This window comes from Pseudomonas sp. SWRI68, assembly GCF_014269165.1.
Taxonomy (GTDB): Bacteria; Pseudomonadota; Gammaproteobacteria; order Pseudomonadales; family Pseudomonadaceae; genus Aquipseudomonas; species Aquipseudomonas capeferrum.
The window spans coordinates 341,641-399,311 of sequence record NZ_JABWRU010000001.1 but is presented as its reverse complement, the minus strand read 5'-3'; the positions used below and the strand labels follow the sequence as shown (position 1 = coordinate 399,311).

General features: G+C 63.1%; 49 protein-coding genes (2 of these 49 only partly in view). 23 read left to right on the top strand and 26 right to left on the bottom strand.

The window, feature by feature from the left end; all coding sequences use genetic code 11:
* A protein-coding gene (purL, locus tag HU770_RS01755) for a phosphoribosylformylglycinamidine synthase (protein WP_033700999.1) crosses the window boundary here: on the bottom strand, positions 1–2,931 show its 5' portion. 969 nt of this gene lie to the left of the window's left edge; only the first 2,931 of its 3,900 coding nucleotides appear in the window; its start codon is at positions 2,929–2,931; its stop codon lies beyond the left edge, outside the window.
* A 255-nt stretch (positions 2,932–3,186) separates the two neighbouring features.
* On the opposite strand from purL, the gene mltF reads away from it, so the two are divergent.
* Positions 3,187–4,644: a membrane-bound lytic murein transglycosylase MltF gene (gene mltF, locus HU770_RS01750; RefSeq protein ID WP_186662944.1), complete on the top strand. Its 1,458-nt coding sequence runs from the start codon at positions 3,187–3,189 to the stop codon at positions 4,642–4,644.
* A 55-nt stretch (positions 4,645–4,699) separates the two neighbouring features.
* Here mltF and tadA read toward each other — a convergent pair whose 3' ends face one another.
* The 8 genes from tadA to HU770_RS01710 all read right to left on the bottom strand — a co-directional run bounded on the left by tadA (position 4,700) and on the right by HU770_RS01710 (position 13,164).
* A complete protein-coding gene (tadA, locus tag HU770_RS01745) occupies positions 4,700–5,179 on the bottom strand; it encodes a tRNA adenosine(34) deaminase TadA (protein WP_033701001.1) in 480 nt (159 codons plus the stop codon).
* Positions 5,179–6,561 carry a multicopper oxidase family protein gene (locus HU770_RS01740; protein WP_033701003.1) on the bottom strand — a complete coding sequence of 461 codons (1,383 nt, stop codon included), beginning with the start codon at positions 6,559–6,561 and terminating at the stop codon, positions 5,179–5,181. Before HU770_RS01740 ends, tadA begins: the two co-directional genes overlap by 1 nt.
* 117 nt (positions 6,562–6,678) lie before the next feature.
* On the bottom strand, positions 6,679–7,740 hold the full coding sequence (locus tag HU770_RS01735; protein ID WP_186662943.1) for an FAD-binding oxidoreductase: 1,062 nt from the start codon (positions 7,738–7,740) through the stop codon (positions 6,679–6,681).
* Between the two features lie 85 nt (positions 7,741–7,825).
* Positions 7,826–8,413 carry a TetR/AcrR family transcriptional regulator gene (locus HU770_RS01730; RefSeq protein ID WP_156310618.1) on the bottom strand — a complete coding sequence of 196 codons (588 nt, stop codon included), beginning with the start codon at positions 8,411–8,413 and terminating at the stop codon, positions 7,826–7,828.
* Positions 8,414–8,551: 138 nt separating this feature from the next.
* On the bottom strand, positions 8,552–10,129 hold the full coding sequence (guaA, locus tag HU770_RS01725; RefSeq protein WP_027595681.1) for a glutamine-hydrolyzing GMP synthase: 1,578 nt from the start codon (positions 10,127–10,129) through the stop codon (positions 8,552–8,554).
* 119 nt (positions 10,130–10,248) lie between these two features.
* Positions 10,249–11,718 (bottom strand): IMP dehydrogenase, encoded by a 1,470-nt coding sequence (guaB, locus tag HU770_RS01720; protein WP_027595680.1) that lies wholly within the window; start codon positions 11,716–11,718, stop codon positions 10,249–10,251.
* Positions 11,719–11,804: 86 nt separating this feature from the next.
* A complete protein-coding gene (locus HU770_RS01715; protein ID WP_033701006.1) occupies positions 11,805–12,362 on the bottom strand; it encodes a hypothetical protein in 558 nt (185 codons plus the stop codon).
* A gap of 46 nt (positions 12,363–12,408) precedes the next feature.
* Complete coding sequence (locus HU770_RS01710) at positions 12,409–13,164, bottom strand: sulfite exporter TauE/SafE family protein (RefSeq protein ID WP_186662942.1); 756 nt, start codon at positions 13,162–13,164, stop codon at positions 12,409–12,411.
* Positions 13,165–13,261: 97 nt separating this feature from the next.
* On the opposite strand from HU770_RS01710, the gene HU770_RS01705 reads away from it, so the two are divergent.
* From HU770_RS01705 to leuA, 4 genes are all read left to right on the top strand, one after another.
* A complete protein-coding gene (locus HU770_RS01705) occupies positions 13,262–14,143 on the top strand; it encodes a LysR substrate-binding domain-containing protein (protein WP_186654245.1) in 882 nt (293 codons plus the stop codon).
* 125 nt (positions 14,144–14,268) lie between these two features.
* Positions 14,269–15,648 (top strand): exodeoxyribonuclease VII large subunit, encoded by a 1,380-nt coding sequence (xseA, locus tag HU770_RS01700; protein ID WP_033701011.1) that lies wholly within the window; start codon positions 14,269–14,271, stop codon positions 15,646–15,648.
* A 3-nt stretch (positions 15,649–15,651) separates the two neighbouring features.
* On the top strand, positions 15,652–16,479 hold the full coding sequence (locus tag HU770_RS01695) for a M23 family metallopeptidase (protein ID WP_186662941.1): 828 nt from the start codon (positions 15,652–15,654) through the stop codon (positions 16,477–16,479).
* A 366-nt stretch (positions 16,480–16,845) separates the two neighbouring features.
* Positions 16,846–18,519 (top strand): 2-isopropylmalate synthase, encoded by a 1,674-nt coding sequence (gene leuA, locus HU770_RS01690; RefSeq protein WP_033701014.1) that lies wholly within the window; start codon positions 16,846–16,848, stop codon positions 18,517–18,519.
* A gap of 252 nt (positions 18,520–18,771) precedes the next feature.
* Here the strand turns inward: leuA and HU770_RS01685 are convergent, their stop codons facing one another.
* The 3 genes from HU770_RS01685 to zwf are packed head-to-tail and all read right to left on the bottom strand — an operon-like array spanning position 18,772 to position 21,633.
* Positions 18,772–19,446 carry a bifunctional 4-hydroxy-2-oxoglutarate aldolase/2-dehydro-3-deoxy-phosphogluconate aldolase gene (locus HU770_RS01685; RefSeq protein ID WP_033701015.1) on the bottom strand — a complete coding sequence of 225 codons (675 nt, stop codon included), beginning with the start codon at positions 19,444–19,446 and terminating at the stop codon, positions 18,772–18,774.
* Between the two features lie 17 nt (positions 19,447–19,463).
* On the bottom strand, positions 19,464–20,177 hold the full coding sequence (pgl, locus tag HU770_RS01680) for a 6-phosphogluconolactonase (RefSeq protein WP_186657169.1): 714 nt from the start codon (positions 20,175–20,177) through the stop codon (positions 19,464–19,466).
* Entirely contained in the window at positions 20,164–21,633 is a 1,470-nt protein-coding gene (zwf, locus tag HU770_RS01675; RefSeq protein ID WP_033701019.1) for a glucose-6-phosphate dehydrogenase, read from the bottom strand. The genes pgl and zwf overlap by 14 nt, the downstream gene beginning before the upstream one ends.
* A 211-nt stretch (positions 21,634–21,844) precedes the next feature.
* Here zwf and hexR point away from each other — a divergent pair, with 211 nt between their 5' ends.
* On the top strand, positions 21,845–22,708 hold the full coding sequence (gene hexR, locus HU770_RS01670) for a DNA-binding transcriptional regulator HexR (protein ID WP_172960401.1): 864 nt from the start codon (positions 21,845–21,847) through the stop codon (positions 22,706–22,708).
* On the opposite strand, the gene HU770_RS01665 is transcribed toward hexR, so the two are convergent.
* The 11 genes from HU770_RS01665 to edd form a co-directional block, all read right to left on the bottom strand.
* Complete coding sequence (locus HU770_RS01665) at positions 22,701–23,555, bottom strand: D-hexose-6-phosphate mutarotase (RefSeq protein WP_186662940.1); 855 nt, start codon at positions 23,553–23,555, stop codon at positions 22,701–22,703. The genes hexR and HU770_RS01665 overlap by 8 nt on opposite strands.
* A 117-nt stretch (positions 23,556–23,672) precedes the next feature.
* The gene (locus tag HU770_RS01660; RefSeq protein ID WP_238338609.1) at positions 23,673–24,965 is read right to left on the bottom strand and encodes a carbohydrate porin; all 1,293 of its coding nucleotides are present in this window, start codon (positions 24,963–24,965) and stop codon (positions 23,673–23,675) included.
* A gap of 92 nt (positions 24,966–25,057) precedes the next feature.
* Entirely contained in the window at positions 25,058–26,212 is a 1,155-nt protein-coding gene (gene ugpC / locus HU770_RS01655) for a sn-glycerol-3-phosphate ABC transporter ATP-binding protein UgpC (protein WP_033701023.1), read from the bottom strand.
* Between the two features lie 3 nt (positions 26,213–26,215).
* On the bottom strand, positions 26,216–27,061 hold the full coding sequence (locus HU770_RS01650; RefSeq protein WP_033701025.1) for a carbohydrate ABC transporter permease: 846 nt from the start codon (positions 27,059–27,061) through the stop codon (positions 26,216–26,218).
* The gene (locus HU770_RS01645) at positions 27,054–27,962 is read right to left on the bottom strand and encodes a sugar ABC transporter permease (RefSeq protein WP_186662939.1); all 909 of its coding nucleotides are present in this window, start codon (positions 27,960–27,962) and stop codon (positions 27,054–27,056) included. Before HU770_RS01645 ends, HU770_RS01650 begins: the two co-directional genes overlap by 8 nt.
* A 71-nt stretch (positions 27,963–28,033) precedes the next feature.
* Positions 28,034–29,320, bottom strand: a complete 1,287-nt coding sequence (locus HU770_RS01640; protein ID WP_186662938.1) for an ABC transporter substrate-binding protein — start codon at positions 29,318–29,320, stop codon at positions 28,034–28,036.
* 104 nt (positions 29,321–29,424) lie between these two features.
* A complete protein-coding gene (locus HU770_RS01635; protein ID WP_186657157.1) occupies positions 29,425–30,651 on the bottom strand; it encodes an AGE family epimerase/isomerase in 1,227 nt (408 codons plus the stop codon).
* A gap of 103 nt (positions 30,652–30,754) precedes the next feature.
* Entirely contained in the window at positions 30,755–32,209 is a 1,455-nt protein-coding gene (locus tag HU770_RS01630) for an ATP-binding protein (RefSeq protein ID WP_186662937.1), read from the bottom strand.
* Positions 32,190–32,915, bottom strand: a complete 726-nt coding sequence (gene gltR / locus HU770_RS01625) for a two-component system response regulator GltR (protein WP_186662936.1) — start codon at positions 32,913–32,915, stop codon at positions 32,190–32,192. Before gltR ends, HU770_RS01630 begins: the two co-directional genes overlap by 20 nt.
* A 64-nt stretch (positions 32,916–32,979) precedes the next feature.
* On the bottom strand, positions 32,980–33,939 hold the full coding sequence (locus HU770_RS01620) for a glucokinase (protein ID WP_186657151.1): 960 nt from the start codon (positions 33,937–33,939) through the stop codon (positions 32,980–32,982).
* Positions 33,936–35,762, bottom strand: coding sequence for a phosphogluconate dehydratase (gene edd, locus HU770_RS01615; RefSeq protein ID WP_186657149.1), 1,827 nt, complete (start codon positions 35,760–35,762; stop codon positions 33,936–33,938). The genes HU770_RS01620 and edd overlap by 4 nt, the downstream gene beginning before the upstream one ends.
* Before the next feature lie 263 nt (positions 35,763–36,025).
* Here edd and gap point away from each other — a divergent pair, with 263 nt between their 5' ends.
* The 6 genes from gap to HU770_RS01585 all read left to right on the top strand — a co-directional run bounded on the left by gap (position 36,026) and on the right by HU770_RS01585 (position 42,681).
* Positions 36,026–37,027 (top strand): type I glyceraldehyde-3-phosphate dehydrogenase, encoded by a 1,002-nt coding sequence (gap, locus tag HU770_RS01610; RefSeq protein ID WP_186657145.1) that lies wholly within the window; start codon positions 36,026–36,028, stop codon positions 37,025–37,027.
* A gap of 136 nt (positions 37,028–37,163) precedes the next feature.
* Positions 37,164–37,676, top strand: a complete 513-nt coding sequence (locus HU770_RS01605; protein WP_186657139.1) for a sigma-70 family RNA polymerase sigma factor — start codon at positions 37,164–37,166, stop codon at positions 37,674–37,676.
* A gap of 91 nt (positions 37,677–37,767) precedes the next feature.
* Complete coding sequence (locus HU770_RS01600; protein ID WP_033701038.1) at positions 37,768–38,730, top strand: FecR domain-containing protein; 963 nt, start codon at positions 37,768–37,770, stop codon at positions 38,728–38,730.
* Positions 38,731–38,880: 150 nt separating this feature from the next.
* The gene (locus tag HU770_RS01595) at positions 38,881–41,469 is read left to right on the top strand and encodes a TonB-dependent receptor (protein ID WP_186662935.1); all 2,589 of its coding nucleotides are present in this window, start codon (positions 38,881–38,883) and stop codon (positions 41,467–41,469) included.
* A gap of 150 nt (positions 41,470–41,619) precedes the next feature.
* Complete coding sequence (locus HU770_RS01590) at positions 41,620–42,213, top strand: biliverdin-producing heme oxygenase (RefSeq protein WP_186657132.1); 594 nt, start codon at positions 41,620–41,622, stop codon at positions 42,211–42,213.
* A 54-nt stretch (positions 42,214–42,267) separates the two neighbouring features.
* Positions 42,268–42,681, top strand: coding sequence for a YbaN family protein (locus HU770_RS01585; RefSeq protein ID WP_186662934.1), 414 nt, complete (start codon positions 42,268–42,270; stop codon positions 42,679–42,681).
* Here HU770_RS01585 and arcD (HU770_RS01580) read toward each other — a convergent pair.
* The gene (gene arcD, locus HU770_RS01580; protein ID WP_033701042.1) at positions 42,661–44,088 is read right to left on the bottom strand and encodes an arginine-ornithine antiporter; all 1,428 of its coding nucleotides are present in this window, start codon (positions 44,086–44,088) and stop codon (positions 42,661–42,663) included. The genes HU770_RS01585 and arcD (HU770_RS01580) overlap by 21 nt on opposite strands.
* Positions 44,089–44,523: 435 nt before the next feature.
* Here arcD (HU770_RS01580) and arcD (HU770_RS01575) point away from each other — a divergent pair, with 435 nt between their 5' ends.
* The 6 genes from arcD (HU770_RS01575) (at position 44,524) to HU770_RS01550 (ending at position 51,371) form a co-directional block, all read left to right on the top strand.
* A complete protein-coding gene (gene arcD / locus HU770_RS01575; protein ID WP_186657128.1) occupies positions 44,524–45,951 on the top strand; it encodes an arginine-ornithine antiporter in 1,428 nt (475 codons plus the stop codon).
* Positions 45,952–45,983: 32 nt separating this feature from the next.
* Entirely contained in the window at positions 45,984–47,237 is a 1,254-nt protein-coding gene (arcA, locus tag HU770_RS01570; RefSeq protein WP_033701046.1) for an arginine deiminase, read from the top strand.
* Positions 47,238–47,307: 70 nt separating this feature from the next.
* Positions 47,308–48,318, top strand: coding sequence for an ornithine carbamoyltransferase (locus HU770_RS01565; RefSeq protein WP_016485079.1), 1,011 nt, complete (start codon positions 47,308–47,310; stop codon positions 48,316–48,318).
* A gap of 90 nt (positions 48,319–48,408) precedes the next feature.
* Positions 48,409–49,338: a carbamate kinase gene (arcC, locus tag HU770_RS01560; RefSeq protein ID WP_033701047.1), complete on the top strand. Its 930-nt coding sequence runs from the start codon at positions 48,409–48,411 to the stop codon at positions 49,336–49,338.
* 56 nt (positions 49,339–49,394) lie between these two features.
* Complete coding sequence (locus HU770_RS01555; protein ID WP_186662933.1) at positions 49,395–49,763, top strand: DUF5064 family protein; 369 nt, start codon at positions 49,395–49,397, stop codon at positions 49,761–49,763.
* Between the two features lie 99 nt (positions 49,764–49,862).
* Positions 49,863–51,371 carry a sigma-54-dependent transcriptional regulator gene (locus HU770_RS01550; protein ID WP_186663048.1) on the top strand — a complete coding sequence of 503 codons (1,509 nt, stop codon included), beginning with the start codon at positions 49,863–49,865 and terminating at the stop codon, positions 51,369–51,371.
* Between the two features lie 85 nt (positions 51,372–51,456).
* Here HU770_RS01550 and HU770_RS01545 read toward each other — a convergent pair whose 3' ends face one another.
* Together HU770_RS01545 and HU770_RS01540 are read right to left on the bottom strand one after the other, a co-directional pair.
* The gene (locus HU770_RS01545) at positions 51,457–52,629 is read right to left on the bottom strand and encodes an MFS transporter (protein WP_186657125.1); all 1,173 of its coding nucleotides are present in this window, start codon (positions 52,627–52,629) and stop codon (positions 51,457–51,459) included.
* A complete protein-coding gene (locus HU770_RS01540) occupies positions 52,622–53,434 on the bottom strand; it encodes an alpha/beta hydrolase (protein ID WP_186662932.1) in 813 nt (270 codons plus the stop codon). Before HU770_RS01540 ends, HU770_RS01545 begins: the two co-directional genes overlap by 8 nt.
* A gap of 122 nt (positions 53,435–53,556) precedes the next feature.
* Here HU770_RS01540 and HU770_RS01535 point away from each other — a divergent pair, with 122 nt between their 5' ends.
* The 5 genes from HU770_RS01535 to HU770_RS01515 form a co-directional block, all read left to right on the top strand.
* Positions 53,557–54,063, top strand: a complete 507-nt coding sequence (locus tag HU770_RS01535) for a MarR family transcriptional regulator (RefSeq protein WP_186662931.1) — start codon at positions 53,557–53,559, stop codon at positions 54,061–54,063.
* Positions 54,064–54,088: 25 nt separating this feature from the next.
* Complete coding sequence (locus HU770_RS01530) at positions 54,089–55,027, top strand: LysR family transcriptional regulator (protein ID WP_033701053.1); 939 nt, start codon at positions 54,089–54,091, stop codon at positions 55,025–55,027.
* A gap of 127 nt (positions 55,028–55,154) precedes the next feature.
* Complete coding sequence (locus HU770_RS01525; protein WP_186657114.1) at positions 55,155–56,087, top strand: TauD/TfdA family dioxygenase; 933 nt, start codon at positions 55,155–55,157, stop codon at positions 56,085–56,087.
* On the top strand, positions 56,084–57,565 hold the full coding sequence (locus HU770_RS01520; protein WP_186662930.1) for an AMP-binding protein: 1,482 nt from the start codon (positions 56,084–56,086) through the stop codon (positions 57,563–57,565). The genes HU770_RS01525 and HU770_RS01520 overlap by 4 nt, the downstream gene beginning before the upstream one ends.
* A 10-nt stretch (positions 57,566–57,575) precedes the next feature.
* Positions 57,576–57,671, top strand: the start of a protein-coding gene (locus HU770_RS01515) for a thermostable hemolysin (RefSeq protein ID WP_050506133.1). It continues 504 nt past the right edge of the window; 96 of the gene's 600 nt are visible here — the first part of the coding sequence; it begins with the start codon at positions 57,576–57,578; its stop codon lies beyond the right edge, outside the window.

The following is a 57,671-nucleotide window of genomic DNA, read 5'->3' as shown; positions in this document are numbered from 1 at the left end:
CAGCGCCTCGCCGTTCAGACGCACGACGACTTCGCTGTTGTTGATCGGCTGGCCGATCACCGCAACGCAGTCTTCACCCAGGCCAGCGGCGCTGAACTGAGCCAGTACGTCTGGCGTGGCATCCTGGCGAACCTGGATTACCGCACCCAGCTCTTCGTTGAAGAGGATGGCGGCGGCTTTTTCCGGCTTGCTGGTCAGCGTGTCCAGCTCCAGGTCGAGGCCGCAATGGCCGGCGAAGGCCATTTCCAGCACGGTGGTCATCAGGCCACCGTCGGAACGGTCGTGGTAAGCCAACAGGTGGCCGTCGGCGTTGAGGCCCTGGATCACGGCGAAGAAGGCCTTGAGGTCTTCGGCATCGTCGACGTCCGGTGCGGCACTGGCCAACTTGCCGTGGGTCTGCGCCAGGATCGAGGCGCCCATGCGGTTCTGGCCGCGGCCCAGGTCGATCAGGACCAGGTCGGTTTCGCCCTTGTCCATGCGCAGTTGCGGGGTCAGGGTTTTACGGATGTCGGTGACCGGGGCGAAGCCAGTGATGATCAGCGACATCGGCGAGGTCACGCTCTTCTCGACACCGTCTTCGCTCCACTTGGTCTTCATCGACATCGAGTCTTTACCGACCGGGATGGTGATACCCAGCTCAGGGCAAAGCTCCATGCCTACGGCCTTGACCGTGTCGTACAGACGGGCATCTTCACCGGGGTGGCCGGCGGCGGACATCCAGTTGGCCGACAGTTTGATGTCGGACAGTTTTTCGATCTGCGAGGCCGCCAGGTTGGTCAGGGTTTCGCCGATGGCCATGCGGCCGGACGCCGGGGCGTCGAGCAGGGCCAGCGGGGTGCGCTCACCCATGGCCATGGCTTCACCGGTGTAGACGTCGAAGCTGGTCGCGGTAACGGCGCAGTCGGCCACCGGCACCTGCCATGGGCCGACCATCTGGTCACGGGCCACCAGGCCAGTGATGGTGCGGTCGCCGATGGTGATCAGGAAGCTCTTGCTGGCCACCGCAGGGTGGTGCAGCACGCGCTCGACGGAATCGGCCAGCGACAGTGTGCTTGGGTCGAACTCATCGCCAAGCTCGGCTTCGCGGGTGACCGAACGGTGCATGCGCGGCGGTTTGCCCAGCAACACGTCCAGCGGCATGTCTACCGGGGTGTTGGCGAAGTGGCTGTCGGTCACGGTCAGGTGCGGCTCTTCAGTCGCCTCGCCGACCACGGCGAACGGGCAACGCTCGCGCTCACAGATGGCCTGGAAGCGGTCGAAGTCGACGGCGCTGACGGCCAGCACGTAACGCTCCTGCGATTCGTTGCTCCAGATTTCGTGCGGGGCCATGCCCGGCTCGTCGTTGGGCACGTTGCGCAGTTCGAAGCGGCCACCACGGCCACCGTCGTTGACCAGCTCAGGGAAGGCGTTGGAAATACCCCCCGCGCCGACGTCGTGGATGAAGGCGATCGGGTTCTTGTCACCCAGCTGCCAGCAGCGGTCGATGACCTCTTGGCAACGGCGCTCCATTTCCGGGTTTTCGCGCTGTACCGAGGCGAAGTCCAGGTCGGCGGAGCTGGCGCCGGTGGCGACCGACGAAGCTGCACCGCCACCCAGACCGATCAGCATGGCCGGGCCGCCGAGCACGATCAGCTTGGCGCCGACGGTGATCTCGGCCTTCTGCACGTGCTCTTCACGGATGTTGCCCATGCCGCCGGCAAGCATGATCGGCTTGTGGTAGCCGCGCACTTCTTCGCCGTGGGGGGTGTTGATCGCCTGCTCGAAGGTACGGAAGTAACCGGTCAGGGCCGGGCGACCGAATTCGTTGTTGAACGCAGCGCCACCCAGTGGGCCTTCGACCATGATGTCGAGGGCGTCGACGATGCGCTCAGGCTTGCCGTACGCCTGCTCCCATGGCTGCTCGAAGCCCGGGATGCGCAGGTTGGACACGGTGAAGCCGGTCAGGCCAGCCTTGGGCTTGGCGCCACGGCCGGTGGCGCCTTCGTCGCGGATTTCGCCGCCGGAGCCGGTGGAGGCACCGGAGAACGGCGCGATGGCGGTCGGGTGGTTGTGCGTCTCGACCTTCATCAGGATGTGCACCGGCTCCTGCACCGCGCCGTACTGGCGGGTTTCAGGGTTCGGGAAGAAACGGCCGGCAACGTTGCCGACGATCACCGAGGCGTTGTCCTTGTACGCAGACAGCACGCCTTCGCTGTGCATCTGGTAGGTGTTCTTGATCATGCCAAACAGGCTTTTTTCCTGCGCCTGGCCGTCGATGTCCCAACTGGCGTTGAAGATCTTGTGGCGGCAGTGCTCGGAGTTGGCCTGGGCGAACATCATCAGTTCGATGTCGTTCGGGTTGCGCTTGAGCCCCTGGAAGGCGTTGACCAGGTAGTCGATCTCGTCTTCGGCCAGGGCCAGGCCCAAGTCGACGTTGGCCTTGGCCAGCGCATCGCGGCCACCGGCGAGGATATCGACCGAGGTCATCGGCTTGGGCTGGGCGTGGCTGAACAGGTCGGAAGCCTGCTCCAGCTGGGCCAGCACGCGCTGGGTCATGCGGTCGTGCAGCTCGGCGGCGACGGCCTGTGCGTCGGCCTCGCTCAGGTTACCGGCTACGTAGTAGGCGATGCCGCGCTCGAGGCGCTGGATCGACTGCAGGCCGCAGTTGTGGGCGATGTCGCTGGCCTTGCTGGCCCAGGGCGAAATGGTGCCCAGGCGCGGCACGACCAGGAACAGGCGGCCGGTCGGCTCCTGTACCGGCACGCTCGGGCCGTACTTGAGCAGACGGCCCAGCACCTGCTGCTGGTCGGCGGTCAGCTCGCCATCGACATCGGCGAAGTGGGCGAATTCGGCATACAAACCAGTAACAGCGGGGACTTTCTGGCTCAGTTGCTCGAGTAATTTACCGTGGCGAAAGGCAGAAAGGGCAGGAGCGCCGCGCAGGATCAACATCGTCGGGACAGCCTCAGGAAGGGGTGTGCTTAGAGGCCGTGCATTCTAGCCTAATTCCGCGGCTTTCGGCACCCGCCAGAGGGCAATGCTGCCGGGCGGCGGAACCGGACTTCGGGGTCAAAAAAAATCACGTGTTTGCTGAGGGTTTGGCGCCACAATCCTCAGCCAAGCCCGCCGAAGCACACAACGCGCTACCAGACAAGCTAACCGTTGTCGAGATATGGCGGCCCTCGTCCTTTGCGTATACTGCAAGCTATGTTCGCCCATACTGCTCTGCGCCAGCGTTGCGCCAAATGGCTTCTCGCAACCGGACTCTTTCTGATGCTCGGTGCCTGTGTTGAAAAACCCAGCACCCTAGAGCGCGTGAAGGAGGATGGCGTGCTGCGCGTCATCACCCGCAACAGCCCGGCCACCTATTTCCAGGACCGAAACGGCGAAACCGGCTTCGAATACGAGCTGGTCAAGCATTTCGCCGACGATCTCGGCGTAAAGTTGCAGATCGAGACCGCCGACAACCTTGATCAAGTGTTCGACGAACTGGGCAAGCCCTCCGGCCCGGTGCTGGCCGCCGCCGGCCTGGTCAGCAGCGAGCGGCGCAAGACCCAGGCAAAATTCTCTCATCCCTACCTGGAAGTCACTCCACAGGTCATCTATCGCAACGGCCGCTCCCGCCCCACAGAGGCCAAGGGCCTGGTCGGCAAGAAGATCATGGTGCTCAAAGGCAGCAGCCATGCCGACCAGCTGGCCGAGCTGAAAAAACAGTACCCAGGCCTGGAATACGAAGAATCCGACGCCGTCGAGGTGGTCGACCTGCTGCGCATGGTCGATGAAGGCCAGATCGACCTGACCCTGGTCGACTCCAACGAACTGGCGATGAACCAGGTGTATTTCCCCAACGAACGGGTCGCCTTCGACCTGGGCGATACCCGCGATCAGCGCTGGGCCGTGGCGGCCGGTGAAGACAACAGCCTGCTCAACGAGGTCAACGAGTTCCTCGACAAGGCCCAGAAGAACGGCACCCTGCAGCGCCTCAAAGACCGCTACTACGGCCATGTGGATGTACTCGGCTATGTCGGCGCCTACACCTTCGCCCAGCACCTGCAGCAGCGCCTGCCCAAGTACGAGAAGCACTTCAAGAGCTACGCCAAGGTCGAGCAGGTCGACTGGCGCCTGCTGGCGGCCATCGGCTACCAGGAATCCATGTGGCAGCCGGAAGTCACGTCCAAGACCGGCGTGCGCGGCCTGATGATGCTCACCCAGCGCACGGCGCAGGCCATGGGCGTATCCAACCGCCTGGACCCGAGGCAGAGCATCCAGGGCGGTGCCAAGTACTTCATGCTGATCAAGCAGCAGCTCGACGACAGCATTCAGGAACCCGACCGCACCTGGTTCGCGCTGGCCGCCTACAACGTCGGCAGCGGCCACCTGGAAGACGCCCGCACCCTGGCCAAGCGTGAGAAGCTCAACCCGAACAAGTGGCTGGATGTGAAGAAGATGCTGCCGCGTCTGGCGCAGAAGCAGTGGTACAGCAAGACCAAGTACGGTTATGCCCGTGGCGGCGAGCCGGTGCACTTCGTGGCCAACATCCGCCGCTACTACGACATCCTCACCTGGGTGACCCAGCCGCAGCTCGAGGGCCAGATGGCCGAAGGCAACTTGCATGTGCCCGGGGTCAACAAGGATAAGCCGGCAGAGCAGTCGCCGCCGATGTGACCGTTGCCGGCCTGGCCACTGTCGATCGCCTGCCCCGCGAAGAGGCCCGCACTGACTAGCGCAAGGCCCGCCGAGCCTTGAAAAACTCGCTCAAGATCGCCCCGCACTCCTCGGCCAGCACCCCACCCTCTACCATCACCCGATGATTGAGGAAGCCCTGGCCAAAGAACTGCCCCTGGCTCTGCACGATCCCCGCCTTGGGCTCCAGCGCCCCGTACACCACCCGCGCTACCCGCGAATGCACGATCAACCCCGCGCACATGCTGCAGGGCTCCAAGGTCACATACAGCGTGCTGCCCGGCAGCCGATAATTGCTCGCTGACTTGGCGGCTGCCCGAATGGCGACCATTTCGGCATGGGCGCTGGGGTCACTGTCGACGATCGGCCGGTTGAAGCCCTGCCCGATCACCTGGCCATGCTGCACCAGCACCGCCCCCACCGGCACCTCCCCCATCGCCGCCCCTTCGGCGGCCAGTGTCAGGGCCAGGCGCATGAATTCCTGATCGCGGCTGCGATCGATGATTTGCGGGCGCATCAGACCACCGTGATCGCGGCCATCAGGCCGGTTTCCATGTGGTCGATGACGTGGCAGTGGAACATCCAGGTGCCTGGGTTATCCGCCACCAGCGCGACCTGGGCGCGCTCGTTCTTGCCCAGCAGGTAGGTATCGGTGAACCACGGTTCGACGATCTCACGGCGGTTGGAAGCGATCACCTTGAAGCTCATGCCGTGCAGGTGGATCGGGTGCTGGTACTGGGTCATGTTCTTCAGCTCGAAGATGTAGCTCTTGCCCTTCTGCAGCGTCGCGATGGGCCGGTCGGCGCAGGTCTTGTCGGTGATGTCCCAGGCCTGGCCGTTGATCTGCCACAGGCTCGGCGGCCTGCCGTTCTCGGTGTTGACCGAGACCTTGCCGACCCATTCAAAATTGAAGTTGAGCTTTTCGGCATTCTCCAGGTCCGGCTCGGCCACCGGGTTCGGCGGCAAGGCTGGCGGCCAGTCGCTGGGGGCGTCGTTGCTGGCCACCGAACGCAAGGTGCCCAGGCGCACGAAACCGTCGCGCAGGGAGATTTCCTCACCCGCCTCAGGAATGCGAATCGCCAGGCAGATACGCATGCCTGGCCCCAGCCAGTAATCGTCGTCCAGTGGCCGCGGGGTGACCGGGTTGCCGTCGAGCGCGTAGATCCTGGCCTCGCAGTTGCCCTTGAGGTTCAGGCGGTAGGTCCAGGTGTTGTCCAGGTTGAGCAGGCGCAAGCGCACCACTTGGCCGGCGGGCAACTCGGTCACCGAATCGGGCTGGCCGTTGATGGTGATCAGCCGCCCGGCAGTGCCGTTGCGCGCGGCCTCGCGGGGGATGCTGAACGGCAGCCAGGCGCCTTGCTCGTCCACGTGCCAGTTTTTCAGGCTCAGGGTGCGCTCGTGCAGAAACCCGGTAGGCTCGCGCTCCTCGACGATCAGCGGCCCGACCAGCCCGCGGCCAAGCTCTTCGGAGCTGCTGACGTGCGGGTGGTACCAGTAGCTGCCGGCATCCGGCACACGGAACTTGTAGTCGAAGTACTCGCCAGGCTTGACCGGCAGTTGCGACACATAGGGCACGCCGTCCATTTCCAGCGGCAGGCGGATGCCGTGCCAGTGGATGGTGGTTTCGACCGGCAGGTGGTTGATGAAACGCACCCGCAGCCAGGTCCCCTGGCGCACCCGCAATTCGGTGCCCGGCGCCGACGGGCCAAAGGCCCAGGCCTCGGTCTTGAAGCCCGGCACCAGCTCCACTTCCAGGGGCGCGGCGATCAGTTCGTAGTCGTGCCCGGCATTCTCGTCCTCGACCTTGCCCAGCCAGTACCGCGCCGCGCCTCCGGCGCCCAGGCCTACCACAACCAGGCCGGTGAGGCCCTTGAGCATTTGTCGACGGGTGAAGGACATTGGTGCGGGTACCTCGTTTATTGCGCAAGCCAGCTGCCAGCAGGGCTGGCAATGAAGGGCGAATACGATACACCTGCATTTGCGAAATATTAAGTGAAGTCTTGTCGCAGCGGGTGTTCAGCAGGCATATGCATCGCCATGGACCTGCCCCTTGAGAATGTCTTCACAAGCCTCGTAGCCCAGTGCTGGCGCCAGTATCACGCCCGGGTGAGCGACCATGACGTACAGCCCTTCGCACCCGTCAAGGAACGTACGCAGTGGCAGGCCGCTGTCGGTCTTGGGCCGGTACACCGCCCGTATCGTTTGCAGCGACAGTTCGCACTCCGGCGGAAACAGGCTGGCAACCGCCTGCAGGCTTTCGCGACCCAGTTTGGCCATACCCTCTTCACCAGGGAAATCGGCTGCCGACAGCAAACCGCCGCCCAGCCCTGGCCGTACTTCCAGCCCCTGCCCATACAGCAGATGGCGCAGCGGCACCTGCGCGGCACCGAAGCGCAGCAACACCGCAGGTGCTTCATGGATAGGCAGTTCCTGCCCCAGTTGACGGGCCAGGCGCTGAGCCCCCATGGCATTGGCCAGCACGATGACATCCGCATGCACGATGCCCAGACCGGTACGTACACCGGTAATGCGCGCACCCTGCACTTCCAGCGCCAGTACCTCGCGCGCCTCAAGTACCCGAGCGCCTTCAGCCTGCGCTGCCGCCAACAAGCGCTGGGCCAGCACATCAGGTTCGACCGCGAAATCGTCCGGAGCCCAGATAGCCATGGCGGGTGGCTGCACCAGGCCAGGCTCGAGCTCGCGGATGCGCTCACGCCCCACTGCGGCCATCGAAACCCCGGCCGCCTGCTGCTCGGCGAGCATGGCAAGGGTCTGCTCCTCGCTGTCGAGCCATATCAAGCCACCTTGCGCCGCCACCGGCAGTGGGCCGAGTGCCTGCGTCAGACGGGGGAACTGTGCCAGCGCACGCTGTTCCAGGGCAAAGCATGCCGGGTCTGCAGACGGCAGGCGGCTGCCCGTGCCCACCCAACCATAGGAGTGCCCGGTGACACCCCGCGCAACGCCCCGCTCGCGCTCGAGCACAGTGACCGCAGCACCACGCCGCGCCAGGTGCCAGGCGACGGACGCGCCGAGGATACCGCCGCCCACTACCACTACATGAGGAATGTTGCCTGCCATTGCGATTGTCCTTGCGCAAAGCCGAAGAAGCGCAGTGTGCGCAATTACAGCCTGAGCGTCTGTGAACAATCGTACCCAGAGCCGCTCAGGGCCTGGCCAGCAACCCGCGCAGCAACAGCTCAAGTGCGACAAGGCTTTGCGTCAGGCGTGCGTCGCCCTCCTCGCCTTGGGCAATCCAGCACGCGGCTTCGGCCAGGCCGCCATAAATCAGTGAGGCCAGCGCCCGCGGCTCGGCCGGAGCCAGCACGCCTTGCTCGATCAGGTTCTGAACCAGCCGTTGCATCGTTGCCAGGCAGTGCAGATGCGATTCCTGCGAGGCGCCCCCCAGCACTGCCCGGGCATCACGCAGCACAATGCGCTGGATATCGGGTTCCAGTGCCATTTCGAGGTAGGCACGGCAACGCTGTCGCAAGCCCTCCCAGGCATCGCCGGCATTCTCGGAGATGCTGTTCAGTCGCGCGTCGACCTCACCATCGATCTGCTCCACCACTGCCGCCAACAGGCCCTTCTTGTCGCCGAAGTGGTGATAGAGCGCCCCCCGCGTCAGGCCCGCCCTGGCGGTCAGCTCATCCATCGAGGTACCCGCATAGCCATGCTCGCTGAACACCTGGCGCGCAGTGGACAACAACGTGGCGCGGGTTTCTTCCATTTCGGCGCGCGTGCGACGGACCATCACTCTCTCCTTTACATACAAACTGCATGTATTTTCGCCAACGCGCCAGGCGCTGACAACCTGCCCGTCAATAACGAAAAAGCCCGCAGCAATGCGGGCTTTTTGGCTAACAGGTTCCGGCCACAGCCAGACGCCCGATCACTCCCACTCGATGGTGGCAGGCGGCTTGCTCGATACGTCGTAAGTGACGCGCGAAATGCCTTCGATTTCGTTGATGATACGGCCGCTGACGGTTTCCAGCAGTTCGTACGGCAGGTGTGCCCAACGCGCGGTCATGAAGTCCACGGTTTCGACGGCACGCAGGGCCACGACCCAGGCGTAGCGACGGCCGTCACCCACGACACCCACCGACTTGACCGGCTGGAACACCACGAAGGCCTGGCTGGTCTTGTGGTACCAGTCGGCCTTGCGCAGTTCTTCGATGAAGATGTGGTCGGCGCGACGCAGGATGTCGGCGTATTCCTTCTTCACTTCACCCAGGATGCGCACGCCCAGGCCCGGGCCCGGGAACGGGTGGCGGTAGACCATGTCGTACGGCAGGCCCAGCTCCAGGCCGATCTTGCGCACTTCGTCCTTGAACAGTTCGCGCAACGGCTCGACCAGCTTGAGGTTCATTTCCTCAGGCAGGCCACCGACGTTGTGGTGTGACTTGATCACGTGGGCCTTGCCGCTTTTGGCGCCAGCCGACTCGATCACGTCCGGGTAGATGGTGCCCTGGGCCAGGAACTGGATGTTGTCCAGTTTGCTGGCTTCGGCATCGAAGATGTCGATGAAGGTGCGGCCGATGATCTTGCGCTTCTTCTCCGGGTCCGCTTCGCCTTCCAGGTTGCCCAGGAACTGCGCCTCGGCGTCGGCACGGATCACCTTGACGCCCATGTTCTCCTTGAACATGGCCATCACCTGGTCGCCTTCGTGCAGGCGCAGCAGGCCGTTGTCGACGAATACGCAGGTCAGCTGGTCGCCGATGGCGCGGTGCAGCAGCGCGGCAACCACGGAAGAGTCGACGCCGCCAGACAGGCCCAGCAGGACGTTGGCCGAACCGACTTGCTCACGCACCTGGGCGATGGCGTCTTCGACGATGTTGGACGGGGTCCACAGGGCTTCGCAACCACAGATGTCCTGGACGAAGCGCGAGAGGATGCGACCACCTTGCTTGGTGTGGGTCACTTCCGGGTGGAACTGCACGCCGTAGTAGCCGCGCGCGTCGTCGAACATGCCGGCGATCGGGCAGCTCGGGGTGCTGGCCAGCACGTGGAAGTCGCCTGGCATCTGGGTGACCTTGTCACCGTGGCTCATCCAGACGTCCAGGCCCAGTACGCCGTCAGCGTCCACGTGGTCTTCGATGCCGTCGAGCAGACGGCTCTTGCCGACCACGTCAACGCGGGCGTAACCGAATTCGCGCAGGTCCGACCCGGTAACCTTGCCGCCCAGTTGCTCGGCCATGGTCTGCATGCCGTAGCAGATGCCCAGCAGCGGTACGTTCAGGTCGAACACGGCCTGCGGCGCGCGCGGGCTGTTGGCTTCGTGTACCGATTCGGGGCCGCCGGCGAGGATGATGCCACGCGGGTTGAATTCGCGGATCGCTTCATCGTCCATGTCGAACGGATGCAGTTCGCAGTACACGCCGATTTCGCGCACACGGCGGGCGATCAGCTGGGTGTACTGGGAACCGAAATCGAGGATCAGGATGCGGTGAGCGTGAATGTCGAGGGCCATGACTCAATCTCTGGTGCAACTGCAAGCGTCTAGCTGCGAGCTGCAAGTTGATCGGGGAAAACGCGGTAGCTGCTGCAACGCAACTACCGCTTGAAGCTTGCTACTTACCGCTGGAGGCCTCAGCCGACCCGGTAGTTAGGGGCTTCTTTGGTGATCTGCACGTCATGCACGTGGGACTCGGCCATGCCGGCACCGGTGATGCGCACGAACTCCGGCTTGGTACGCATCTCTTCGATGGTCGCGCTGCCGGTATAGCCCATGGACGAACGCAGGCCGCCCATCAGCTGGTGGATGATCGCAGCCAGGGCGCCCTTGTACGGCACTCGGCCTTCGATACCTTCCGGTACCAGCTTCTCGGCACCGGCCGAGGAGTCCTGGAAGTAACGGTCGGAAGAGCCCTGCGCCTGTGCCATGGCACCCAGCGAGCCCATGCCGCGGTAAGCCTTGTAGGAACGGCCCTGGAACAGTTCGACTTCACCCGGGGCCTCTTCGGTACCGGCGAACATCGAACCCATCATCACGCAGGAAGCACCGGCAACGATGGCCTTGGACAGGTCACCGGAGAAGCGGATGCCACCGTCGGCGATCAGCGGCACGCCAGTGCCTTCCAGTGCGGCAGCGACGTTGGCGATGGCGCTGATCTGCGGTACGCCGACACCGGCGACGATGCGGGTGGTGCAGATCGAACCTGGGCCGATGCCGACCTTGACGGCGTCAGCGCCAGCTTCAGCCAGGGCCTTGGCCGCGGCACCGGTGGCGATGTTGCCGCCGATCACCTGAACCTGCGGGTAGGTTTCCTTGACCCAACGCACGCGGTCGATCACGCCTTTGGAGTGACCGTGGGCAGTGTCGACCACCACCACGTCAACGCCGGCGGCAACCAGGGCGGCTACGCGCTCGCCGGTGTCCTTGCCGGTACCGACCGCGGCGCCGACGCGCAGGCGACCTTGGTCGTCCTTGCTGGCCAGCGGGTAGGCCTTGGCTTTTTCGATGTCCTTGACGGTCATCATGCCCTTGAGGCTGAACTTGTCGTCGACGATCAGGACTTTTTCAAGGCGGTGCTTGTGCAGCAGCTCGCGGACTTCGTTCTTGTTGGCGCCTTCGCGCACGGTGACCAGACGCTCTTTCGGCGTCATCACATCGCGGACCTTGGCATCCAGACGGGTTTCGAAGCGCACGTCACGGGAAGTGACGATGCCGACCAGGTCGCCGTTTTCCAGCACCGGAACACCCGAAATGTTGTTCAGGCGGGTCAGGTCGAACAGGTCGCGCACGGTGGCGTCTGCTTCGATGGTGATCGGGTCCTTGACCACGCCAGCCTCGAACTTCTTGACCTTGCGGACTTCGCCGGCCTGCTGTTCGATGGTCATGTTCTTGTGGATGATGCCGATGCCGCCTTCCTGAGCCATGGCAATGGCCAGACGCGCTTCGGTCACGGTATCCATGGCAGCGGAAACCAGCGGAATGTTCAGCTCGATGCCACGAGTCAAACGGGTCTTGAGACTGACTTCATTGGGCAGTACCTCAGAATAGCCAGGTACAAGGAGGATATCGTCGAAGGTCAGGGCTTCTTGGCTGATACGCAGCATCGCGGGGGCTCCCGGGCGGGAAAAATGGAAGCGCGCCATTATACTCATGCACGGCGCGCCGCTCAATGCAAAATAAGGGCCTTCGGTCAGCCTTGTGGCAGTTTTACCTGCACCACGGCCACTGGCTGGTCCAGCCAGTCGGCGAAGCTGTCGAGAAAGGCCTGGGTGAACCCGGCCTCGCCCCAGTTGTTGAAGATGAACCCCAGGTTGGAAAAGGCACATGGCTGCAGGTAAAGAAAGCCGTTGATGTCGTCTTCGAAGCCGCACAGCGGGCAGGTGAAGTTGTCACTGACCCCTGGCATCCACTCTTCCAGGCTCTCGAACAGCGGCTCGCCGACCTCGCGCCGGCACTCCGGGCAGCCGGCTTCTTCGAGAAAACCGTTGGTCGGGGTATAGATGCAGCGCTTGAGCATGATCTCCAGGCCGTTGGCTTGTTCGCCGAACGGCAGTTTGTCCGGGTGTAGGGCCACCTTGCGCGCACCGTCGGCCAGGGCATGGCCCATGCGGTTGCCGGTGCGACCGCAGGTGGTGAGTTGTTCCTCGATGACTTTCTCGCGCACCAGCCAGCGCACGATCGCCCGGGCGCGGGCCTCGTGAGCCGGGACGGTGGAAAGCTTGGGGACGATGATGCTCTGGGTGTTCATTAAAGAGGCAAGCCTGCGAACTGCGGTAATGCAGCAATTCTACCGCTCACAGGCTCAGGTAGCGACCGATCATGGCCAGGCCGCTGGCCAGCACCAGCCAGGTGACCAGGCGCACAAAAGCCTCGCGGGACAGCTTCAGGGTCAGCCGGCGCCCGGCCCACAGGCCGACGAACATCACCGGCAACAGGCAGGCAGCGAGCAACAGCAGGCTGCTGTCGGCGTAGACTCCGGCGATCAGAAACAGCGACAGGCGCACCACGGTACTGCAACTGATCAACGCGCTCTGGGTAGCGCGCACCTGCTCTTTGGCCTCCAGGCGCGCGCTCAGATAGAGGGCATAGAGAAACCCGCCACTGCCGAACAACGCACCGAACAAGCCCCCCACCGTGCCCATGGGCACCGCCCAGAAGCCTGAAAGGTTCGCCGGGCGCACCCTCACCGCCAAGCCATAGACCGCATAGACGCTGACGAACAACCCCATCAGCAACAGCAACACGTCAGCCTTGAGCCGCAGCAGAAACACCACGCCCAGGGTGCAGCCTATCGCCATGAAGGGCAGTAGACGCAGCAGTTCGCCACGCACCACATCACGGCGCGACGGCAGCAGGTTGCCAAAGGCCGCCACGAAGTCCAGCAGCACCAACAGCGGGATGATGCGCGACAGCGGCATGAAGTGGATCAGCACCGGGCCGGCCACCAGCGCGGTGCCGAAACCGGCAATGCCGAAGACGATGTAGGCCAGGCCGACACCGAGCAGGATGGGCAGCCAATCGAGGCCGGAAAATGGCAATTGGGTGAGCATGGCGTGTGTTCCTGGAAGGTCATGCAAAGGTTAGCCAGCCATGAGCCATGCCGACTAATATGCCTTTTCGCCATTACCTATCTCAAAAAGGCATGACATGACGTCGATCCGCCAGTTGCGTTACTTCGTGGAGATCGCTGAAAGCGGTAGCTTCAGCGTTGCCGCCGAGCGGCTGTATATCGCCCAATCGGCGCTGAGCCGGCAGATCAAGGAGCTGGAGCAGCACCTGGGAACGCCGTTGTTCGAACGTACCGCCCGGCGGCCACGGCTGACGCTTGCCGGGGACGCCTTTTTGCAGCGTGCCCGCCGCTTGCTGGCCGACCTGACGCACGCTGAGCGCATCACCCGTGACGTGGGGGATGGCTTGCAAGGCAGCTTGCGCCTGAACCATTCCAGTACCGTGCCGCTGACCGGGCCGCTGCTGGCTCGCCTGGGCTGTTACTTGCAGGGCCACCCAGGGATCTCGCTGGAAATCGCGCAGCAGTCGTCGGAGGCGCAGCTGGAGGATATTGCCGCTGGGCGGCTGGATATCGGCCTGCTGCGGCTGCCGGTGCTGCGCCAGCATGAGGGGGTGGTGCTGCATGAGCTGTTCAGCGAGCCGTTGTTGCTGGCCGTTGCGGCGGGGCACCCTTTGGCTGAAGAGGCAGTCGTGCGACTGGAGCAGTTGCGTGGGGAGCGGTTCATTTCCATCCCGCACCGTGATCGTGGCGGGTTGAGCTACCTGTCGGCGTCGTTGTGCATGGAGGCTGGGTTCTTTCCGCAGGCAGCCCAGGTGATTTCACGCAAGACCACGCAATTACAGCTGATTCAGGCGGGATTCGGGGTGGCGCTATTGCCTGAATGCATGCGTGATATTGCGCCGGCATCGGTCAGGTTCGTGGGGTTGGGGGAACCTTGTGAGAGCACCGTGGCATTGGCCTGCAGGCGCGATGCGGGGGTGATGGTGCGGCAGTTTCTGGCGGCGATGTTGGGGGGGTGATGGGGCCCGTAGTGCATGACGGTGGTTATTCTGCGCCCTGCACTGGCAGCCCCACGTCCGCCAATCCTCTCACCTCCCAGCCCCGACACAGACAACCGCCCCCGATGTCCTTTATGATGCCCGCCATGATCAGAGACCCCTTCGAACGACTCGGCCTGGACCGCGAGGTCCTCACCGTCAGCCAGCTCAACGGCCGCGCCCGGGTGCTGCTGGAAGACGTGTTCCGCAGCGTCTGGGTGGAAGGCGAGATTTCCAACCTCGCCCGCCCGGCCTCCGGCCACATGTACTTCACCCTCAAGGACAGCGGCGCCCAGGTGCGCTGCGCGCTGTTCCGCCAGAACGCCACGCGGGTCCGCCAGGCCCTGCGTGACGGCCTGGCGGTGCGGGTGCGCGGCAAAGTCTCGCTGTTCGAAGGGCGTGGCGATTACCAACTGATCCTCGACACCGTCGAAGCGGCCGGTGACGGTGCGCTGCGCCTGGCGTTCGAAGCACTGAAAGAGAAACTCGGCGCCGAGGGCCTGTTCAGCGCCGAACGCAAGAAACCGCTGCCGGCGCATCCGCAACGCATCGGCATCATCACCTCGCCCACGGGCGCGGTGATCCGCGACATCATCAGCGTATTCGGCCGCCGCGCCCCGCAAGTCGAACTGAACCTGATACCCACCGCTGTGCAGGGCCGCGAATCCATCGCCCAGATCGTGCGCGCCGTGCAACTGGCCGACAGCCTTGGTTTCGATGCGCTGATCCTGGCACGCGGCGGCGGCTCGCTGGAAGACCTGTGGAGCTTCAACGAAGAAGCCGTGGCCCGCGCCGTGGCCGCCTGTGTCACGCCTATCGTCAGTGCCGTCGGCCATGAGACCGACGTGTCGATCTGCGATTTCGTCGCCGACGTCCGCGCGCCCACCCCGTCCGCCGCCGCCGAACTGCTGGCCCCCGACAACAGTGGCTTGCAGCACCGCCTCGACAGCCTGCAACGGCGCCTGCTGCTGCGCATGCAGAACCGCCTGAGCCACGACCGCCTGCGCGTGGAGTCGCTGGCCCGGCGCCTGCGCCACCCAGGCGAGCGTCTGCGCCAGCAGGCTCAGCGCCTGGACGATCTGGACATGCGCCTGCGTCGCGCTTTCCTCGGCAACCTCAACCAGCGCCGCGAGCGCCTGGGGCGCCTTGATACCCGCCTGGCCGCGCAGCACCCGGGGCGCACCCTGAAGCTGCTGAACCAGCGCCTGGACAGCCTTGCCGAACGCCTGCCCCGGGCCATGCGCGAGGTGCTCAAGGACCGTCGCCAGCGCTTCCAGGCCCAACTGCAGACGCTGCAAGTGGTCAGCCCGCTGGCCACCCTCGCCCGCGGCTACAGCATCCTGCTCGATGAGCGCGGCCAGGCCATCCGCAGCGCCGAGCAGACCCACAACGGCCAGCGCCTGACCGCTCGCCTGAATGAAGGCGAACTGCAGGTGCGGGTCGAAGACAACCACCTGACGCCCGTTACCCTCTCACTACTGGACTGAACCATGCCCCGCCTGTTCGCGCCCCTGCTCGCCCTTTCCCTGCTGTTGCTGGCCTGCGGCGCTCAGGCCAGCTACATCACCCGTACCTTGAACAAGCCGGTGCCCGGCGGCGTGGCCGTGGTCGACCTGGGGCCTGCCAGCACGGCGCCGAATGCACGCTTTGACGGCAAGCCGGTGCTGGTGGTCAAGGAACAGGACAACTGGCTGGCGATCGTCGGTATTCCGCTGACCCAGAAGCCCGGCACCGCCGTGCTGAGCCAGGGCGGCCGCAGCCTGCCCTTCACGGTCGGGAGCAAGAAGTACCCCGAGCAGCGCATCACCCTGAAGAACACGCGGCAGGTCAACCCGAACCCGGCGGACCTCAAGCGCATCGAGGGCGAACTGGCCGAACAGATCAAGGCCTACCGCAGCTTCAGCCCGGCCCTGCCGAGCAACCTGATTCTCGACAAGCCGGTCAACGGCCCACTGTCGAGCAAGTTCGGCGTGCGCCGCTTCTTCAATGGCGAAGAGCGCAACCCGCATGCCGGCCTGGACTTCGCCGTGTCCGCCGGTACGCCCATCAAGACCCCGGCCAATGGCAAAGTGATCTTGGTGGGTGATTATTTCTTCAACGGCCGTACCGTGTTCGTCGACCATGGCCAGGGCTTCATCAGCATGTTCTGCCACATGTCGAAAATCGATGTGGCCGTGGGGCAGGCGCTGCGCCGCGGTGAGGTGGTTGGCCGGGTTGGCTCGACCGGGCGGGCTACCGGGCCGCACATGCACTGGAATGTCAGCCTGAATGATGCGCGGGTGGACCCGGCCATCTTCATTGGTGCATTCCAGCCCTGATAGGGCGGGCTTCTTCGCGGGGTTACCCGCGAGAAGCCGGCACTGACACCCCACTTCCCGTGTCTTGCGCCATCAAAACCTACAGCGCAAAAACCCGAAAGCCTCGCAGCAATAAGCGCTACAAAATCTCGCCATCCAGCTTTTTTTAAGCATTCCTCTCAATTTTTCGCGAACACTTGCCATCCCTCACCCCGCTGGCTTAGGGTTGAAGCATGAAAACCTCCAGCACCCTCATTCTGCTCCGACAACATCGCAGCCTCTGCCTGGTCAGCGCACGACTACCAGGTTGAATCGCGTCGCCTCGCCTCTTCATCTCGTTATTGCTCGGCAGGCCCGATCTCGGCCGCATACAAAAGGATTGCTTCCATGACCATGCTCAAAGACCCTTCGAAGAAATACCGCGCCTTCCCGACCATCGACCTGCCTGATCGCACCTGGCCATCGAAAACCATCACCGCAGCGCCGATCTGGTGCAGCTCCGACCTGCGTGATGGCAACCAGTCGCTGATCGAGCCGATGGATGCGGAGAAGAAGCTGCGTTTCTGGAAGACCTTGGTGCAGGTTGGCGTGAAGGAGATCGAAGCCTCGTTCCCGTCCGCTTCGCAGACCGACTTCGACTTCGTGCGCACCCTGATCGAAGATGGCCACATCCCGGACGACACCACCATCCAGGTGCTGACCCAGGCCCGTGAAGACCTGATCGCCCGTACCTTCGAATCGCTGCGTGGGGCCAAGAAGGCCATCGTCCACCTGTACAACGCGACCAGCCCGTCGTTCCGCCGCATCGTCTTCAACCAAGACAAGCAAGGCGTGAAGGACATCGCCGTGAACGCGGCCAAACTGTTCGTCAAGTACGCTGCCCAGCAGCCGGACACCCAGTGGACTTTCCAGTACTCGCCCGAAACCTTCAGCGCCACCGAGCTGGAGTTCGCCAAGGAAGTCTGCGACGCGGTCATTGAAGTGTGGAACCCAACGCCTGAGCACAAGCTCATCCTCAACCTGCCAGCCACCGTGGAAGTCGCCACGCCGAACATCTACGCCGACCAGATCGAGTGGTTCTGCCGCAACATCAGCCGCCGTGACAGCGTGATCATCAGCCTGCACTGCCACAACGACCGTGGCACCGGCATCGCCGCCACCGAGCTGGGCCTGATGGCCGGCGCCGACCGCGCCGAAGGCTGCCTGTTCGGCAACGGCGAGCGTACCGGCAACGTCGACCTGGTGACCTTGGCACTGAACCTCTATACCCAAGGCATCGACCCACAACTGGACTTCTCCGACATCGACGGCGTGCGCAAGGTCGTCGAAGAGTGCAACCAGTTGCCGGTGCACCCGCGTCATCCGTATGTCGGCGACCTGGTTCACACTGCGTTCTCCGGCTCGCACCAGGACGCCATCCGCAAAGGCTTCGCCAAGCAACAGGAAGGCGAACTGTGGGAAGTGCCGTACCTGCCGATCGACCCGGCCGACATCGGCCGCAGCTACGAGGCGGTGATCCGCGTCAACAGCCAGTCGGGCAAAGGCGGCATCACCTACCTGCTGGAACAGGAATACGGCATCAGCCTGCCACGCCGCATGCAGATCGAGTTCAGCCAGGTGGTCCAGGGTGAAACCGACCGCCTGGGCCTGGAAATGACTGCCAAGCAGATCTACAGCCTGCTGCAGAAAGAGTACCTCCAGGCCAACGCCCCGTATGCACTGGTCAGCCACCGCCTGCAGGAAGAAAACGGCCACAGCGCCGTGGAAGTGGAAGTCGCTGGTGAAGGCGAAACCACCCTGCACTGGCGCGGCAAGGGCAATGGCGCCCTGGAAGCCCTGGTCGCCGGCCTGCCGATTGCCGTGGAGATCATGGACTACAACGAGCACGCCATCGGTGCCGGTACCAACGCCAAGGCGGCGGCCTACATCGAGCTGCGCGTGGCCGGTGGCCGCCCGGTGCATGGTGTGGGCATCGACGAGAACATCACCACCGCCAGCTTCAAGGCGCTGTTCAGTGCGCTGAACCGCTCGCTGAGCCAGCAAGAGGCCAAGGCGGCGTAAGCTGCGGTTTGATGGCCAAGAGCCCGCATCCTTGATGCGGGCTTTTTTATTGCCCGAACTGGCCCTTTCGCGGGGCAAGCCCGCTCCCACAGAACCTGTGGCACTGGGAATTACCTGTTGGGCTGTGAATTATCTGTGGGAGCGGGCTTGCCCCGCGAAGAGGCCAGCACCGGCAACACCAAACCTGCAGGCAAAAAAAAGGGGCGCCGACCAAGCGCCCCATAAGCCGTAAAGCACACAACAAATTCAGTTTCAGTCCAGCAGCGCAATCGCCTCGGCACTGCACGCTTCGATCCGCGCCCAGTCGCCATTCTTGATCCAGCTGCTGTCGAGCATCCAGGTACCCCCCACACACATCACATTGGGCAACGCCATGTAGTTGCGCACATTGGCCGGGTTCACCCCGCCAGTCGGGCAGAAGCGGATGTCGCCGAACGGGCCGCCAAACGCCTTGATCGCTGCTACGCCACCGCTGATTTCCGCCGGGAACAACTTGAACCGACGGTAACCCAGGGCGTAGCCCATCATGATTTCGGACGGCGTACTGATACCCGGCAGCAGCGGGATGTCGCTGTCGACACCCGCCTGGAGAATGTCCTGGGTGATGCCTGGGGTGACCACGAACTGCGCACCAGCCGCTTCGACCGCCGCGAACATGCTGCGGTCAAGTACCGTACCCGCACCAATGCACAGCTCTGGCCGCTGTTCGCGCAGCACCTGGATGGCCTTCAGGCCGTGCTGGGAGCGCAGGGTCACCTCAAGGGTACGAATGCCACCTGCGGCCAGCGCGTCGGCCAGCGGCAGGATGTCTTGCTCACGGGCGATGGTGATCACCGGCAGGATGCGCGCCTTGTCGCAGATCGCGTCGATCCGGGCGGCTTTGTCGGCCATCGAGAGCAGAGTCTGTGGGCGTTCAAGGGTGGTCATGACTGTGGATCCTTGGCTCATGGGCACCAGTAGATGTCCAGGGGGTCGTGGAGAAAAGCGCGTATCGGCATTTCGGTAAGGTCATTGCCCGCCAGCGCGGCGCGCAGGGTAGCGAGTTTGTTCGGGCCTTGCACGGCCAGCGCGATGAAGCCAGCGCTGGCCAGCAACGTGCGGGTCATCGACAGGCGCTGGTGCGGCACACTGGGTGCCAGCATCGGCAGGCAGCGGCGCGGGCTGCTGGCGGCCAGGCCGTCGTCCAGGTTGGGGCTGTTGGGGAACAGCGAGGCGGTATGGCCATCGTCGCCCATGCCCAGCACCAGCACGTCGATGGCCGGCAGGTCTGCCAGTGCCTGATCGGCGTTGGCCGCCGCGAGCTCCAGGTTCTCGGCCTGCTGGTACAGGCCAATGAAGCGGGCCTTGGCCGCCGCGCCCTTGAGCAGGTGACGGGCCAGCAGGCCGGCGTTGCTGTCGGCATGTTCCACCGGCACCCAGCGCTCATCCGCCAGGCTCACGGTCACTTTCGACCAGTCCAGCGCCTCAGCGGCCAAGCGCTCGAGAAACGGCACCGGGCTGCGCCCGCCGGACAACACCACGCAAGCCTGGCCTTTGGCGGCAATCGCCGCCCGCAACCGCTCGGCCACATCGCGGGCCAGCGTTGCCGCCAGGGTCTTGCCATCAGCCAGTTCATGCGCCTTCACCGCCGCCGGCAATTGCAGTTCAGATATCGCCATACCACGCCCTCCCGTCTCGTGTGATCAGTGCGATCGAGCTCATCGGCCCCCAGGACCCCGCCGCGTACGGCTTGGGCGCATCACCTGCGCTTTGCCAGCCAGCGATCAACTGGTCGCACCATTTCCAGGCATATTCGATTTCATCCTTGCGCACGAACAGGTTCTGGTTGCCGCGCATCACCTCGAGCAACAGGCGTTCGTAGGCATCCGGAATCCGCGCGCTGCGCCAGGCGTCGGAAAAATTCAGCTGCAGCGGGCCACTGCGCAGTTGCATGCCCTTGTCCAGGCCTTGCTCCTTGGTCATCACCCGTAAAGAAATGCCTTCGTCAGGTTGCAGACGGATGATCAGCTTGTTACCGACCTGCAAACGTTGTTCCGGGGCGAAGATGTAGTGCGGCGTTTCCTTGAAGTGGATGACGATCTGCGACAGCTTCTGCGGCATGCGCTTGCCGGTACGCAGGTAGAACGGCACGCCCGACCAGCGCCAGTTGCGGATATCGGCACGCAGGGCAACGAAGGTCTCGGTGTCACTCTGGGCGTTGGCGTTGTCTTCTTCCAGGTAGCCGGGCACCGGCTTGCCGTCGCTGTAGCCGGCGATGTACTGGCCGCGCACCACACGGGTGCTCAAGCCATCGCCAGTGATCGGCGCCAGGGCCTTGAGTACCTTGACCTTCTCGTCACGAATACTGTCGGCCGAAAGCTCGCTCGGCGGGTCCATGGCAATCAGACACAGCAGCTGCAGCAAGTGGTTCTGGATCATGTCGCGCAGCTGGCCGGCCTTGTCGAAATAGCCCCAGCGGCCTTCGATGCCGACTTTTTCGGCCACGGTGATCTCCACATGGGAGATGGAATTCTGGTTCCACTGGGTTTCGAACAGGCTGTTGGCAAAGCGCAGCGCAATCAGGTTCTGCACCGTCTCCTTGCCCAGGTAGTGGTCGATGCGATAGACCCGGCTCTCGGGGAAGAACCGCGCCACGGCATCGTTGACCCGGCGCGACGACTCCAGGTCATGTCCGATCGGCTTTTCCAGCACCACGCGGGTGCGCGCTGCCAGGCCGGCCCTGTCGAGATTTTCGCAGATGGCGCCATAGACTGCAGCCGCCGTGGCGAAGTAGGCGATCAAGGGCAACTCGCCTGGCAACTGCTCGGCCAGCGCCTGGTAGCCCTCAGGCTGGAGGAAGTCCAGATGCTGGTAGCTCAGCCGGCCCAGGAAGCGCCCCAGCGCGGCTGGCTCGATGTCGGCATCGGCGACGTGCCGACGCAGGTGCGCTTCGATGGTGTGCAGGTGCTCCTGCGCGCTGCCGCTCTCGCGTGCCAGCGCCAGCAGGCGGGTGTCCGGGTGCAGCAGGTTGGCACGGTCGAGCTGATAGAGCGCTGGAAACAGCTTGCGCAATGCCAGGTCGCCCAGGGCGCCAAACAGGGCAAAGGTGCAAGGTTCGACACTGATCGCAGCCATGATGTTGGTTCTTTCCTAAAGTTGGTCTAGGAATACCGCTTTCACATACGGTTTTCAAGGGGTAATGTAGTAAAACTAACAACATTACCGACGAATACTACAGACAAGTGGTGCAGCACACGCACCGACAGTACGATAGACGACCGTGCAAAAGGCCCGCTGCTCCGTCAGCCGGCTGTCTTCCCGACCCAAGGACACACCCATGGACCGCGTGCGAAACCTCCTGGAACAGATCCAGGGACGCCTCGACGAGCTGAACAAGGCCGAACGCAAAGTCGCCGAAGTCATCCTGCTCAATCCGCAACAAGCCACCCGTTTCAGCATTGCTGCACTGGCCCAGGCGGCCAAGGTCAGCGAACCGACCGTCAACCGCTTCTGCCGGTCGTTCGGCGTCAGCGGCTACCCCGAGCTCAAGCTGCAGCTAGCGCAGAGCCTGGCCAGTGGCGCTGCCTATGTGAGCCGCGCCGTCGAGGCCGACGACGACCCTGCCGCCTACACCCAGAAAATTTTCGGCAGCGCCATCGCCTCGCTCGACAGCGCCTGCCAGCAACTCGACCCGCAGCAGGTCAGCCGCGCCGTGGACATGATGATCCAGGCCCGGCAGATCCACTTCTTCGGCCTTGGCGCCTCGGCGCCGGTGGCCCTGGATGCCCAGCACAAGTTCTTCCGCTTCAACCTGGCGGTGTCGGCCCACGCCGACGTGCTGATGCAACGCATGCTGGCCTCGGTGGCCCACACCGGCGACCTGTTCGTGATCATCTCCTACACCGGGCGCACCCGCGAACTGGTCGAGGTGGCGCGCGTGGCCCGTGAAAACGGCGCCTCGGTACTGGGCCTGACCGCTGCCGGCTCGCCGCTGGCCCAGGCCTGCAGCCTGAGCCTGCACATTCCACTGCCGGAAGACACCGACATCTACATGCCGATGACCTCGCGAATCATCCAGCTGACCGTGCTCGACGTGCTGGCCACCGGCATGACCCTGCGCCGCGGCGTGGACTTCCAGCCGCACCTGCGCAAGATCAAGGAAAGCCTCAACGCCAGCCGTTACCCGATCGAGGACGACGAACTCAACTGAGCCGATGCGCTTGCAAACGCAAGTGCGCACGTTGCCCCGGGGCCAGGCTCAGGCCCTCGCCACTGCCACTGGCGGCTTCGACACAGACGAAGCCCTGGCATTCGCGACCGGTCACGCCCATCAGCGGGCGGTTGCCCGGGTGCCAGACCACGGTGTCATCGCTGTCACCGGTGTCGATGCACAGTTCGCGCTGCCAGGCCGGGTCCTGTAGTTGCACCCGCGGGGTGCCTGGGTAGACCTTCTGGCAGCCACCCTTGAGCTTCAGCGCACCTTCCTCGCGGCAGGCCTGCCGGCTCAGGCGGTCGTAGCCTTCGATATCCTCAAGCCCAGACAGCGCTATCTCGGACACGTCACTGATACGCCAGTAAGCCAGCAGCGCATGGCTCAACTGGCACGGTTCGCTGTCCTGGTGCTCGGTACTCAGGCGCAGCTCCATGCGGCTGCCAAGCCGTGCATGCAGGTCGACCTGCCAGTCGCAGAGGTCCAGGCGCCACTTCAATGCCACGCCCTCCTCGTCCTCGCGGCTGTCCACCAGCTTCCAGTCCAGCAGCCGCGCCCAGCCATGGGCCGGCCACAGGTCCTCGCTGGGGTGGCGGCCGTACCACGGCCAGCACACCGGCACACCCCCCCGAATCGCCCCCACCTGCGGCCACTGCTCGGCGCACCACAACCAGGGCTTTTCGCCAGCGGGTTGAAAGTGCAGCAGCTGCGCGCCCTGCCGGCTGAACACAGCCTGGCAGAGAGGGTGGTCGATGATCAGGACATCGCGCTGCTGGTAACGCTCCCACTCGAATGTCGGCCTGGGCCGCTGTGCGGAAAAGAAGCGATGTAGCGGATGTTCGGGCATGGTTCCAAGCTCTTGTTGTTTGAGATAGCGCTGTCTCGGCCTATCCCCGACAACCACTGCAAGCCAGTGGGTGCCGGGAGCCGAAATTGGATTGGCGTAAATTTACAACAAATGTGCTCAGAATGACGACTGAATCTTCAAACCAGCGACCAGCGCGTTGTCGACCTCATCCACCCCGCCCGGGCTCTTGATGTATTGCAGGTTGGGGCGCACGGTCAGCCAGTTGGTGACGTGGAAGCCGTAATACAGCTCGGCGTTGTACTCGGTGCGCTGTAGCGGCACGAAGCCCGGGTTGTCGTAATCATTGATGCCGCTCTGGGCATTGAGCTGCTCGGCACGCTTCTTCACATCGTCGTTGACGTGAATGCGGGCGATCCCAAACCCGATATCGTCCTTGGGCCGGGCATCGAAGGCGCCTTTGTACACCAGCCCGACCTGCTGGTAGTTGTCGACCACGTTGGTGGCCTTGTCGTGCACGGTGAAGTTGGCAAACAGGCTGAGACCACGGCTGGCATCACCGCCCTGGGCGGTGACCTGCTGCTGCGCAACCACCCACCAGCCATGTTTGCTGGAGTGCGACTTGAAGCCCGCGCCGCTGATGCCTTGCGGGTTGCCATTGACGTCTTCGTAGATGTCTTCGGCATCCGCCGTGCTGTAGTAGTAGCCGAGGCGGTACTCGCCCGGCAGGCCGTTGACCTGGGGTGACCAGACCGCCTCCACCGGCAGGATCGCGCCCTTGGTGCCGCTGCCGCTGAGCTTGAAGCCGTTGCCGGTTTCCAGGTTCGAGGGGTTCTGCTCGAACGCGCCGACCTGCACGAAGAACTCAGGCGTGATGTTGTACTTGACCCGCAGCGCCCATTGGCTGACCGGCCAGTTGTACCAGATGCCGCCCACCCAGTTGCCCACCTGCGAGCCGCAGAAGGCCAGGTTCTGGAAGTCGCAGGGGAAGCTGTTGAAGTCTTCGCCCTCGCCGAAGCGGCCGAATTTCACATCCAGGGCACCGTCAAAGTACTTCTGCTTGATCCACATCTGGGTCAGCCGCCAGGTCTGGCCGCGGCCCCACACTTCCTGTACCGAACTGAACTGGCCGGCACGCGGGTCGCTGATGCGGTCGTTGGACAGGTTGCGGCCGCTGCGCTCGGTGATCGCCAGCTTGAACTCGGTGTCATGCCAGCCAAAGATCTTTTCCAGGTCCAGGTGCGCACCCAGGGCAAACTGGTCGCTGTAGCGTGCGGTCTTGTCGTCGTTGTAGCCGCCGTTGAGGTTGCCCGCCACCTCGCCCACGTAGTCGAGGGTGAAGTCATAGCCTTTTTCCAGTAGCTCGGTGCGAGTACCGCCCCAGTCGCCGGTCATCCATTTCGACTCGCTGGAGAAGGCCTCGGCGGCCTGCGCCCCGCTGCTGCCAACCATGGCAAGCAAGGCCAGTGAGCCCAAGGTCCTGATGCGATTGCGCTGTTCCATCCCTTTGCGTCCTCTTTTTTCTTATTGATGGTGTAGACGATTCAACGGCTCTTGAAGTGAGTCACGTTGTCCTTCACTGAAGCGTTGGCGGTGTCCAGGCTCAGGCGTTCACCGCTGGCGGCGTCAAACAGCAGTACCCGTGCCGGGTCGAACTGCAGGTTCAGGCTGTCGCCGACCTTGCACGCCACATCCGGCGCCAGGCGGCAGCAGACCTTGGTCTGGTTGAGGGTGACGAACACCAGCAGGTCCGGCCCGGTGGGCTCGGTAACCTGCACGTCGGCGCGGATGCCGGGCAGGCCATTGCCCTCCCCCGTGCCCAGGGCAATCTGCTCGGGGCGGATGCCGAGGATGATCTCGCGCCCGTCCAGTTCAGCGCCGGCCACGCCCAACGGCAGCTCGCAACGCGCCTGGCCGCTGTCGAGCAGGGCCAATAGGCGCCCGTCCTGCCGAGCCAGGCGCACCGGAATGAAGTTCATCGGTGGCGAACCGATGAAACTGGCGACGAACTGGTTGGCCGGGTCGTTGTAGATCTGCTGCGGGGTACCGAACTGCTGGATGATGCCGTCCTTCATCACCGCCACTTTGTCGCCCAGGGTCATGGCCTCGATCTGGTCATGGGTGACGTACACCGTGGTGGTCTTCAGGCGCTGGTGCATCAGTTTCATTTCGGTGCGCATCTCGACCCGCAGCTTGGCGTCGAGGTTGGACAACGGTTCGTCGAACAAGTAGATCTTCGGCCGCCGCGCCAGCGCCCGGCCCATGGCCACGCGCTGCTGCTGGCCGCCGGAGAGCTGGGCAGGCTTGCGTGAAAGCAGGTGCTCGATCTGCAGCAGCTTGGCCACCCGCGCCACCTCCTCGTCGATGGCGGCCTGGGGCATCTTGCGGATCTTCAGGCCGAACTCGATGTTCTCACGCACGCTCATGGTCGGGTACAGCGCGTAGGACTGGAACACCATGGCGATGTCACGGTCCTTGGGGCTCATGCCGCTGACGTCCTGCTCGTCGATCAGGATGGCACCGCCGGTGATCTGCTCAAGGCCGGCGATGCAGTTCATCAAGGTCGACTTGCCACAGCCCGAGGGGCCGACCAGGATCAGGAACTCGCCGTCCTTGATCGACAGCTGGATGTCCTTGAGGGTGTCCGGCAAGCCGCTGCCGTAGGTCTTGTTCACATTGCGAAGTTCAAGCGTTGCCATGACTTACCCCTTGACGGCGCCGGCCGTGAGGCCGCGGACGAAATACTTGCCTGCCACCACGTAGACCAGCAGGGTTGGCAGGCCGGCGATCATTGCCGCCGCCATATCGACGTTGTATTCCTTGGCCCCGGTGCTGGTGTTGACCAGGTTGTTCAGGGCCACGGTGATCGGTTGCGAGTCACCACTGGCGAACACCACACCGAACAGGAAGTCGTTCCAGATCTGGGTGAATTGCCAGATCAGGCAGACCATGATGATCGGTGTCGACATCGGCAGGATGATGCAGCGGAAGATGGTGAAGAACCCGGCACCGTCCAGGCGCGCAGCCTTGACCAGCGCATCGGGGATGCTCACGTAGAAGTTGCGAAAGAACAGCGTGGTAAAGGCCAGGCCGTAGACCACATGCACTAGCACCAGGCCGCTGGTGGTACTGGCCAGGCCCAGTTTGCCAAGGGTGAACGAGGCCGGCAGCAGCACCGTCTGGAACGGCAGGAAGCAGCCAAACAGCAGCAGGCCGAAGAACAGTTGCGAGCCCCGGAAGCGCCACATCGACAGCACATAGCCGTTGAGCGCACCGATGGCCGTGGAGATCAGCACGGCGGGCACGGTGATCATGATCGAGTTCCAGAAGTACCCGTTGACCGTGCCCCACGCCTTGACCCAGCCGACGCCACTGACCACGGTCGGCCAGCTCAACAGGTTGCCGCTGCTGATGTCTTCGGGGGTCTTGAAGCTGGTCAGCAGCATGACCACCAGCGGCACCAGGTACAGCAGCACGGCAATCAGCAGTACCGCGTGGATGGCGATGCGGCTGATGCTCAACGCCGGTTTTTCGGCAGGGCTATGCATGGCGTTTGCTCCGCAGCTCCGAATACAGGTAAGGCACGAGGATCGCCAGGATCGCCCCGAGCATGAGGATGGCGCTGGCCGAGCCCATGCCCATCTGGCCGCGGCTGAAGGTGAACGAGTACATGAACATCGCCGGCAGGTCGGACGAGTACCCCGGGCCACCGGCGGTCATCGCGGCCACCAGGTCGAAGCTCTTGATGGCGATGTGCGAGAGGATCATCACGGCGCTGAAGAACACCGGTCGCAGGCTTGGCAATACCACGGTCCAGTAGATGCGCGGCAGGCTGGCGCCGTCCATCTGTGCGGCGCGGATGATCGACTGGTCGACGCCGCGCAGGCCGGCGAGGAACATTGCCATGATGAAGCCCGAGGCTTGCCACACGGCGGCGATCACCAGGCAGTACACCACCCGGTCGGGGTCGATCAGCCAGTCCAGGCGAAAACCTTCCCAGCCCCAGTCGCGCAGCAGTTTGTCCAGGCCCATGCCGGGGTTGAGCAGCCACTTCCAGGCGGTGCCGGTGACAATCATCGACAGCGCCATGGGGTAGAGATAGATCGTGCGGATGAAGCCCTCGCGGCGGATGCGCTGGTCGAGCAACACCGCCAGCAGTACACCGATGGCCAGGCTGATGCCAATGAACAGCCCCCCGAACACCAACAGGTTCTTGCTGGCCACCCACCAGCGGTCGTTGTCGAACAACCGGGCGTATTGCGCCAGGCCCGCCCATTTGTAGGTTGGCAGAAAGGTCGAGGTGGTGAAGGACAGCACGAAGGTCCAGAGGATGTAGCCATAGAAGCCCACCAGGACGATGAACATGCTCGGCGCCAGCACCAGCTTGGGTAGCCAGCGCTGCAGAGCGTCCAGGGGTGAGGCCCGCAGTCGGGCGGTAGTTGTGGTCATGATCTGCTTCCCAAACGATTGAGAGCTCCGCCCCCCATGGGGGCGGGCCTGGTTTACACCTTTGGGATCGATTACCGGGCCGACTTGATCGCCGCCGCCAGCTTCTTCGCCGCATCGGCCGGGTCGGCCTTGGGGTCGTTGATGTAGTTGGTCACCACATCGAAGAAGGCGCCCTGCACCGCCAGCGTGGTGGCCATGTTGTGCGCCATGCTTGGTTGCAGGCCACCGCTTTTGGCGTCGGCCAGGAAGTCCTTGGCAGACGTCTGCGCGCAGGCGTCGAAGCCATACTTGCCCATATCGGCAAGCATATCGTTACGCACCGGGATCGACCCTTTGTTGGTACTGAAGACCTTCTGGAAGTCCTCGCCCAACACGTTGCGGGCGATGTCCTGCTGGCCGGCAGCCGTGCCTGCGTCCTTCTGCTTGAACACCACCAGCGAATCGATGTTGTACAGGAACGCTTTATCGGTACCGGGGAACGCGACGCACTGGTAATCCTTGCCGGCGGTCTTGTGCGCCAGGGTCCACTCGCTCTTGGCCCAGTCGCCCATGATCTGCATGCCGGCCTTGCCATTGATGACCTTGGCCGCTTCCAGGTTCCAGTCCTGGCCTTTGCCGTCTGGGTCCATGTAGGTGGCGACCTTCTTCAGCTCGGTCAGCGACTTGACCATTTGCGGCCCGGTCAGCGTCGCTTCGTCGAGGTCGACCAGGGCTTTCTTGTAGCCGTCCGCGCCCATTACCGACAGCACCACGCTTTCGAACACCGTGCTGTCCTGCCAGGGCTGGCCACCATGGGCGAGCGCAATGAAGCCGGCGGCCTTGAGCTTGTCGGCGGCGGCGTAGAATTCGTCGAGGGTGGTCGGCGCCTTGTCGATGCCGGCTTTCTTGAAGACGTCGGGGTTGATCCATAGCCAGTTGATGCGGTGGATGTTCACCGGTACGGCCACGTAGTCACCGTCGTACTTCACGGTGTCGGCGACTTTCTTGTCGAGCAGCGAGTCCCACTTCTCTTCTTTGGCGACATCCTTGAGCACATCCGTGTCAAGCAGGCCGGTGGCGGCCCACTCCTGAATGTCGGGGCCCTTGATCTGGGCAACGCCGGGCGGGTTGCCGGCCACGGCGCGGCTCTTGAGCACGGTCATGGCGGTGGCGCCGCCACCGCCGGCGACTGCACCATCCTTCCAGGTGAAGCCATCCTTCTCGACCTGGGCCTTGAGCACATCGACAGCCGCTTTTTCACCCCCCGAGGTCCACCAGTGCACCACTTCGACACTGCCTTTGGCGTCGGCGGCGAGGGCACTGAGCGGGAACAACGAGGCGAGGGAGATCGCGGCAGCGAGGCGGAGAGTCGAATTCATCGGAATACCTTTCTTGTTGTTATGCCGGGCAAGTCGATCGCTTGCATTGCATGGAGTCTAATCAGAGCGGTCGCTGCGCCAGGTAACGAAGCGATGCGTGAATGTCATCGTTTGGTTACATTGCGCGCCAGTGCGCTCGCCAGGCTCGGCGCCAACGGCAAGGTGGGCAACAGCACAGCCTGATAGGCGTGATAGAGGTCTGGCTTGCCTGCCCAGATAGCCGCTGCAGGCTGGTTGCCAGGGTCGAGTTCGTGGTGCCAGCTTCCACCGACGCGGTCGATGAAGTGGCTGTCGATGAATGCCCAGAAACAGCCATACCAATCCGCGTACTGCTGCTCACCGGTGCGCCGCAGCAAGGCTGCCGCACTGGCGCACGCTTCGGCATGCACCCAGTGCAGGCGCTCGCGCACCCTGGGCTGGTTGTCCCAGCCCAGGGTGTAGACGATGCCCTCGGCGCCATCGACGTTCCAGGCATGCCGGCAGGCGTTGGCGAACAGCGCTCGCGCACTGGCCAGCAGCCACGCCGGCGTAGACAACCCGGCCAAGTGCCGTGCGGCCTCCAGGTGCAGAAGCAGGCGTGACCATTCGAACGCGTGGCCAGGCGTCGTGCCATAAGGCCGGAAGTGATCGGTGGGGTTGGCCTGATTGTATTCAGGCAGCGGTTGCCAGTGCGCATCGAAATGTTCGACCACGCGGTAGTCGCTGGCAGCCGCATGGCCTTGAATGATGCGCTCGACGATGCGCAGGGCGCGCTGCAGCCAGAGCGCATCGCCGGTCACATCCGCCAGGGCGAGAAAGGCCTCGGTGGCGTGCATGTTGCTGTTGGCACCACGGTAGGCTTCCGGCTGCTGCCAGTCGCTGGCAAAGGACTCGCACAACGCCCCCTCTTCCTCGCTCCAGAAGCGTTCCTCGATGACCCGGATCGCCTCCTCCAGCACACCCTGCGCACCGCTGGCACCGGCTACCACTGCCGAGCTTGCGGCCAGCGCGACGAAGGCATGCAGGTAGGCCGCCTTGCCGTTGCCACCCTGCCCTTGCGGGCGATCGAACCAACCGCCGTGCGTGGCGTCATGCAACGGCCCGCGCAAGGCCTGTACGCCATGCTCCACCAATGCCAGGCAGCCTGGTACACCTTGGAGGTGCGCCAGGGCAAAGCTGTGGGTCATGCGCGCAGTTGTCAGGGTTTCGGCAAGGGCCGAGGGCGGCAACTGGCCACGGGCGTCAAGATTGGCGAAGCCTTCAGGCACTTGCGAGGCCATCGCGAACGCCAGCAGCCGCCACCCTTCGTGGGTGAGCCAGGCGGTATGTTCCAGCGAATCGATAGAGTCCATGCAGCCACGTCTTCCATGCCAGAGGTGTGCAGAGTCTAGCCAGCCGTCCTGGCTGGAATGTCACGAAGGCCTGCCGTTGTGTCACCGGTCAGTGACATGGCCATCAGTCCAGGCTGCGGGGTAGATGAAGGGTCACGCGCAACCCGCCCTCGCGCAAGTTCAGCAGGCTGACCTCCCCGCCATGGCTATGGGCGATGTTGCGCGCAATCCCCAACCCCAACCCGTACCCCTGTTGCTGCCCGGCCAGCCTGAAGTGCGGCACGAACACCTGCTCCTGCTGTTGCTGCGGCACCCCCGGCCCCTGGTCATCCACCTGCAGGACAAAGCCCTCGTTGCTGTCGATGATGCGCAGGCGTGCCCGCTCGCCATACTTGATGGCATTGTCGATCAGGTTGCCGATGCAGCGGCGCAAGGCCAGCGGCTTGCCCGGGTACGGCGCCAGCGCCTGGCCTTCGACGGTGATGCGGCCATCGCCCAGGTAGGGCTCGGCGAGAATCTCCAGTACCTGGTTGAGGTCGACCGGCTCGATGTTCTCGTGAATGTCGGTGTCTTTTACGCACTGCAAGGCGCCTTTGACCAACAGCTCCAGTTCATCCAGGTCTTGGCTGAACTTGGCTTGCAGGCGCTCATCTTCCAACAGTTCGACACGCAGCCGCAGGCGGGTGATCGGCGTGCGCAGGTCGTGGGAAATGGCGCTGAACAACTGGCTGCGCTCGGTCAGGTAGCGGCTGATGCGCTCACGCATGCTGTTGAACGCCCGCCCCACCTCGACCACCTCGCTACCACCGCCCTCGGGCACTGGCGCCACATCGGCACCCAGCGACAGGTCCCGCGCGGCGCGCGCCAAGCGCTTGAGCGGCCAGCTTTGCCAGTGCACCAGCAGGCCGATGAACAGCAGCAGCAAGGCCGTCGTCATCACGATGAAGCCGATTTGCTGACGCGGCAGGCGTTCGGCTTCGAGGCTGGTATACGGCTCGGGCAGCAGCGAGGCGATGTACAGCCACTCGCCTTCGCCCAGGCGAATCTGCGTGACCAGCACCGGGGGGTTGAGTGGCTCCAGGGTCAGCGAATAATGGGCCCAGGAGCGCGGCAGCTCATCGAGCTTAAGGCCGCTGTTGAAGATGCGCAGGTCATCGGGGGCGACGAACTCCACGGAAATCTCCATCTGCGCGCCCAGCCGCTCGTGCAGCACCTGCTGGAACACATCGATGACCGCCTGCTTGCGCGGTGTTATGGGCAATACCGGCATGTCCAGCGGCTTGTCGTTGAGCGACACGAAAAAACGCGTACCGCCCATGCTGCGCAACTGGTCCAGCACCATCGGCCGATAGGCCACTGGCAAAGAACGGAAATAACTGACGCTGGCACTCATCGAATGGGCCAGGCTGCCGGCACTGGCGCGCAAGCCTTGCAACTGGCTGGCACGTAGCTGGGCGACCCAGATGACGCTGGACAAGCCCTGCGCCAGCAGTACCACCAGCAAGGTCAGCAGCAGCATGCGCCCCAGCAGCGAGCGTGGCAGCAGGCGCCAACGCCGCTCAGCAAGCACAGCAGACATGGGCAGCCAGCAGGTAACCACTGCCACGCACAGTGCGGATCAGCCGCGGCGGCTTGTCGGTGTCGCGCAAGCGCTGGCGTAGGCGGCTGACCGCCATGTCGACGATACGGTCCAGCGGCATCGGCTCACGGCCACGGGTGGCATTGCCGATGGTGTCACGGTCGAGGATCTGCTGGGGGTGATCGAGAAAAAGCTTGAGCAAAGCGAAGTCGGCGCCAGACAAGATCACCTCTTCGCCATCGCGGTGGAACAGGCGGTGGCTGACCGTGTCCAGGCGCCAGTCGTCGAAGGCCAGCACGGCACTGCTCGGCGCCGCCTGGCCGAACTCGGCACGGCGCAACAAGGCCTTGATCCGTGCCTGCAGCTCACGCGGGCTGAAGGGTTTACCCAGGTAGTCGTCGGCGCCCAGTTCCAGGCCGATGACCCGGTCGGCTTCGTCGGAGCTGGCGGTGAGCATGATGATGGGCACCCGCGCCTGGCGCGGGTGCTGGCGCACCCAGCGGCAAAGGCTGAAGCCGTCTTCATCGGGCAACATCACATCGAGGATGACCAGGTCGCAGGCGGTACTTTCCAGGGCCTGACGAAAGCCCTGCCCGTCGGCCTCGGCGTGAACCTGGAAGCCGGAACGGCTCAGGTAGGTTTGCAACAGCTCACGGATTTCCTGATCGTCGTCGACCATCAGGATGGATTTACCGGCAGTGCTCAAGGTGTCCCGCCCTCTTGTTGTCACAGGTCTTTCGCCTGCTGTTTCGATATTGGGCTGCTTCGCTCTATTGATCCAGCACCTGCTGCAAAGCCACCCCCGCCCCCAGCAACCCGGAAAACTCCGCCGTCACCAGCCACACTGGCACCCCGGCAAAATACCCGCTCATGCAGCCCTTGTCGGCCAAGCTCGCGGCAAACCCGCTACGCAAAAACAGCTCGGCAAACCGCGGGATCACACCGCCGACAATGTAAACCCCACCCCGGGCGCCCAGGGTCAGAACATTGTTGCCCACCACCCGCCCCAGGAAGCGGCAGAATTGCTCGACCACCGCCAACGCCCGCGGTTCGCCGCCCAGGGCGGCATCGGTAATATCGGCTGGGGTCTTGTGTCGCGGTATGTCGCCGTCCAGTGCGCAGATGGCTTGATACAAGCGCACCAGGCCACCGCCACTGAGCACCGTCTCGGCACTGACATGGCCAATCTGGCCATGAATCTGCTGGTGGATCGCCGCCTCACGGGCATTGCCCACCGGCAGGTCGACATGCCCACCCTCACCCGGCAATGCCTGCCAATGCTGTTCACCCAGGCGCAGCAGGCTGCCGACACCAAGGCCGGTACCCGGCCCGATCACCAAAGCAGGCCGCAGCGGGTCCGCCTGGCCAGGGCAGACTTCGCGGAATTCGCCCGCTTGCAGGCGCGTCATGCCCAAGGCCATGGCCGTGAAATCGTTGATCAGCAACAGCTGCTCGACCTGCAAGGTCTTGCAGAACGCACGCCGGCTGAGCCGCCAATGGTTGTTGGTGAAGCGAAACTCATCGCCATCGACCGGCCCGGCGACGGCCAGGCACACCGCCGACAGGCCGCCACGGGCAATGCCCTGATCGTGCAGGTAGGCTTCAATCGCCTGCTCGGGGCTTGTGTAGTCAGCGGTGGCGAAGACCTTCACCTGGTACAGCTGGTTGTCACGCCACAACGCAAAGCGGGCATTGGTGCCACCGATGTCGCCAACCAGCAGGTCCTTCATTTGAGGTTCTCCAGGGCCGAGGTAAAGGCGCTGGCGCCTTGCTCGGCCGAGCTGAACGCCATGCGCATGAAGCCGAACAGCTCGCGCCCGCAACCCAGGTCGTTGCCCTGAGGTGCTGGCGGCAGGTCGCGGCTGGCCAGTTCCTCGGCCGACACCTTGAGCTGCAGCGTGCCTTCGACACCATCGACCCGCACGATATCACCATCGCGCACCCGTGCCAGCGGCCCACCGTCAAAGGCTTCGGGGCAAACGTGGATGGCAGCCGGGATCTTGCCCGACGCGCCCGACATGCGCCCATCGGTGACCAGCGCAACCTTGTAGCCGCGGTCTTGCAGCACACCGAGGAACGGCGTCAGTTTGTGCAGCTCCGGCATGCCGTTGCAACGCGGCCCCTGGAAGCGCACCACGGCCACGAAATCGCACTCCAGCTCGCCGGCCTTGAAGGCGTCGGCCAGCGACTGCTGGTCGTGGAATACCCGCGCCGGGGCTTCAACCACCTGATGCTCGCGGGCGACTGCGGAAACCTTCATCACCCCACGCCCAAGGTTGCCTTCCATCACCCGCAGGCCGCCTTCGGCCGAGAATGGCCGCGCCACCGGGCGCAGGATGGTCTCGTCCAGGCTGTGCAGCGGGCCTTCGCGCCAGACCAGCTTGCCGTTGTCGAGGAATGGCTCCTGGGTGTAGCGGCGCAAGCCGTGGCCCGCGACAGTGTTGACGTCTTCGTGCAGCAACCCGGCATCGAGCAGCTCGCGGATCAGGAAGGCCATGCCGCCAGCGGCCTGGAAGTGGTTGATGTCGGCTTTGCCATTGGGGTAGACATGGGACAGGGTCGGCACCACCTCGGACAGGTCGGCCATGTCCTGCCAGGTGAGCTGAATGCCCGCCGCCTGGGCGATCGCCGGCATGTGCAGGGTGTGGTTGGTCGAGCCGCCGGTGGCATGCAGGGCGACGATCGAGTTGACCAGCGACTTCTCGTCGACGACCTCGCCCAGTGGCATGAAGCTGCCGCTGGCCTTGGTCAGGCGCGTGACCTGCTGCGCGGCCTCGGCAGTGAGCGCATCGCGCAACGGCGTATAGGGGTTCACGAACGAGGCGCCTGGCAGGTGCAACCCCATCACTTCCATCACCAGCTGGTTGGTGTTGGCGGTGCCGTAGAAGGTGCAGGTGCCGGGGCTGTGGTAGGAGTTCATCTCCGACTCCAGCAGCTCCTCGCGGCTGGCCTTGCCCTCGGCATAGCGCTGGCGCACGTCGGCCTTCTGCTTGTTGGAGATGCCCGAGAGCATCGGGCCACCTGGCACGAAAATGGTCGGCAAGTGCCCGAAACGCAGCGCGCCCATCATCAGGCCGGGGACGATCTTGTCGCAGATGCCGAGCATCAGCGCGGCGTCGAACATGTTGTGCGACAGGGCCACGGCGGTGGACATGGCGATCACTTCACGGCTGGCGATGGCCAGCTCCATGCCCGGCTCGCCCTGGGTCACGCCATCGCACATGGCCGGCACGCCGCCGGCGAACTGGCCGACCGAGCCGACTTCTCGCAGGGCCTGTTTGATCTGCTCGGGGAAGTGCTGGTACGGCTGGTGCGCCGAGAGCATGTCGTTGTAGGCCGAGACGATGGCGACGTTGGCCGCATTCATCAGCCGCAGGCTCTGCTTGTCCTGGGCGCCGCAACCGGCCACGCCGTGGGCAAAGTTGGCGCATTGCAGGCTGGCACGCATGGGTCCGTCACTGGCCGCGCCGCGAATCAGCTGCAGGTAGCGTTCACGGGTGGCACGGCTGCGTTCGACCAGCCGTTGGGTGACCTCAAGGATGCGCGGGTGCATGTACTGGACTCCAGGCTAACTGTATGGGCGGCTTACCGGGCATTTCCCCTCCAAACGATTGCGACCTAGGCTCTAGAAAAGGGCCTTGGAGGCATCCCTGAGAGGCCTGCCCGACCACTCGTTGTATGTTTAAACAAAATACTGCCACTAAAAAGGCTTGTTTTCTATCTGATAGTGAATAATCTTGTAATTCCAACAACAAAACCGTTTCAGTGAAGCCCCTTTGTGCCACAGGCCTCACTCGGACCGCCAGAGGTAACGCCATGACCCTTCGCATCGCCATCAATGGATTCGGCCGCATAGGGCGCAATGTCCTTCGCGCACTGTATACCCAAGGCTACCGCCAGGACCTGCAGGTCGTCGCCATCAACGACCTGGGTGACAGCGCCATGAACGCCCACCTGCTCAAGTACGACAGCGTGCACGGCACCTTCGACGCCAGCGTCGAAGCCGATCATGAAAGCCTCACGGTCAATGGTGACCGTATCGCGGTCAGTGCCATCCGCAACCCGGCCGAGCTGCCCTGGAAGGCCGAAGCGATCGACGTGGTATTCGAATGCACCGGGCTGTTCACCGACCGGGCCAAGGCTGCCGCGCACCTGGCTGCAGGGGCTGGCAAGGTGATCGTCTCGGCACCGGCCAAGGGGGCTGACGCCACCGTGGTGTACGGGGTCAACCATGACGTGCTGCGCGCGTCGCACCAGATCATTTCCAATGCCTCCTGTACCACCAACTGCCTGGCGCCGATCGCCCAGGTGCTGCACCGCGAGTTCGGCATCGAACAAGGCCTGATGACGACCATCCATGCCTACACCAACGACCAGGTGCTGACCGACGTCTACCACAGCGACCCCTACCGTGCGCGCTCGGCCACCCAGTCGATGATCCCGAGCAAGACCGGCGCCGCCGAAGCCGTGGGCCTGGTGCTGCCGGAACTGGCCGGCAAGCTGACCGGCATGGCGGTAAGGGTGCCGGTGATCAACGTGTCGCTGGTGGACCTCACCGTCAACCTCAAGCGTGACGCCAGCGCCGACGAGGTCAACCAGCTGTTCCAGGAGGCCAGCCGGCACTCCAAGGTATTGGGCTACAACGCCTTGCCATTGGTTTCGTGCGATTTCAACCACAACCCGCTGTCGGCGATCTTCGATGCCAACCATACCCGGGCCAACGGGCGCATGCTGAAGGTGCTGGCCTGGTACGACAACGAATGGGGCTTCTCCAACCGGATGCTGGATAACTGCCTGGCGTTGTGCAACGCACGCTGAGCCCACTTGGCCCTGTCGCCGGCGTGCCGGCGACAGGGCCGAACGGCAATCTTTACCTTTACTAAACACATCCAGGCTTGACCTTTGGTACAGATGATAAGCATTATCATTAACCTTTCGTCGGCCAGGTCCCCCTGTGAGTCAGTCCCGGTTCAACTCCGTTTTCCTCGTCCAGCGCCTCACCCTGCTGCGTACCCTGCAACGCATGGTGGGCAACCCCAGCACGGCCGAGGACCTGCTGCAGGAAACCTACCTGCGGGTTTCCCGTGCGCTGAGCGAACGGCCCATCGAACATATCGAACCGTTCGTGTTCCAGACCGCGCGCAACCTGGCCCTCGACCATTTGCGCGCACGCCGGGTGCAGTCCCGCATGCTGGTCGACGACGTGCCCGACGAGGTGCTGCACAGTGTCGCTGCGCCCGCCAGCAGCAGCGAGGACGCCGCCCACGCCGAGCAGTTGCTCAAGCACCTGAGCGTCAGCCTCAATCAACTGAGCGAGCGCCAGCAGCGCATCTTCATCCTCAGCCGCCTGCATGGCGCCACCTACCTGGAAATTGCCGAGCAACTGAACGTCTCGGCCAGCACGGTGCAGAAGGAGTTGAAACTGATCATGGCCATCTGCATGGGCGTCGCCGACCGCCTCAAGTGATGCGACCGTCGGCCAGCCGGGCAACGCAAAGCACTTGCCACACCCGACCTTAGCCTTGATGATTCGTGAACAACCCTTGCAAGGATTCACCGTGACCGACCGCCCTGTCCCTCGCCCGACACCTGCCGGGCCCAACGCCCGTGCCCGTGCCATGGACGAGGCACTGGACTGGCTGGTACGCCTGCAATGCGCCGATGCGCACGACGCCCAGGCCTTCGAAGCCTGGCTCAGCGCCGCACCGGAAAACGCCGAAGCCTATGTTGAAGCAGAAGCGCTGTGGAATGGCACGCCATTGCACCAGGCGGCCGCGCAGCTGCATCAGGGCCAACGTCGATCCCTGCGCGGGCGCCTGCGCAGCCACTGGAAGCCCTTGGCCACCGCCGCGGTGTTGTTGATCGGCCTGTTCACCCTCGGCAACCTGCCCATGCGCCTGCAGGCCGATCACCTGACCGTGGTGGGCGAACGGCAGCGCCTGCAACTGGACGACGGCGCCAAAGTGTTGCTCAACACCAACTCGGCGTTCGCCAGTGACCTGCGAGAAGGGCGCCAGGTCGCGCGCCTGCTGCAGGGCGAGGCCTACTTCCAGGTGCCCGAGGGCGCGCAAGGGCCGCTCGAAGTCCAGGCCGGCCCGCTACGGGCCCAGGTGCGTGACACCGACTTCGCCGTGCGTTACCTCGACGGCGAAGCCCAGGTGCGGGTGCAGCGCGGTGATGTCGACTTGCAGGCCGCCAGCGACCAGCGCATCCGCCTCAGCGCCGGCGACAGCATCAGCGTCGGCCCCCAGGGCTTTGGCCAGCGCCAGCGCGCGGACATGCAAAAGGACCTGGCCTGGATCGACGGCCGCCTGGTGTTCGAGAACTGCCCGTTGAGCCAGGTGCTGGCCGAGGTCAGGCGCTACTACCCGGGCTGGATCATCAACCGCAATGCCGGCCTGGAAGACGTCGCGGTCACGGGCAACTATCGCCTCGACCAACCGCTGGAAACCCTGCGCGCCCTGGCCCACATCACCTCTGCCCAGTTGCACGAATACCCCGCTGTGGTGATTCTCAACTGAGTTGCCACTGCAGGTGCTGCGACTGCGATAAATTATTTTTACGCAATCGCGCTACCCCGCCCGTCTCGTTATAGCCAATGCAACTGATTCTTGTTTGATAACAAGAACGGTCATCACCTATAACAGTTCGCGCGTCTGGGAGCGCTTTCGATGTCCACAGGTCCAACTCGCCCGTCCACACTTTCCCGCCGCACAGGGCAATTGTCCCTGCTGAGCCTGGCCCTGCTCGCCTGCGGCGCCTGCAGCCTGCCGGCCCTGGCCGCCGAACCTGCCCAGGCCAGCAGCCCGCGCATGGGTGACTATCGCTTCAGCATCGGCCAGCAGCCACTGGTTTCGGCCATCAATGCCTTCAGCCAGGTCACCGGCTGGCAGGTCGGCTTCAGTGCCGAACTGGCCGATGGCGTCGCCTCGCAAGGGGTGCAGGGCTCGCTGCCACCGGAGGCCGCGCTCAAGCGCCTGCTCAAGGGCACCGGCCTTGGCTATCGCAAGATCGGTAACGGCAACGTGGTGCTCGAGCGCCAGACCACGGGCAATGTCATCGCCCTGCAGCAGGTGACCGTCAGCGCCACCCGCAGCGCCCAGGACGTCAGCCAGGTGCCGAGCACCGTCAGCGTGCAGACCCGCGAGCAACTGGACCGGCAGAACGTCAACAACATCCAGGACCTGGTGCGCTACGAGCCAGGTGTTTCGGTGGCCGGTACCGGCCAGCGCAGCGGCCTGAACGGCTACAACATCCGCGGCATCGACGGTGAGCGGATCCTCACCCAGATCGACGGTGTGTCGATCCCCGACAGCTTCTTCTACGGCCCTTACGCCCAGACCCAGCGCAATTACGTCGACCCCGAGATCGTCAAGCGCGTGGAGATACTGCGCGGCCCCGCATCAGTGCTATATGGCAGCAATGCCATCGGCGGCGCGGTCAGCTATTTCACCCTCGACCCGGACGACATCATCAAGCCCGGCAAGGACGTGGGTGCACGCCTCAAGACCGGTTACAGCTCGGCCGACGAAAGCTGGCTGACCTCCGCCACCGTCGCCGGCCGCCAGGGCGACTTCGACGGCTTGCTCCACCTGAGCCAGCGTAACGGCCACGAGACCGAGTCCTACGGTGGCCACAGCGGTGACGGCCTGGCCCGCACCGAAGCCAACCCGCAGGACGTGCGCAGCACCAACGTGCTGGCCAAACTGGGCTGGAACTACGCTGACGATGCGCGCCTGGGGTTCACTTACGAGCGCTACAAGGACGACCGCGACCAGAATATCCTCAGTGCGGTGGGTGGGCCGTTTGTTCCAGGCTTTGGTGGCATGGGTTATTACAAGGCGCGTAGCGGTAACGACACCATCACGCGCGAGCGCTTCGGCATCAATCATGAATTCGGCCTGGACACTCTGGTAGCCGACCACGTGAAGTGGAGCCTGAACTACCAGATCGCCAAGACCGACCAACACACCGACGAAATCTACGCGCCGCCTGGCCGTCAGGTACTGCGAACCCGCGACACCACCTACAAAGACCGCCAATGGGTGTTCGACGCCCAGTTGGACAAGGCCTTCAGCATTGGTGCAACCGATCATTTGCTGACCTACGGCACCACACTCAAGCACGAGAAGGTCACCGGTTCGCGCAGCGGCACCGGCACCTGCCTGACCGTAGGCTCTGGTTGCAGCGCCGCAGGTGCAGAGCGCCCGGCAGATGGCCAGGTGCTGGTCAGCGACTTCCCGGACCCGACCATCAACACCTACAGCCTGTTCGTCCAGGACGAGATCCGCTGGAACAACTGGACCTTCATGCCAGGCGCACGCTATGACTACACGCACATGGAGCCCAAGTTTACCGATGCCTTCCTGCGTGGCCTGGAGTCCACCGGCACGGCACCCACCTCGCAGGACGACTCGGACAAGAAGTGGCACCGCGTCTCGCCCAAGTTTGGCCTGACCTACGCGTTCAACGACAACTACACCTGGTACGGCCAGTATGCCGAAGGGTTCCGCACGCCCACGGCCAAGTCCATGTACGGCCGCTTCCAGAACCTGGAGCAAGGCTACCGCGTAGAGGGCAACCCGGGCCTCGAACCTGAAAAGAGCAAAAGCTACGAAACCGGCCTGCGTGGCAACTTCGACGCGGGTAACTTCGATGTGGCGGTGTTCTACAACAAGTACCGCGACTTCATCGATGAAGATGCCGTGCAAAGTGCCAACCTGGAGCAAACCTTCCAGGCCAACAACATCAAGCACGCCACCATCAAAGGCGCCGAGGTCAAGGGCCGCCTGAACCTGGATCACTTCGGCGCGCCGCAAGGCCTTTACACCCAGGGCTCGATTGCCTACGCCTACGGTCGCAACGATGACACCGGCCAGCCGCTGAACACCGTCAACCCGCTCAAGGGTGTGTTCGGCCTGGGTTACGAGCAGCAAAACTACGGTGGCCTGCTGAGCTGGACGCTGGTCAAGCGCAAGACCCGCGTAGACGACACCCACTTCTACGCACCCGATGGCGCCAGCGCCAAGTTCCGCACCCCGGGCTATGGCGTGCTGGACCTGACCGGTTTCTACAAGGTGACCGACGACGTCACCATCAACGCCGGCCTGTACAACCTCACCGACAAGAAGTACTGGCAGTGGGACTCGGTACGCAGCTACGACGGCCAGGGTGAGGCTGCGGTAACCCAGCCAGCCAACATGGACCGCCTAACCATGCCGGGGCGCAACTTTGGCATCAATGTGGTGTGGGATATCTGATCCCTTGGGTAGGCCTTGAGCGTTGCAGCGTCTGCCAGATCGAGCGCTGCAACCCTCAAGGCCACCACCCAAAAAACCCAGTTTTTTTACTGTCCCGCCCCCGCTATTTCGTCTTGTATCTAGACGCCCCTTTTTCCAAGGACTGCCCCCATGACCGAACGCCCAGCCCTGCGCTCCCAGCGCCTCAACCAGATCACCCACGCCCCGCACACCGAGCTGGATGCCCTGGTCAAGGCCCACGCCCCCTTCGACAGCCGTGAAAACTTCGCCCGCTTCGTGGTCGCCCAGTACCTGTTCCAGTCCGAACTCAAGGCCTTGTACAACGACCCGCAACTGATCGCCATCGTCCCCGACCTGGCCGAGCGTTGCCGCGCCGAACAGGCCCGCCTGGACCTCGCCGACCTCGACACCGAAGTGCCCAGCGCAGTCCCTGGCGCGGTACAAAATCCGAGCCTGGGCGAGGCCATGGGCTGGATCTTCGTCTCCGAAGGCTCCAAACTGGGCGCTGCGTTTCTGATCAAGCGTGCCGTGGCCCTTGAGCTGTCCGACAGCTTCGGCGCCCGCCACTTGGGCGAACCGGCCGGCGGCCGTGCCGAAGGCTGGAAACAGTTCACCCGCATCCTCGATGGCCTGGCGCTGTCGGCCGAAGAAGAGGCCGCCGCCGAACGGGGCGCGGTCGCAGCCTTCGAGCGCTTCACCGAGCTGCTCAAGCACGCCTATGCGGCGGATGCCGCGCTGGTTTGACACGCTGTACCCGGCCACCCCACCGGTGGCCGAACCGTTTTTCGCAGTGAGACCATGACCCAACCTGCCCGCTCGAAACTCGCTCGCCTGCTGTATGGAATCCTGGCTTACGTAAGCCTGGGGGTTGGCCTGGTCGCGATCGTCATTCCCGGCCTGCCGACCACCGAGTTCATCCTGCTGGCCGCCTGGGCAGCCACCCGCAGTTCACCGCGCCTTTCTGCCTGGCTGGAGAATCACCGGTTGTTCGGGCCGATTCTGTTCAACTGGCGCAATGGCAAGGTGATCCAGCGCCGGGCCAAGGTCAGCGCCACCATCAGCATGCTGCTGTGCGCAGGCCTGATGCTGGCCTTCCTCGAACACCACTGGCCGGTGTTTCTGGCTATCGGCGGCATGACCCTGGGCAACCTGTGGATCTGGTCGCGCCCAGAACAAGCTTGCGTAGCCGGGTCACAAGCTCAGCAACCCTGAATACAGGGCATACGCCGCCAGCGCAGCGCCCGCCAGCACCGCAGCGAAAATCAGCTTCTCCCACGTGGTGAACAGGGTCTGCCCCTGCTCGTGCTTGGCCCTGGCGAACAGAATCACACCGGGGGCATACAGCAGCGCCGACAGCAGCAGGTACTTGAGCCCACCGGCGTACAGCAACCACACCGCATACAGCAGGGCAACCATCGCCACCAGCAGGTCCTTGCGCCGCAGGCCCGCTTGCCCGGCGTAGGAGTCTCCACGCAGCGCCAGCAACACCGCATACGCCGCCGACCACAGGTAAGGCACCAGAATCATCGACGAAGCCAGGTAGATGAGGCTGGTGTAGGTCCCGGCCGAAACCAGGGTGATCAGCAAGAAGCCCTGGATCATGCAGTTGGTCAGCCACAGGGCATTAGCCGGCACATGGTTGGCGTTTTCCTTGGCCAGAAAGCGCGGCATGGTCTTGTCACGCGCGGTGGCGTACAGGATCTCTGCGCACAGCAATGCCCATGAAAGCAAGGCGCCGAGCAGTGAAACGGCCAGGCCGATACTGATCAACAATGCGCCCCACGGGCCAACGATGTGTTCGAGCACCGATGCCAATGACGGGTTCTGCAGCCCGGCCAGCTCCGGTTGGGTCATCACCCCCAGCGACAGCACGTTGACCAGCACCAGCAGCGCCAGCACGCCCAGAAAGCCGATCACCGTGGCCTTGCCCACATCCGACCGGCGCTGTGCACGCCCGGAATACACGCTGGCGCCTTCGATGCCGATGAACACGAACACGGTGACCAGCATCATGTTGCGCACCTGGTCCAGCACATTGCCGAACTGCGGGTTGCTCAAGCCCCAGATATCACGGGTGAAGATGTCGGCGCGAAAGGCAAACGCCGCGATGACGATGAAAATCAGCAACGGCACCACCTTGGCCACGGTGGTCACCTGGTTGATGAACGCCGCTTCCTTGATGCCGCGCAACACCAGAAAGTGCACAGCCCACAGCAGCAGCGAGGCGCAGCCGATGGCGATAGGCGTGTTGCCCTCGCCAAACACCGGAAAATAGAACCCCAGCGTACTGAACAGCAGCACGAAATAGCCGACGTTGCCGAGCCAGGCGCTGATCCAGTAGCCCCAGGCCGAAGAGAAGCCCATGTAGTCGCCAAAGCCCGCCTTGGCGTAGGCATACACGCCCGAGTCCAGTTCAGGCTTGCGATTGGCCAGGGTCTGGAACACGAACGCCAGGGCCAGCATGCCAACCGCCGTGATGCCCCAACCGATCAGTACCGCGCCGACATCGGCACGCGCCGCCATGTTCTGCGGCAGCGAGAAGATCCCGCCACCGATCATCGAACCCACCACCAGTGCGATCAGCGCGCCCAGGCGCAGCTTCTGTCCCGGTTCGCTCATGTGCCTCCCTTTTTTTCACCCGCTGTCATTCGTTTGAAACAGCCATGCCGGCCATATTAAGCGCGGTGGCTTATATGGGTTAACGCCATAAAAGCTATAGCACTAATAACTGCTTTGTCTATGCCAACCCTCTGTAAAAATTAGCAGCTGCCCAGCAACTAGGGAAGGCGCTGTTAAAACTCGAAATTCTTGTGAAAAATTTGCGAAAGCCTCAAAAACGGCTAGCTTCAAGCAGCGCAGGCCGAACAGAGCGTTTGCTCTAGTAGGACATGGAGGTGCCAGCCCACAAGGCCTGCGGCAAAGCTGTCGGCACTCTCCAGGAGCCATGTGAAGGATTTTTCCTACTTCACATGACCATGAACTGACCCACGTCAGCGAATGGCCCCGGCGTCGGATTTATTCTGTCGTCAACTTTCTCCTGGCAGGAGTTGTTAAATGTCTGATTCATCCGGAAAATTAAAACTCGGTGCGCTAGTTGCACTTGTAGTGGGTTCAATGATCGGTGGCGGGATCTTCTCGCTGCCCCAAAACATGGCGGCCAGCGCGGGGGTTGGCGCGGTGCTTATCGGTTGGGCCATCACCGCGGTCGGCATGCTGACCCTGGCGTTCGTGTTCCAGACCCTGGCCAACCGCAAACCTGACCTGGACGGCGGGGTTTACGCCTACGCCAAGGCCGGTTTTGGTGACTACATGGGCTTCTCTTCAGCCTGGGGTTACTGGATCAGTGCCTGGTTGGGCAACGTCGGTTACTTCGTGCTGCTGTTCAGCACCCTCGGTTACTTCTTCCCGATCTTCGGTGAGGGCAACACGCCCGCCGCGATCATCGGCGCTTCGATCCTGCTCTGGGCCGTACACTTCCTGGTGCTGCGCGGCATCAAGGAAGCGGCGTTCATCAACCTGGTCACCACCGTGGCCAAGATCGTGCCGCTGGTGCTGTTCACCCTGATCTGCCTGTTCGCCTTCAAACTCGACGTGTTCACCGCCGACATCTGGGGCCTGGGCACACCGGAGCTGGGCAGCGTGATGAACCAGGTGCGCAACATGATGCTGGTCACCGTCTGGGTGTTCATCGGCATCGAGGGCGCGAGCATCTTCTCGTCACGGGCGGAAAAACGCGCTGACGTGGGCAAGGCCACCGTCATCGGCTTCGTCACCGTGCTGCTGTTCCTGGTGCTGGTCAACGTGCTGTCGCTGGGCATCATGACCCAACCGGAACTGGCCAAACTGCAAAACCCGTCGATGGCCGCCGTGCTTGAACATGTGGTCGGCCACTGGGGTGCGGTGCTGATCAGCGTCGGCTTGATCATCTCGCTGCTCGGGGCCCTGCTGTCGTGGGTGCTGCTGTGCGCCGAGATCATGTTCGCCGCCGCCAAAGACCACACCATGCCGGAGTTCCTGCGCCGCGAAAACGCCAATCAGGTGCCAGCCAACGCCCTGTGGCTGACCAACGCCATGGTGCAGATCTTCCTGGTCATCACACTGTTCTCCAGCAGTACCTACCTGTCGCTGATCTACCTCGCCACCTCGATGATCCTGGTGCCTTACCTGTGGTCGGCGGCGTATGCATTCCTGTTGGCACTGCGCAACGAAACCTACGAGCAAGCCTTGGCCGAACGCAAGAAGGACCTGTTCATCGGCGCCATCGCTCTGCTGTACGCCATCTGGCTGCTGTACGCCGGCGGCGTGAAATACCTGCTGCTCTCGGCCTTGCTGTATGCCCCGGGGGCCATCCTGTTCGCCAAGGCCAAGCGCGAGGTTGGCCAACCTATCTTCACCAACGTGGAAAAACTGATCTTCGCGGCCGTGGTCGTCGGCGCCCTGGTGGCTGCCTATGGCCTGTACGACGGCTTCCTGACCCTTTGACCCACGTCTTCGCACACATGGAGGAATGAACAATGTCCGCTGAAAAACAGAAGTACGGTGTCCACTCCGAAGCCGGCAAACTGCGCAAAGTGATGGTCTGCTCCCCAGGCCTGGCACACAAGCGCCTGACCCCGAGCAACTGCGATGAACTGCTTTTCGACGATGTAATCTGGGTCGACCAGGCCAAGCGCGACCATTTCGACTTCGTCACCAAGATGCGCGAGCGCGGCGTCGATGTACTGGAAATGCACAACCTGCTGACCGACATCGTGCAAGACAAAGAGGCCCTGAAGTGGATCCTCGACCGCAAGATCACCCCTGACACTGTCGGCGTAGGCCTGACCAACGAAGTGCGCAGCTGGCTCGAAGGCCTTGAGCCACGCCATCTGGCCGAGTTCCTGATCGGCGGCGTGGCAGGCCAGGACCTGCCGCAGAGCGAAGGCGCCGATGTGGTCAAGATGTACAACGACTACCTGGGCCACTCCAGCTTCATCCTGCCACCGCTGCCCAACACCCAGTTCACCCGTGACACCACCTGCTGGATCTACGGCGGCGTTACGCTCAACCCGATGTACTGGCCGGCGCGACGCCAGGAAACCCTGCTGACCACCGCCATCTACAAGTTCCACAAGGAGTTCACCGGTGCCGACTTCCAGGTCTGGTACGGCGACCCGGACAAACAGCACGGCAACGCCACCCTCGAAGGCGGTGACGTGATGCCGATCGGCAAGGGCATCGTGCTGATCGGTATGGGCGAGCGCACCTCGCGCCAGGCCATCGGCCAATTGGCGCAGAACCTGTTCGCCAAAGGCGCGGTGGAAAAAGTCATCGTCGCCGGCCTGCCGAAATCGCGCGCCGCGATGCACCTGGACACCGTGTTCAGCTTCTGCGACCGCGACCTGGTCACGGTCTTCCCGGAAGTGGTGAAAGAGATCGTGCCGTTCATCATCCGCCCCGACGAAAGCAAGCCTTATGGCATGGACGTGCGCCGCGAGAACAAGTCGTTCCTCGACGTGGTCGGCGAACAACTGGGCGTCAAGCTGCGCGTGGTCGAAACCGGTGGCAACAGCTTCGCCGCCGAACGCGAGCAGTGGGATGACGGCAACAACGTGGTGGCGGTAGAGCCCGGCGTGGTCATCGGCTACGACCGCAACACCTACACCAACACCCTGCTGCGCAAGGCCGGTATCGAGGTCATCACCATCAGCGCCGGCGAACTTGGCCGGGGCCGTGGCGGCGGCCATTGCATGACCTGCCCGATCGTCCGCGACCCGCTCGACTACTAACGACCATCACACCCGGCCGCCTCCACAAGACTGCGGCCGGGCACCTCACCGAATTCAAGGAGAAACCGTCATGGCGTTCAATATTCACAACCGCAACCTGCTCAGCCTCGAACATCACACCACGCGCGAGCTGCGCTACCTGCTGGACCTGTCCCGCGACCTCAAGCGCGCCAAGTACACCGGTACCGAACAGCAGCACCTGAAGGGCAACAACATTGCCTTGATCTTCGAGAAGACCTCGACCCGCACCCGCTGCGCCTTCGAAGTCGCGGCCTATGACCAGGGCGCCAACGTCACCTACATCGACCCCAACTCCTCGCAGATCGGCCACAAGGAAAGCATGAAGGACACCGCCCGCGTGCTCGGGCGCATGTACGATGCCATCGAGTACCGTGGCTTCAAGCAGGAAATCGTCGAAGAACTGGCGAAGTTCGCCGGCGTGCCGGTGTTCAACGGGTTGACCGACGAGTACCACCCGACCCAGATGATCGCCGACGTGCTGACCATGCGCGAGCACAGCGACAAGCCACTTCACGACATCAGCTACGCCTACCTGGGCGATGCCCGCAACAACATGGGCAACTCGCTGCTGCTGATCGGTGCCAAGCTTGGCATGGACGTGCGCATTGCCGCGCCGAAGGCGCTGTGGCCGCATGACGACCTGGTCGAACGCTGCAAAAAGTACGCTGAAGAAAGTGGCGCCCGCATCACCCTGACCGAAGACCCGAAAGCTGCGGTCAAGGGCGTGGACTTCGTGCACACCGACGTGTGGGTATCGATGGGCGAGCCCATCGAAGCCTGGGGCGAACGCATCAAGCAGCTCAAGCCTTACCAGGTGAATGCCGAACTGATGAAGTCTACCGGCAACCCGCGCACCAAGTTCATGCACTGCCTGCCGGCCTTCCACAACTCCGACACCAAGGTCGGCAAGCAGATTGCCGAACAGTACCCGGACCTGGCCAACGGTATCGAAGTGACCGATGACGTGTTCGAGTCACCGGCCTGCATCGCCTTCGAGCAAGCGGAAAACCGCATGCACACGATCAAGGCGATCCTGGTGTCGACCCTGGCTGACCTCTAAAGGCCACACCGGCCCCGATGGCGCGCGGGCTTGCCCGTGCCCCATCGGGGCTGCGTCGACCGTCAAAATTCCCGATAAAGGACATTCCCCATGCGTATCGTTGTTGCATTGGGCGGCAACGCCCTGCTGCGTCGCGGCGAGCCCATGACCGCTGACAACCAGCGCGCCAATATCCGCACCGCCACCGAGCAGATCGCCAAGATCCACCCCGGCAACGAGCTGGTCATCGCCCACGGCAACGGCCCGCAGGTAGGCCTGCTGTCGCTGCAGGCGCTGTCTTACAAGCCCGACGAAGCCTACCCGCTGGACGTGCTCGGTGCCGAGACAGAAGGCATGATCGGCTACATGATCGAACAGGAGCTGGGCAACCTGCTGGCGTTCGAAGTACCGTTCGCCACACTGCTCACCCAGGTTGAAGTGGACGCCAACGACCCCGCTTTCAAAGACCCGACCAAGTTCATCGGCCCGGTCTACAGCAAGGAAGAGGCCGAGCGCCTAGCCAAGGAAAAAGGCTGGGTGGTCAAGCCCGACGGCGACAAGTACCGCCGCGTGGTGGCCAGCCCCAAACCCAAGCGCATCTTCGAGATCCGCCCGATCAAGTGGCTGCTGGAAAAGAGCAGCATCGTGATTTGCGCCGGCGGCGGTGGCATCCCCACCATGTACGATGAAAACCGCAAGCTCAAAGGCATCGAAGCGGTCATCGACAAAGACCTGTGCTCTGCCCTGCTGGCCGAGCAATTGGAAGCCGACCTTCTGATCATCGCCACCGACGTCGATGCGGCCTACATTGACTGGGGCAAGCCCACGCAAAAAGCCATTGCCCAGGCCCACCCCGACGAACTCGAACGCCTAGGCTTCGCCGCCGGCTCCATGGGGCCAAAGGTGCAAGCGGCCAGTGACTTTGCCCGTAACACCGGCAAAGTGGCGGTGATCAGCTCGCTGGAAAACATCGAGGACATCGTCAAAGGCACCGCGGGCACCCGGGTTTCCACCGCCACGCCTGGGATCAGCTACCGTTGAATGCAGTGGGCGGGCGCCTGGCGTCCGCCATTTTCGACCTTCCAAAGGAGCTTGCCATGGCCCAGTACCACCCTGGTCATGTACACATCGAGCGCAGCGCGCTGAACACCCATGACCACAGCTATGACCTGAACATCGAATACGAGGCAGCGTCGGATCCCAAGGAAGGCAGAGGCATTCAGTTCCACATGCATGGCAGCATCGAAGGCAAGACGGTGGACGAAAAGTTCTTCCTGGCCAAGGACCAAGTGCTGCCCAGTTTCCTCATGCTGTTGACCCGCAAGGCCCAGTCCTACCTGGCCCCGCCGAAGAAATTCGAGAACCTGGGGTCGCCGCACAAGATCTATGACTTCATGTTCAGCGATATTCGCGAAAAACTCGAGGTGAAGTCGGGCGACCCGATCAAGCCTGAACATCTGGAGTAACAATGAACTGGGGCTGCTGTGCAGCCCCGGCAGTGTTGGGCCAAGCCCACCTATCAAGGCATACTACGGCCCTCCCCGGCCATGACCAACCGCCTCCCCATGCGCATCCACGTCAGCTTCATCGACCGCGTCGGCATCACCCAGGAAGTCCTCGCCCTGCTCGGTGCCCGCCACCTCAACCTGGACGCCGTGGAGATGGTCCCGCCGAACGTCTACATCGACGCCCCAACCCTCAGCCCCGCCGTGCTCGAAGAGCTGCACGACGCTTTGTTCGACGTGCAAGGCGTGCAGTCGGTGGATGTGGTCGACATCCTCCCGGGCCAACGCCGCCACCTGCAGCTCGATGCCCTGCTCGCGGCCATGAGCGACCCGGTACTGGCCGTGGACAGCGCAGGCCTGGTGTTGCTGGCCAACCCAGCGCTGATTGCCCTGTGCGGGCGCGAATCGGCCGGGCGCTCGGTGGGCGAACTGTTCGGCGACAACGGCCTGCTGCAGGCCCTGCAGGACAACAACTTCCACCTGCCGATGCGCGAAATGCAGCTCAACGGCCAGAGCCTGTTGCTCGACGCCACGCCCATCACCAACGCCGGCGGCCTGCTGACCCTGTACCCACCGACGCGCATGGGGGAACGCCTTTCGGCGTTGCACCATGACCATGCTGAAGGGTTCGACGCGCTGCTCGGCGAATCACCGGCCATCCGTACCCTCAAGGCCCGCGCATTGCGTGTGGCGGCCCTGGATGCGCCCTTGCTGGTACACGGCGAGACCGGCACGGGCAAAGAGCTGGTGGCCCGTGCCTGCCATGCCATCAGCAGCCGCCACGCTGCGCCGTTTCTGGCCCTGAACTGCGCCGCGCTGCCCGAGAGCCTGGCCGAGAGCGAGCTGTTCGGCTATGCCCCAGGCGCCTTTACCGGCGCGCAACGGGGTGGCAAACCCGGGTTGATGGAGCTGGCCAACCAAGGCACGGTATTTCTCGACGAAATCGGCGAAATGTCGCCGTACCTGCAGGCCAAATTGTTGCGTTTTCTCAGCGACGGCAGCTTCCGCCGCGTGGGGGGTGACCGTGAGGTGAAGGTGGATGTGCGGATCATCAGCGCTACCCACCGCGACCTGGAGCACATGGTGGCCGAAGGCACCTTCCGTGAAGATTTGTTCTACCGCCTCAACGTGCTCAACCTGCAAGTGCCGCCCTTGCGTGACCGTGGCCAGGACATCCTGATGCTGGCGCATTTCTTCATGCAGCAGGCCTGCACACAGATTCAGCGCCCCGCTTGCCGCCTGACCCCGGCCACCCATTCGGCGCTGCTGGCCAACCCTTGGCCAGGCAACGTGCGGCAATTGCAGAATGTGATTTTCCGCGCGGCGGCCATTTGCGAGAGCAACCTGGTGGACATTGGCGACCTGGACATCGCTGGCACCTCGGTGGCCCGTGGCCAGGATGGCGAAGTGGCGAGCCTGGAGCAGGCCGTGGCGAACTTCGAACGGGAGCTGTTGCAGCGCTTGTATGCCAGCTATCCGTCGACACGGCAGCTGGCCGGCAGGCTGCAAACTTCACACACCGCCATTGCACAGCGGCTGCGCAAGTACGGCATATCGGGAAAATCATAAGATTTGGTGAAAAATCAGCGGCATGCGTGCGGCCGAACTGGCACGCACGCTCGGTAACCGGAATAGGCGCGTCAGCCTTGCCGATTCAAGCCTGACGAACCATGGCTTCTTTGTGCCGCAACGGCGGACGCAACAGTGTGCTCAACCCCAGCAGCACGAAGGCGCCGATCATCATCACCGCCCAAGCCCAGTGCAATGAGCTGAGCTGGTCACGCACGATACCGGCGAGCAGTGGCATGCTGGCGGCGATCAGGTACCCACCACCTTGCACGAACGCCAACAGCGCGCCAGCCTTGGCCGGTGAATCCGCGTGGTCCATGGCAACGATCAACGAGAGTGGGAAAAGCGCCCCAATGCCCAGGCCCAGACACACTGTGGCCACGGCCGCCAACGCTACCGGCGCGACCATCAGGCAGGCCAACCCTGCTATCAATAGCAAAATGACCCACACCAAGGGGTATCTGCGATCCGCAAAGCGCTGGATCAAGGATGACACGAGCAAGCCGGCGAGCACTTCGGTGACGGTCAATGCCCCCAGCAGGTAACCCGCCTCGGCTGCTGTCCACCCCAACTCGATGTAGAACGGCGGCAACCAGGCCAGCACCAAGGTGTAGGCACCTGTGCCAATGCCGAAGAACAGCAACAGCAACCAGGCCCGCGGGCTACGGTAGGGCAATGTGGCCGACACCTGTCTGCCAGGGGTCCCACGCGCTAGCAGCAGCCAGACGATCAGGGCGACCAATGCCGGGACGGCAGCGTAGCCCAACGACAGTTGCCAGCCGAACAGGCCGGCGCCAGGTGCTGCCGTGGCGGCGGCCAACGCGGCGCCCGCCATGATACCGGTGGTGAACAAGCCCATCAGCATGCCAGCACTTTGCGGATGGCTGCCCTTGAGGAACGCCGGCATCAGCGCCTGAATGATCGCAATGCCGATACCACCCAGTGCCGCTGTGGCGATGAGCGCTTCGGCAGTGCTGACGTAGGCGCGTGCAGCGCAGCTCAGCGCAATCAGCACAATGCCTGCAGCCACGCCCTTGGTCTCACCGACCAGACGCAGCAGCCAGGGGCCGGACAACGCGAACACGCCCATCATCATCACCGGCAAGGTCGTCAGCAGGCCGGCTTGGGTGTTGCTCAGCCCCAGGTCGTGCTGCAGCAATTGCAGCAGCGGGCCGATGGCAGCCATGACCGGGCGTAGGTTCAAGCCGATCAGTATCGCCAGCAACCCGACGCAGGCTTTGTTGGGAGTATCAGTCATGATGGAGGGACTCCTGCAGGAACGCAGCGGTTGCCTGGTTGAATGCCTGTGCGAGCGGTACGTTGAATACGTGCCCCTCGCCCGCGAGGGTGGCCAGGCGAGCGTGACCGATGTTGTTGCAGATGGCTTCGGCTTCGGCGCTCGGGCTGATCGGGTCAAATTCTGCGGCGAGTACCAGTGTGGCGGCCTGAATGCGTTGCAAATCGCCAGTCAGGTCGTACTGCTTCATGCCCTCGCACCAGCGGATCTGGTTGTGCGCCCGTAACTGCGCAGCCTGGGCGTGCCACGCCTGGTAAAGCCGCTGACCACGGGGCGAGGCGGCGAAGTCCGCACCGACCAATGCGGGCCAGCTCGACTTGAAGTGTTTAAGGCAACCATCCTGCTTGCCCAAGGCGGCCGCCCACTCGCTGAGCAGTCCCTTGCGATGTGCAGTGTTCATGCTGGCGAACGTGCCGGCAACGATCAGTTTCTCTACTGCGTGCGGGGCATGACAGGCCATCTCAAGGGCCACCATGCCCCCCAGGGACAAGCCGACCAGCTGGACGCTGTCGAGCCCGAGGTGGTCCAGCAGCGCCAGTATTTCCAAGGCTTGGGCATGGGCGGTGATGCCTTCGGGGGCATCACTGGATGCACCGTGCCCTAGCAGGTCGGGTACGATGACACGGTGCCCGAGGCCAAGCAGCGCGCTGAGCTGCGGCATCCACGCCCTGCCGCTGTTGGCAAAGCCATGCAGCAGGAGCACAGGGCTGCCGGAGCCGGTGTCATGATAATAGTGACGGTGCTGTCCATGTATGAAAAAAGCCATGCTGCCTCCTGATCCTTGAGCTTCATCGCGCCAAGATAACTTAACGTTAAGATTGTTAAAAGGCGCGGGGGTTCAGAAGGTGCGTTGGTTAAACATTTCCAGGTTCAACGATGAGTGCAGCAATGAACGATCATGTCGATTTCGTCGTCGCGCAGTGGGCGCAGGCGATGCCTTCCGTGGATGTTTCCTCCATGGAAATTTTTGGCCGAATGGCGCGTATCAGCAAGCACTTGGAGCGCATGCGTGCAGAAGCCCTGGCGCAGTATGGCTTCAAAGAGGGCGAATTCGACGTCCTGGCAACCTTGCGCCGTGCAGGGGCACCGTACCGCCTGACGCCAACCGAGCTGTATCGCTCGTTGCTGATAACGTCCGGCGCGATGACCAACCGCTTGACGAGACTGGAAAGCGCCGGGATGGTCGAGCGCATTGCCGACAATCAAGACAAGCGCAGCTCCCAAGTGGCCCTCACAGCACAGGGCAAGGCATTGATTGATAAGGCAGTCCTTACCCATACTGAGATCCAGGAGCTGGTACTGGCCCCCCTGGGCGCCGAGCAGCGTGAACTATTCGCGCAGTTGTTGAAGCAAATGCTCGCTCATCTGCCAGGTGAGGGTGCGCCCAGGCAATGAACTGGAAAATTCAGGAGGAATTTTCATGCTTCACAGCAATTACCTGAAGCAATTGGATCTGCAGGACATCGTGGTGTTCATCAACCTGCTCGAACTGCGCAGCGCCAAGCGGACTGCCGAATTGATGAATATCAGCCAGCCCACCGTCAGTTATTGCCTGAAGCGCCTGCGCGGGTGCTTCGACGACACCCTGTTCTCGTCTTCGCAAGGGGTGCTGAAACCCACCACCAAAGCGGAAAAGATTGCGCCGTACCTTCGCGTGGTGGTCGAGTCCGTAAACCGCTGCGCCGAGGACGACAGCAGCGCCTCGCCACAAGCACAGCGCAAGATCTGGCGCATCTGCGCGCCCGAGTATTTCGAACTTTCCTTCTTGCCGCAGGCGCTGGCAGTACTGTCACGTACACACGGCAATACCTCGCTGCACCTCGATCGCTTAAGCCGTGACCTGCCGGTGGACCGGCTGATTTCAGGCGACATCGACATTGCCATCGGCTTCGGCCCGGGCTATCACCAGATGCACCCCGAGCTGCAATGGCAACCGGTGCTCAGTGATGATTTCGTGTGCGTGACCAGCCAAGGCATGCTGGCCAGTGAAGAGGCCATGAGCCTGGACGAGTTCTGTGCTTCGCCCCATGTCTTCCCGACACCGTGGATATCGGAAAAGAACATGGTCGACAGCTGGCTGGACAAGGTTGGCCGATCACGCAACGTGCTGGTGCGCGCCAATGGTTATCAGGCCTGCGTGAATATTGTGGCCGCCGTGCCAGCCACGGTGGCACTGCCCGCACGCCTGTTGCCGCACCTGCGCATCGCACCTGGGCTGAAGGTCTGCACACCGCCGCTGGGCTTCCCCAGTTTCACCCTCGACATGATCTGGTCGCGCGATCGCAGCGACAGCAAGGATATTTCCAGCCTGCGCGCACTGGTCGAAGCGGTGGCGCAAACGCTGTTGACGGAACGATGACCCCGCTTTATTAAATTTTCCCAGGGCGTTTAAATTTCTTAAAACCAGGAGCTTGTTCTTTTCACTTACTGTGAGGTTATCGGGTAGCGATGTTCTACCTGACCCACAGTTCAAGGAGGAATAAGTCATGCTGGCGCACGTACAATCCACGGTGTTTCCGTTCTATCGACAACCGACACCGTGCTACGGTTTCGAATGTATCTATGCCGTCGACCGCGCCCTGCGGGTAGGCGATTCGATCAACAGTGCGACACTCTATGAAGACCTCGCCCACAGTGGCGCCATTATCTACCGCGACTTTGCCGATACACTGCCGGACTTCAACGATTTCGTCAGCGCGCATTCCGCTCGCGTGACATTCGACCCTGCCCGCAAAGCCGCTACGGCCAACACCGCAGAAATCGAGGCCGGTGTGAATGAAATGGGGCTGCACCGTGAGAACGGTAACTTGCCATTCAACCCCGACCTGCAGTGGTTCTACTGCCTGGAGCCTGCAGCAGTGGGCTCTGAAACGACCTTGTGCGACGGCCAACGCGTACTGTTCGACTTGTCTGCGAAAACCCGAAAGTGTTTTGAGAACCGCGAGATTCGTTACAGCCGGCGCATCCCCTGGAACAATGTAAAACGTTTTCTGAGCATTGAACTGCAACTGCCCATCGATGACATCACCGACGAGCACTTGCACCAAGTCAATCAACAGGTCAGTGGCCAAACCTATCGCCGCATCGATCAGAACCTGATTGCGTCCGAACTGATTATCTCGGCGGTTGAAACCAGTTGCTTCAGCGGCAAGCAAGCGTTTTGCAATTCAATGCTCGGCCCCAGCGTCAACTATGAACCGCCGCTTATCACCTGGGCCGATGGCGAGGATATCGCCCTGGATATATGGGACGAGATCAAAGAAGTGACCGCCCGCAATACGTATAGCCACTTCTGGCAGAAGGGCGACCTGGTGGTGATCGACAACACGCGCGTGATGCACGGGCGCCGGCGCCTGGATGACCCCTCTCGGCGCATATTCGGCGCGCAAAGCTATCGCATTGGAGGTATCGGCCAATGATCAGCCAAAAAATGCAGGACTACCTGGCCGCCACCCCAGACCGCGTAGTGATCAAGGAAATGAACGGTCGCGCCTACACCTTGCACGAGTTGCGCCGTGACGTGATGCGACTGGCCAGTGCACTGGAGGGGCGGGTTGGCCGCTGCGAACGCAAAGTGTTTGGCATCGCCATGCGCTCTTGCTACGAGTGGGTGTACACCTTGTTGGCGATCCAAAAAGTAGGCGGTGTGTTGCTGCCGGTGCCCATCGAGTTTTCCGACGACCAGATCGGCAGCCTACTGGGCAAAGCGGCGGCAGTGTTCGTCAGCGATGAGCAAACCGCCGCCCGCCTGCACGCTATTCTGCCGGACAAGGCGTGCTTCATCCCCGCGCAACTCATGCACGACACCATCGGTGACGAGTGGCGCCAGGAGGACGAGCTCATCCCGGACGGGATTGTTTCGATCATCCACACGTCGGGCACCACCTCCAAACCCAAAGGGGTGATGATCCGCGACGAGGCAGTCGGGCTGCTGGTCGATAACGTGATGAAGCGTCTGCCGCAACAGCCGCTGCACTACTTCTCGATCGTCCCCATGAGTTTGCTGATCGAGCAGGTGCTGGGGGTGTTCATCCCGATTCTTTCGGGCGGCACGTTGACCCTCATGCCCGAAGGTATGACCGAATACGGCGCAGCCAGCGGCAACGCACGGCAGTACCTGCAGCTGATTGCGCCCAACCAGCCGAACTTCCTGTACCTGCCGCCCAAGCTGCTGGAAGAGGCCAACCTGCTGCTCGAACACTGCTCGGTCGAGGAACTGTTCGGGCCACAACGCCCGCACATCATCACCGGCGGCGCGAAAATTCCGGTCACGGTCCTGGAAGCCCTGGAGGCGCACGGCGTACAGGTGTTCGAAGCCTATGGCCTGAGCGAGAACTCCTCGATCATTTCGCTCAACTCACCGGCGCAACGGCGTATCGGGTCGGCAGGCACCTTGCTCGATGGTATCGAACCCAAGCTGGTCGACGGTGAACTGCTGGTCCGCACGCCGACCCTCTGTGCCGGTTACTACAACGCCGACGATACAGCCTGCGACCTGTCCGACGGTTATCTGCATACCGGCGATATCGCCGAATTTCGCGACGGCTTTCTGTACATCACCGGCCGCAAGAAGCACGTGATCATCCTGTCTACCGCACGCAACATCTCGCCCGAGTGGGTCGAGAACGTCTACAAGGAGAGCGCCCTGGTAGACGACATGATCGTCATGGGTGAAGGCAAGGACGAGCCCTGCGCCATTGTCTTGAGCAGCGCCTGCGCAGACTCGGTCCGCCAGGAAATGGCGCGCCTGGAGCACCGGCTCGCCGACTTTGCCAGGGTCAGGCAGATTCGCGTCATCGCTGACATCGCCACCTTCCGTGATCAGTTCTACACGGTCACGGGGCGGCCACGCAGGGCTGAGATCGAAGCCCGGTTCATCGACCAGATGTACGCCTGAGGAAGCCACCATGTACATCGTGCGTAATTTCTACAAAGGCCGACCTGGCTACCGATGCCTGCAGGAAGCGGTACGTGCCCACTACCTCAAGCACTATGGCGCGACG

What these genes read in the sequence shown, in the direction of transcription:
- mltF (WP_186662944.1), top strand. Translation starts at nt 3,187, where the DNA reads ATGTTCGCCCATACTGCTCTGCGCCAGCGTTGCGCCAAATGGCTTCTC.
- tadA (WP_033701001.1), bottom strand. Translation starts at nt 5,179, where the DNA reads ATGCGCCCGCAAATCATCGATCGCAGCCGCGATCAGGAATTCATGCGC.
- HU770_RS01740 (WP_033701003.1), bottom strand. Translation starts at nt 6,561, where the DNA reads ATGTCCTTCACCCGTCGACAAATGCTCAAGGGCCTCACCGGCCTGGTT.
- HU770_RS01735 (WP_186662943.1), bottom strand. Translation starts at nt 7,740, where the DNA reads ATGGCAGGCAACATTCCTCATGTAGTGGTAGTGGGCGGCGGTATCCTC.
- HU770_RS01730 (WP_156310618.1), bottom strand. Translation starts at nt 8,413, where the DNA reads ATGGTCCGTCGCACGCGCGCCGAAATGGAAGAAACCCGCGCCACGTTG.
- guaA (WP_027595681.1), bottom strand. Translation starts at nt 10,129, where the DNA reads ATGGCCCTCGACATTCACGCTCACCGCATCCTGATCCTCGATTTCGGT.
- guaB (WP_027595680.1), bottom strand. Translation starts at nt 11,718, where the DNA reads ATGCTGCGTATCAGCCAAGAAGCCCTGACCTTCGACGATATCCTCCTT.
- HU770_RS01715 (WP_033701006.1), bottom strand. Translation starts at nt 12,362, where the DNA reads ATGAACACCCAGAGCATCATCGTCCCCAAGCTTTCCACCGTCCCGGCT.
- HU770_RS01710 (WP_186662942.1), bottom strand. Translation starts at nt 13,164, where the DNA reads ATGCTCACCCAATTGCCATTTTCCGGCCTCGATTGGCTGCCCATCCTG.
- HU770_RS01705 (WP_186654245.1), top strand. Translation starts at nt 13,262, where the DNA reads ATGACGTCGATCCGCCAGTTGCGTTACTTCGTGGAGATCGCTGAAAGC.
- xseA (WP_033701011.1), top strand. Translation starts at nt 14,269, where the DNA reads ATGATCAGAGACCCCTTCGAACGACTCGGCCTGGACCGCGAGGTCCTC.
- HU770_RS01695 (WP_186662941.1), top strand. Translation starts at nt 15,652, where the DNA reads ATGCCCCGCCTGTTCGCGCCCCTGCTCGCCCTTTCCCTGCTGTTGCTG.
- leuA (WP_033701014.1), top strand. Translation starts at nt 16,846, where the DNA reads ATGACCATGCTCAAAGACCCTTCGAAGAAATACCGCGCCTTCCCGACC.
- HU770_RS01685 (WP_033701015.1), bottom strand. Translation starts at nt 19,446, where the DNA reads ATGACCACCCTTGAACGCCCACAGACTCTGCTCTCGATGGCCGACAAA.
- pgl (WP_186657169.1), bottom strand. Translation starts at nt 20,177, where the DNA reads ATGGCGATATCTGAACTGCAATTGCCGGCGGCGGTGAAGGCGCATGAA.
- zwf (WP_033701019.1), bottom strand. Translation starts at nt 21,633, where the DNA reads ATGGCTGCGATCAGTGTCGAACCTTGCACCTTTGCCCTGTTTGGCGCC.
- HU770_RS01665 (WP_186662940.1), bottom strand. Translation starts at nt 23,555, where the DNA reads ATGCCCGAACATCCGCTACATCGCTTCTTTTCCGCACAGCGGCCCAGG.
- HU770_RS01660 (WP_238338609.1), bottom strand. Translation starts at nt 24,965, where the DNA reads ATGGTTGGCAGCAGCGGGGCGCAGGCCGCCGAGGCCTTCTCCAGCGAG.
- ugpC (WP_033701023.1), bottom strand. Translation starts at nt 26,212, where the DNA reads ATGGCAACGCTTGAACTTCGCAATGTGAACAAGACCTACGGCAGCGGC.
- HU770_RS01650 (WP_033701025.1), bottom strand. Translation starts at nt 27,061, where the DNA reads ATGCATAGCCCTGCCGAAAAACCGGCGTTGAGCATCAGCCGCATCGCC.
- HU770_RS01645 (WP_186662939.1), bottom strand. Translation starts at nt 27,962, where the DNA reads ATGACCACAACTACCGCCCGACTGCGGGCCTCACCCCTGGACGCTCTG.
- HU770_RS01640 (WP_186662938.1), bottom strand. Translation starts at nt 29,320, where the DNA reads ATGAATTCGACTCTCCGCCTCGCTGCCGCGATCTCCCTCGCCTCGTTG.
- HU770_RS01635 (WP_186657157.1), bottom strand. Translation starts at nt 30,651, where the DNA reads ATGGACTCTATCGATTCGCTGGAACATACCGCCTGGCTCACCCACGAA.
- HU770_RS01630 (WP_186662937.1), bottom strand. Translation starts at nt 32,209, where the DNA reads ATGTCTGCTGTGCTTGCTGAGCGGCGTTGGCGCCTGCTGCCACGCTCG.
- HU770_RS01620 (WP_186657151.1), bottom strand. Translation starts at nt 33,939, where the DNA reads ATGAAGGACCTGCTGGTTGGCGACATCGGTGGCACCAATGCCCGCTTT.
- edd (WP_186657149.1), bottom strand. Translation starts at nt 35,762, where the DNA reads ATGCACCCGCGCATCCTTGAGGTCACCCAACGGCTGGTCGAACGCAGC.
- gap (WP_186657145.1), top strand. Translation starts at nt 36,026, where the DNA reads ATGACCCTTCGCATCGCCATCAATGGATTCGGCCGCATAGGGCGCAAT.
- HU770_RS01595 (WP_186662935.1), top strand. Translation starts at nt 38,881, where the DNA reads ATGTCCACAGGTCCAACTCGCCCGTCCACACTTTCCCGCCGCACAGGG.
- HU770_RS01590 (WP_186657132.1), top strand. Translation starts at nt 41,620, where the DNA reads ATGACCGAACGCCCAGCCCTGCGCTCCCAGCGCCTCAACCAGATCACC.
- HU770_RS01585 (WP_186662934.1), top strand. Translation starts at nt 42,268, where the DNA reads ATGACCCAACCTGCCCGCTCGAAACTCGCTCGCCTGCTGTATGGAATC.
- arcD (WP_033701042.1), bottom strand. Translation starts at nt 44,088, where the DNA reads ATGAGCGAACCGGGACAGAAGCTGCGCCTGGGCGCGCTGATCGCACTG.
- arcD (WP_186657128.1), top strand. Translation starts at nt 44,524, where the DNA reads ATGTCTGATTCATCCGGAAAATTAAAACTCGGTGCGCTAGTTGCACTT.
- arcA (WP_033701046.1), top strand. Translation starts at nt 45,984, where the DNA reads ATGTCCGCTGAAAAACAGAAGTACGGTGTCCACTCCGAAGCCGGCAAA.
- HU770_RS01565 (WP_016485079.1), top strand. Translation starts at nt 47,308, where the DNA reads ATGGCGTTCAATATTCACAACCGCAACCTGCTCAGCCTCGAACATCAC.
- arcC (WP_033701047.1), top strand. Translation starts at nt 48,409, where the DNA reads ATGCGTATCGTTGTTGCATTGGGCGGCAACGCCCTGCTGCGTCGCGGC.
- HU770_RS01555 (WP_186662933.1), top strand. Translation starts at nt 49,395, where the DNA reads ATGGCCCAGTACCACCCTGGTCATGTACACATCGAGCGCAGCGCGCTG.
- HU770_RS01550 (WP_186663048.1), top strand. Translation starts at nt 49,863, where the DNA reads ATGCGCATCCACGTCAGCTTCATCGACCGCGTCGGCATCACCCAGGAA.
- HU770_RS01545 (WP_186657125.1), bottom strand. Translation starts at nt 52,629, where the DNA reads ATGACTGATACTCCCAACAAAGCCTGCGTCGGGTTGCTGGCGATACTG.
- HU770_RS01540 (WP_186662932.1), bottom strand. Translation starts at nt 53,434, where the DNA reads ATGGCTTTTTTCATACATGGACAGCACCGTCACTATTATCATGACACC.
- HU770_RS01535 (WP_186662931.1), top strand. Translation starts at nt 53,557, where the DNA reads ATGAACGATCATGTCGATTTCGTCGTCGCGCAGTGGGCGCAGGCGATG.
- HU770_RS01530 (WP_033701053.1), top strand. Translation starts at nt 54,089, where the DNA reads ATGCTTCACAGCAATTACCTGAAGCAATTGGATCTGCAGGACATCGTG.
- HU770_RS01525 (WP_186657114.1), top strand. Translation starts at nt 55,155, where the DNA reads ATGCTGGCGCACGTACAATCCACGGTGTTTCCGTTCTATCGACAACCG.
- HU770_RS01520 (WP_186662930.1), top strand. Translation starts at nt 56,084, where the DNA reads ATGATCAGCCAAAAAATGCAGGACTACCTGGCCGCCACCCCAGACCGC.